A 56,892-nucleotide genomic window follows, 5' to 3' on the forward strand; every position below is an offset into this window, starting at 1 on the left:
CCCAGCGCACGGCCGGCCTGAACGGGGTCGAAGCCCTGGGGCAGCCAGCGGGCGAGGTCGAGGCGATCCAGCGTCAGCCCGATGCCCAGCGCCGGCCGCGCCCCGTGCCGCAGCACGCCGGCGCCGGACAGGCGGAGGTCGCCGATCGTCGCGGAAAGCTCCGGGATCGCCGCCTGCGCATCCTCCAGCACCAGGCGGAAGCGGCCCTCCCCCCGCCGCAGCAGGGAGGGGTCGAGCTCCTCCACCGGCAGGCCGATGGCGCCGAGGCTGGTGCGCATGTCGGGCCCGGCGAAACGCGCGCGTATCTCAAGCCGCCCGCCCGCGGTGGCGCCGGCGAATTCCAGCTCCGCCTCCCCCGGCAGCAGGACGGAGACGTCGCTGAGCGTGAGGCGTCCATCCTCCAGGAAGGCGGCGCCGCGGATGCGCCGCAGCGCCACGCCCTGGAAGGTGCCGGCCTCGGCGGACAGGTCAAGCGCAAGGGGCACCGGCCGCGCCGCGCCCTGCCGGAGGGCCGTGACCCAGCCATCCAGGTCCAGCCGGCTGGCCACCAGCGCCACGTCCAGCCGCGGCGCCGGCAGCAGCCGCAGCGCGATGGATCCCCGCGCGGGCACGCCGCCGACATCCATCACCAGCTGGTCGGCCGCGACCAGTTCCGCCGAGGCATTGAGCCGCCCCGCGAGGCGGAACGGCACGGCCGGCCCGGCCATCAGCGCGGCCAGGTCCGGGCCGCGCGCTTCCACGGTGCCTTCGAACCCCGCGCCCGGCACCAGCACCCCGCGCGCCGCCCCGCTGGCTTCCGGCAGGGTCAGGGAAAGTTCGAGCGTCGCGACGCCGTCCCAGCCCGGCCGGCCCAGCGTGCCGGAAAACCGCGCCGCGCGGCCCGCCCAGGTGAAGCTGCCCGAGGATTCGATGGCCTGCGCCAGGCCGGCGGAGGTCAGGCGCGCATTCACACCCTCCAGCACCGCATCGCCGATGCGCACGCGGCTGTTCTCCACCCGCGCATCCAGTTCCGTGATCCAGGCCGGGGGCCGCAGCGCCAGCAGCGCGCCGGGCGGCCAGGGCAGCGTGAGGTCGGCGCCGACCAGCGCGATCTCCCGAGGTGCCAGCCGCCCCGCGATCAGCGCGGGCAGGTCGAGGCGGACGCGCAGGAGCTGCGCGGTGACGCTGAACTCCTCCCCGGCATCGCCGATGGAAACGCCGCCGGCGCGCACCATGGGCTGGGGCAGCAGCAGCAATTCGACGGGGCCGTTCAGCGTGACGGCGCGGCCCAGCCGGTCGCTCGCCAATTCGGCCAGGCGGCCGCGCCAGGGCTCCCAATCCACCAGGCGCGGGCCGAGCCAGAGGCCCAGCACGGCCAGCAGCAGAAGGGACGTCAGCGCGACCGCGAGACGCTTCATCCGCCCGCCGGCGTGCCCCAGCCGCCACCGCCCGGCGTCTCAAGCGCCAGCACGTCACCGGGCTGCAATGCAGCACGGTCGCAGCCCTGCATGGGGTGGATGGACCCGTCCACGCGTTCCACCCATTGCCGTCCCGCCGCGCCAGGGCTGCCGCCCTGGAGCCCATGCGGGGCGACGCGGCGGCGCGATGCGACGATCACCGCCTCCATCGGGCGCAGGAAGCGGATGCGACGACGGCTGCCATCGCCACCCGCGAAGGCGCCGGCCCCGCCGGAGCCCCGCCGGATGGAGAATTCCTCGAGCCGCACGGGATAGCGGAGTTCCAGCACCTCGGGGTCCGTCATGCGCGTGTTGGTCATATGCGTCTGCACGGCAGCGGTGCCTGGGAAACCGGGCCCGGCGCCGGTGCCGCCGCAGACGGTCTCGTAATATTGGTAAACCGCGTCGCCGAACAGCAGGTTGTTCATCGTCGCCTGGGCGGAGGCACAGGCGCCGAGTGCCGCCAGCAGGGCGTTGCAGGTCATCTGGCTGACCTCCGTGTTCCCGGCGACGACGGCGGCGCCCCCGCCAGGTCCATCGGGCCGGGGCGAGAGGAACGTCCCTTCCGGCACCACGATCTCCAGCGGCACCAGGCAGCCATCGTTGAGCGGGATCTCCTCCCCAACCAGGCAGCGGAAGCAGTAGAGGACGACGGCGCGGCAGACCGCCGCGGGGGCGTTGAAATTGTCGGGGCGCTGCGGGCCGGTGCCGTTGAAGTCGATGGTAGCGCGGCGGTTGGCGCGGTCCACGCGGACGGCGACCTTCAGCGGCGTGCCATCGTCGATCGTCGTCTCGAAGCTGCCATCCTGGAGACGGTCGAGCACGCCGCGGACCGCTTCCTCCGCATTGTCCATCACATGCTTCATGTAGGCGCGGACGGTGTCGAGGCCGAAGTCCCGCACGGCGCGCTGCAATTCCTGCACGCCCTTCTCATTCGCCGCGACCTGCGCGGTGATGTCGGCGACATTCACGTCCGGGCTGCGGGCGGGATAGCGGGCGGAGGCCAGCAGCGCGCGGAACTCGGCTTCACGGAGGCGGCCCTGCGAGACCAGCAGGAAGTCGTCGATGACGACGCCCTCCTCCTCCAGCGTCGCCGAACCGGGCGGCGTGGAGCCGGGGGTGAGGCCGCCGATATCCGCGTGGTGGCCGCGGCTGCCGACGAAGAACAGGATTTTCGTGCCCGCCTCATCGAAGACGGGGGTGATGACGGTCACGTCGGGCAGGTGCGTGCCGCCATTGTAGGGGTTGTTCAGCGCGACGACGTCGCCCGGCCGCAGCGTTGCGGCGCGGGACCGGATGACGGTCCGCACGCTTTCGCCCATGGCGCCGAGATGCACGGGCACATGCGGCGCATTGGCCACCAGGCGCCCCGTCTCATCGAAGATGGCGCAGGAGAAGTCGAGTCGTTCCTTGATATTGACGCTGAGCGAGGTGTTCTGGAGCACGGCGCCGGTCTGCTCGGCGATCGACATGAAGAGGTTGTTGAACAGCTCCAGCATCACCGGGTCGACGCGCGTCGCGTCCGCCACGCGCGCGGCCTCCCGCTGCTCCGTCCGGCGCAGCACGAGGTGGTTCCTCGGCGTGACCTCCGCCGTCCAGCCAGGCTCGATCACCGTGGTGGCGATGGCCTCCCGGATCAGCGCGGGGCCGGGGATGCGGTCCCCGGCGCGCAGTGCATCGCGGTCCAGCACCGGCGCCTGCCGAAGCGCGCCGCCGGTGAAGACGCTGGCGGTGGCGAGGCGCGGCAGGTCCTGGCCGGCATCGCGCGGCGGCAGCGGGGCTTCCTTCACTGCCTCCCCGGGCGAGGTCACCTCCACCACGCAGGCCTCGACGACGACCTGGCGTTCCGGCGTGGCGAAGCCGAAGCGGCGGCGATGGGCCTCGGTGAAGGCCTCCAGCACCGCCGCGTGGTTGCCGAAGGGCACGGGCAGGAAGCTGTCCGTGCCGGCGTAGCGTAGATGCAGGCGGCGCGCGGCGCGCAGGGCGGCGGCATCGGCGCCCTGGCGGACGAGTTCAGCGCGGCCAGCTTCCTCCAGCGCATCGAGCCGCGCGGCGAGATCATCCATCGTGCCGTCGGCCAGCGGCGCCTCCACCGCGGCCTCCCGGATCGCGCTCTGGTCCGCGAGGCCCATGCCATAGGCGGAAAGCACGCCGGCGAAGGGGTGGATGAACACCGTCTCCATGCCGAGTTCATCCGCCACCAGGCAGGCATGCTGCCCGCCCGCGCCGCCGAAGCATTGCAGGGCGTAGCGGGTGACGTCGTGGCCCTTCTGGATGGAGACCTGCTTGATGGCATTCGCCATGTTGGCGACAGCGACGCGGAGAAAGCCCTCCGCCACCGCGTGCGGGTCCTGGGGCTGGCCGGTCGCGGCCTCGATCTCCGCGGCGAGGGCCGCGAATTTCTCGCGCACCACGCCGGCATCCAGGGGCTCGTTGCCCGCGGGGCCGAAGATGGCGGGGAACTGGGCGGGCTGGATCTTGCCGACCATGACGTTGGCGTCCGTCACGGTCAGCGGGCCGCCGCGGCGGTAGCAGGCCGGGCCCGGCACGGCGCCCGCGCTTTCCGGGCCGACGCGGAAGCGCGCGCCATCGAACTTCAGGATCGACCCGCCGCCGGCGGCGACGGTGTTGATGGCCATCATCGGCGCGCGCATCCGCACGCCGGCCACCTGCGTCTCGAACGCCCGCTCGAACTCCCCTGCATAGAGCGCGACATCGGTGGAGGTGCCGCCCATGTCGAAGCCGATGATCTTCTCCAGCCCCGCCATGGCGGCGGTGCGCGCCGCACCCACGATGCCGCCCGCGGGGCCGGAGAGGATGGCATCCTTGCCCTGGAAGGACCGTGCCTCCGCCAGGCCGCCGGAGGATTGCATGAAGTAGAGCTTCACGCCGGGCAGTTCGCCTGCCACCTGCTCGACGTATCGACGCAGGATCGGGGAGAGGTAGGCATCCACCACCGTCGTATCGGCACGCGGCACGATGCGCGGCAGGGGGGAGGCTTCGTGGGAGAGGCTCACCTGGGTGAAGCCGGCGTCGCGCGCCAACTCGCCGACGAAGCGTTCATGCTCGGGATGCGCCCAGGCATGCATGAAGGCGATGGCGACGGCACGGATGCCATCGGCATGGGCGGCCGCCAGCGCATCGCGCGCCGCAGCCTCGTCGAGCGGCTCGATCTCCGTCCCATCGACGGCCATGCGGCCACCGACTTCCGCCACCCGTTCCTGCAACAGGTCGGGCAGGCGCACCTGGAGGTCGAACAGCCGGGGGCGCGCCTGGTTGCCGATGCGCGTCATGTCCGCGAAGCCGCGGTTGACCAGGAGCAGGACGCGTTCGCCCTTGCGTTCCAGCAGCGCGTTGGTGGCCACCGTGGTGCCCATCTTCACGGCATCCACGACACCGGGCGGAATGGCCGCGCCATCGGGCAGGCCGAGGCAGGCGCGGATGCCGGCGACGGCAGCGTCGCGGTAGCGGCCGGGATTCTCCGACAGCAGCTTGCGGGTGGTCAGCGCGCCGGCGGGATCACGCGCCACGATATCCGTGAAGGTGCCGCCGCGATCGATCCAGAACTGCCAGCCACCCATCACGCATCCCCCTCGGCCAAACGGTGATCACACCCCGGCAGCGGCCGCGCAAGGCCGCCGGGGCGTGCTGCGTTTCATTGACAATTCATCGATAAATCGTCAACGTTTTTCCGGGACGCAGGAGGGCCACCGCCATGCCGACATCGAGACGCGGGGACGCACCCCCGGTGGTGTCCTCCGCCCATCTCGCGGCCGGTGCCTCCCCTGCCCTGTCGGAGGTGGAGTTCGGCCTGATCCTGGCCGGGCACGGCTTCAATCGCTGGATGGTCCGCTGCATGGCGGCGGCGGGACGGCCGGGGATGTCGCCGACCGAGATCCTGATCCTGCACACTGTCCGCCACCGCGACCGGCCGAAGCGCCTGGCGGATATCCTTCTGGTGCTGGACATCGAGGATACGCATGTCGCGACCTATGCCATCCGCAAGCTGGAGGAAGCGGGGCTGGTGGCGACGGGTCGCGCGGGCAAGGAGAAGGTGGTGAGCGCGACCGAGGCCGGAAGCGCGCTCTGCGGTGCCTATGCCGAGGTCCGGGAAAGGCTGCTGGCGGAGGCGCTGCGCGCATCCGGCCCCTCCGAGGAGCAGCTTTCGGCAGTGGCGCAATTGCTGCGCACCCTGTCCGGCTTCTACGACCAGGCGGCACGGGCGGCTGCCACCCTCTGACAGACCCCGCGCGGAGCCCCTGTGGCAGGGCCGGCAAGCGTGCTAGGACCCGGACCGCATCATCGAGGCCGGCTTGAGCATCTGGGGCAAACTCATCGGCGGCGTGGCCGGCTTCGTCACCGGCGGGCCGCTTGGCGCCGTGGTCGGCGCGGCGCTTGGCCACGCGGCGGATAATGGCGTCATGCCGGGGCGGCAGATCGGCCCCGGGGCGGCGGACCTCGCGGCGTTTCTCGGCAACAAGGAAACGCTCTTCGCCATCTCCGTCATCGTGCTCTCGGCCAAGCTCGCCAAGGCGGATGGGCCGGTGAAGCGGGAGGAGATCGACGCCTTCAAGGCGATGTTCCGCATCCCGCCGGAAAACCTGCGCGAGGTCGCGCAGATGTTCGACGAGGCCCGCAAGGATTCCGATGGCTGGGAGCCCTTCGCGGAGCGGATGGGGGAGGCCTTCGCCGACAACCGCGCGCTGCTGGAGGATGTGCTGACGGCGCTGTTCTACATCGCCCGTGCGGATGGGCCGGTGACGAAGGGCGAATTGCCGGTCCTCCAAGGCGTCCACCTGCGCTTCGGCCTGGATTCCGGCGCCTGGGAACGCGCCAAGGGCGGGGGATCGCCCGGCGGCGCGGCGCAGCGCGCGACGGAGGACAAGGACGCCTACGCCGTGCTCGGCCTGCCATCGACCGCGACGGATGAGGAAGTGCGCCTGGCCTGGCGGAAGCTGATGCGGGAGAACCACCCGGACGGCCTGGCCGCCCGCGGCGTGCCGCCGGAATTCGTGGACCGCGCGACGCGCAAGGTGGCGGAGATCAACGCCGCCTGGGACAAGATCAAGCGCCAGCGCGGGTTGTGAGCCATGCGCATCCGCGACCTGCCGAGCCCCAACCAGGATGACCGCCCGGCAGGTCAGGCGATCGACATGCTGGTCCTGCACTATACCGGGATGGAAAGCGGCCAGGCCGCGATCGACCGGCTGCGCGATCCCCTCGCCGCCGTCTCCTCCCATTATGTGGTGGAGGAGGATGGCAGCGTTTTCCGCCTGGTGGAGGAGGAACGCCGCGCCTGGCATGCCGGAATCTCCCACTGGCGGGGGGCCAGCGGGCTGAACGGCCGCAGCATCGGGATCGAGATCGTCAATCCCGGCCATGAATTCGGCTACCGCCCCTTCCCCGCCCTGCAGATGGCCGCGGTCTGCGACCTCTGCCTGGATATCCTGTCGCGGCACCCGATCGCGCCGCGGGACGTGGTGGCGCATTCGGATGTGGCGCCGGACCGCAAGGAGGATCCGGGGGAGTTGTTCGACTGGCAGGGCTTGGCGGCCAATGGTGTCGGGCTGTGGCCGGCCAACGCCGCGCCGAAGATGAACGGCGAACCGCTGGAACTGCTGGGCACGATCGGATACCGCACGGACCTGCCGTTGCCCGTGCTGCTGCGCGCCTTCCAGCGGCACTGGCATCCCGCCCGCGTCGATGGGCTGCTGGATGCAGGCACGCTGCGGCGCCTGCGCGCGGTGGCTGCCGCGGTGGCATGAGCGCGGCGCGCGTCGCCGCGATCCTCGGCGCCAGCGCGCCGCACCGGGATGCGCTGCAGGCCCTCGCCCTGGCCGGCCCGCGCGGCGCCTGGATCGGCGCCGGCTTCGTCCGCAACGCGGTGTGGGATGCGCTGAGCGGGCGTGCGCCGGATACCGCGGCGCTTGCCGATATCGATGTCGTGCACTGGGACGATGCCGCACCTGATACCGTGTTCGAGGCCGCGCTCCGCGCCGTCCGGCCGGGGCTGCCCTGGTCCGTGACGCATCAGGGCGGCATGGCGGGGGCGAATGGCCATGCGCCCTATCGCGACATCGCCGACGCGCTGGTGCATTGGCCGGAAACCGCCACCGCCGTCGCGGCGCGGCTGGTGGCAGGGCGGGTGGAGGTGCTGGCGCCGCTCGGCCTGGATGACCTGATGGCGCTGGTGGTGCGACCCGGGCCTGCCCACGCGGCGCAACCTTCGGTGGCGCGGGACCGGTTGCAAAGGAAGGCGTGGCAGCGGCGCTGGCCTGCATTGCGCGTATTCGGCCTGGCGGGCGATTGACCGCGGCCTCCAGGGGCGCGATGTGGGGGGCGGTGCCGGTTGGCTGGGCGACCGCTGGCGTTGGATGCCCCCCGGGGTGGTCCGGCGCTGGAGGAAAGTCCGGGCTCCACGGGAATACGGTGCCGGTCAACGACCGGCGGGGGTCAAACCCCAGGGAAAGTGCCACAGAAAGCAAACCGCCACGGCGTGGAAACACCCCGCGGCAAGGGTGAAAGGGTGGGGTAAGAGCCCACCGCATCCACGGCAACGTGGGTGGCATGGTAAACCCCACCGGGAGCAAGGCCGAATAGGGGTGGCCGGCAGTGCGGCATGGGGTTCGCGCCCCAGGTCGCGGATGCAGGGGCGTTCCCGCCCCGCCGCCCGGGTTGGCCGCGAGAAGCCTGTGGCGACACAGGCTCCAGAGGAATGGTCGTCCACTGCCTTCGGGCAGGGACAGAACCCGGCTTACAGGCCATCCGGCACCACTTTTCCCCGTTTTCCACAGGCTGAGGCCGGTCGCTCAAGGAACAAATTGCGAATCAGTATGACGTATACTGAATTGCATTTTTCTTCTCTCGCGCTGCCGGAGAACTGGTGTCTATAGTGCTGTAAATGCTAACTTTTCACTCCGCTGTTTAGAGTTTGCTAACGGTAATTCCTCTTGTCGTCCCAGGAAAACCCGTGCTATCCCAAGCCATCCCGTGAGGGACCCGGCTCGGGGGGGCATTGTGGGTCTCAAGGGGGATGGTCGGGCGAGCCGGCGGGGTCGGGGGGCCTCGCCGGCCGCTGAGCGGGGGACGGCGGCCGGCAGGCTGCCGATGGGGGCAGCAGCATAGCGCGATGACCCAGTTCGTGGGCACGCATTTCGGAAAGCGGGACTCCAAAGGCCGCATTTCCGTGCCCGCGCCCTTCCGCGCCGAGCTGGAGGCTGCCGCCACCAACCAGCTCGTCTTTCGCGTCTCCCATCAACATCCCTGCATCGAGGCCCGAAGCCGCGCCGTGTTCCAGCAAATGCTCGACAGCATCCTGCGCCTCGACCACTTCTCGGAGGAGCGCGAGGCCCTGGAAGCCGGCATCGTCGCCGACAGCATGATGCTGCGCATCGATGGCGAAGGCCGCCTGGTGCTGCCCGAGGACATGGTCGAGGAGGTCGGGCTGAAGGGCGAGATCGCCTTCCTCGGCAAGGGCGATCGCTTCGAGGTCTGGGACGCCGAAGCGGCGCGGGCGCATGTCGCCGCGGCGAAGGCGCTGGTGCGCGAACGTCGCCTCACGATTGCTGCGACACCCCTCAACACGAATCCGAAGGCCGTGCCATGACGGGCCACATTCCTGTCATGCTGGAGGAAGTGCTGGCGACCTTGGCGCCCCGCGCTGGTGCGAACTACCTCGACGCCACCTTTGGTGGCGGCGGCTATGCGCGTGCGATTCTTGCCGCTGCAAACTGCACTTTGTGGGCGCTGGACCGCGATCCCGATGCCATCGCGCGCGGCGCCGCGCTGGCGGCATCCCATCCCGGCCGGCTGCATCTGGTGCATGCGCGCTTCGGGGACATGCTGGACGCGATGGCGGCGCGCGGCGTCGAGACATTGGACGGCGTCGTGATGGATCTCGGCGTGTCGTCCTTCCAGATCGACCAGGCGGAGCGCGGCTTCTCCTTCCGCGCGGACGGGCCGCTCGACATGCGGATGGATCGCAGCGGCCCCTCGGCCGCCGATCTGGTCAACACGCTGGATGAGGGCGCGCTGGCCACGATCATCAAGGAATTCGGCGAGGAGCGGCATGCGCGCCGCGTCGCCCGCGCCATCCTGCGCGAACGCGCGGTGGAGCCCATCACCACGACCGCACGACTGGCGGAGATCGTCCGCTCCGCCGTGCCGCGCGACCCATCCGGAATCGATGGAGCGACGCGGTCCTTCCAGGCGCTGCGCATCGCGGTGAATGACGAGCTTGGCGAGATCGAGCGCGGGCTGGCGCAGGCGATGGGCATGCTGGCGCCGGGCGGTCGGCTGGTGGTCGTCGCCTTCCACTCGCTGGAGGACCGGCTGGTCAAGCGCGCCATGGTCGCGGCGGCGGGCCGCGGCGGCCACGCGTCGCGCCACGATCCGGCCTCGCTCCTGCCCCGCGGGGAGGCGGACTTCACCCTGCTGACGCAGCGCGCCCTGCGGCCGGGTGATGCCGAGACTGCCAGCAACAGCCGGGCGCGTTCCGCGCGCCTGCGTGCCATCGAACGTCGCGTCGCGTCGCAGGGAATGCCGTCATGATCCGGCCCTTCACCTTTGTCTGCTTCGTGGCCTTCGCGGGTGCCGGTGCCTGGCTGTATCAGGTGAAGCATCACGTCGCGACCTATGACCGCGAATTGCGGGACATCCGGCGGCAGACGGAACAGGCGCGCGACCGCATCTCCATCCTGCGCGCCGAATGGGCGCTGCTGAACGAACCCGACCGGCTTCGCCAGGTCGCAACGCGCCACCTGCCGCTGGAGCCGATGCAGCCGACGCAATTCGCCCGGCTGGCGGAGATGGAGCGCCGGCTGCCGCAGGCCGTGGCCTTTGCCGGACCGCCCAACCTGTTCGCGCCGCCCGAAGGCCCGCGCCACGCGGGCAACGTGATGGTCGCGGCAGCCCAGGTGCCGGCGCCCGCCACCCGGCCGCAGCCCGCCGCCGCGCCGGCCCGCACCGCGCCTGCGCAGGATCCGCGCGCGCCGGAAGCCCCCGCCTTGCAGGCGCTGGCGGCCACCGTCGCCGCGCAGCGCGCCACCCAGACCGCCGTCCCGCCGCCCGTGCCGCCCCGCCCCGCCCCCCTGCGGGACGTGGCGCCCCGTGCGCCGTCCCCCACCCTTGCGCAGCTGTCGCCTGGTGTGATCCGCCCGGCCGCCGCCGCACCGGCGCCCGTCACCCCCGCCGCCACGCCGGTTGCCCAGCCGCGCCCGCCCTCCCCCGCCCCGGCCGAGCCGGTGCGCGTGGCGCGCGCCGCGCCGGCGCCGGCCCCCGCGCCGGCGCCGGCCACCTTCGTCTCCGCCCTGGGCGGCGGCTCCAGCCTCGGCCGCCCGGCGCTGGCGCCGCCCGTGCCCTTCGGCTCGGCTTCCGCCGCCACGCTGGGCGGCCTCGCGCCCCCGCAGCCGCGCTGACCGGCTGATGAACCCCCTTCCCCCGGCCCCGGACGCCGCGCCCATCGGCCGCACCATTGGGCGTGAAGGATCGACGCGCACGGATCTGGTGCGCGTCCCGCGCCCCGAACTGGCCCGGCGCGCGGTGCTGGAGCGCAGCCGCAAGCGGCTGGTCGTTGCGGCCGGCGGTTTCGGCCTGCTCTTCGCCGTGGTCGGCTTCCGGCTGGCGGATGCGACGCTGCTGTCCCCGGCGGAGCCCCGCCGCCTTGCCGCCATGGCGCGGCTCGATACCGCGCCGGTCGAGCACCTGCCCGGCCGCGGCACCATCGCCGACCGCAACGGAGAGATCCTCGCGGTGTCGCTGCCCGTCACCGCGCTCTACGCCAATCCGCAGCAGATCGAGAACCCGGCCGAGGCCGCGCGCCGGCTGGTGCGCGTGCTGCCGCAGCTGGATGTGGAACGGGTGACGGCGCGCCTGTCGGGCGAACGGCAATTCGCCTACATCGCGCGCGCGCTGACGCCGCGTGAACAGCAGGCGGTGAACTCGCTCGGCATTCCCGGGCTCTACTTCCAGCAGGCGGAGCGGCGGGTCTATCCGCAGGGACGCTCGGCGGCCCATATCCTGGGCGGCGTGGACGTCGACGGGAACGGCACCGCGGGTGTCGAGAAGTATTTCGACGAACGCCTGCGCCTGCGCCGCGGCGATCAGCTTCGCCTCGCGGTGGATGTTCGGGTGCAGCTGGCGCTGCGCGATTCCGTGCAGCGCGCGATCACCGAGTTCAACGGCATCGGCGGCACCGGCATCCTGATGGATGTGCAGACCGGCGAGGTGCTGGGCATGGTGTCACTGCCCGACTTCGACCTCGCCGAGCCCGCCCGCATCGACAACACGCCGCAATCGCGGGAGGAGCAGGCCCAGAACCCGCGCTTCAACCGTGCGACCGTCGGGGTCTATGAGCCTGGCTCCACCTTCAAGTTGCTGACCGCGGCCATGGCGCTGGAACTGGGGACGGTGAATGTGTGGGGGGGCTACGATGCCTCCCGCCCCATCCGCTACGGGCGCTTCACGATCAACGACTTCCGCGGCAAGAACCGCTGGCTCGCCCTGCCGGAGATCCTGGCCTACTCTTCCAACCTGGCGTCCGCCCATATGGCGGCGGCGGTCGGCCCGCCCCGGCACCGGGACTTCATGGTCCGCATGGGCATGGGCAGCCGCCTGCCGATCGAACTGCCGGAAACGGCGGTTCCGCTGATCCCGACGCCGAATGGCTGGCGGGAGATCAACACCATGACGATCGGCTTCGGCCACGGCATCTCCGTGACGCCGCTGCATGTCGTGACCGGCGTGGCGGCCATCGCCAATGGCGGCATCCTCCGGGCGCCGACGCTGATGGTGCGCGAACCCGGCGTGCCGGTCGAAGGGACGCGCGTGTTGAGCGAGCGGACGTCGGACACGATGCGCCGGCTGATGCGGCTGGTCGTGACCGAGGGATCGGGCAAGAGCGCCGACGTGCCGGGCTATTTCGTCGGCGGCAAGACCGGGACGGCGCAGAAGACCGGTCCGCGCGGCGGCTACCTGGAGAACAAGCGCATCGCCGCCTTCGTCGGCGCCTTCCCGATGAATGCGCCGCGCTACGCCCTGTATGTGATGGTGGACGAACCGAAGCCGAATGCGCGCAGCCAGGGCTACGCCACGGCGGGCTGGGTGGCGGCACCGGCCGCGGGCATGGTGGTCCGCCAGGTGGCCCCGATCCTCGGCATGGCGCCGGAGACGGACCGCGCCGCGGAGATCCAGGCCTCGCTCGCCATGCCGATGCAGCCAGGCCGTCCGCCGGCGGCGGCCCGCCCGGCTGGCGCCCCGCCCGCCGGGGCGGCTCCCGCCCGCCCGGCGCCCGCGACGCAGCCGGCCTCCTCCCCCACCCCGCAGCCGCCGCCGCCGCGGGCAGCGCCCACCGCGCCGACGGCCGCCGCCCCGGCCCGCGCCGCCGAGGCGACCCGGCCCGGCGGCGAGGCGAACCGGCCCGCCGCCGCGCCCCCCGCTGGGCTGCGGGAGGCGAGCCTTGCGCCCCGATGACGGTGCGACCTTGCGCCCGCTCTCCGATCTTCTGCGCGGCTTGGGCGGGATCGAGCCGCCGGCGGGCACGCTGCCCGCAATCGTGGGGCTGACGGCGGACAGCCGCGAGGTTCGTCCCGGCTTCCTGTTTGCCGCCCTGCCGGGCAGCCAGGCCGATGGCCGCCGCTTCATCCCGGCCGCGGTCGGGGCTGGCGCCGCGGCGGTGCTCGCGCCCCGGGACAGCGTTTGGCCCGAAGGCACGCCCGCGCGGCCGATGATCCGGGCCACGGATCCTCGCCGCGCGCTGGCGCAACTGGCCGCGGCCTTCCACGCACCGCAGCCTGCCACGCTGGTCGCGGTGACCGGCACCAACGGCAAGACCAGCACCGTCGATTTCCTCCGCCAGCTCTGGACGCTCGATGGCGGCGTCGCGGGCTCGATGGGCACGCTCGGGCTGGTGTCGCCGGGTTTTCCGCCCGGGCCGTCCCTGACCACGCCGGACCCGGTGGCGCTGCACGGGACGCTCGGTGCCCTGGCACGCGGCGGCGTCACGGCCGTGGCGATGGAGGCGTCCTCCCACGGGATCGAGCAGCGCCGGCTGGATGGCGTGGTCCTGGCGGCGGCCGGCTTCAGCAACCTGACGCGGGACCATCTGGACTACCACGGCAGCATGGGGGCCTACCGCGCCGCCAAGCTGCGCCTGTTCGACACGCTGCTGCCCGAAGGCGCGACGGCGGTGGCGAATGCGGAGATGGAGGGCGAAACCCTGGCCGCGCTGCGCGCCATCGCCGCCCGGCGGCGCCTGCGCCTGCTGACGGTGGGTGAGGGCGGGGAGGCGCTCCGCCTTGCTGCCCACGCGCCGCTGCCCGAAGGCCAGCGCATCCGGGTGTTGGGCATGGGTGAAGACCGGGAAGTCACGCTGCCCCTGCCCGGCCGCTTCCAGGCCGACAATGCGCTGATGGCGGCCGGGCTGGCGATCGCCACCGGCATGGCGGCCGGGCGAGCGCTGGACCTGCTGGCGGGGCTGCGTGGCGTGCGCGGGCGGATGGAACTGGCGGCACGCCTGCCGAGCGGCGCGGCCGTCTATGTCGACTACGCCCATACGCCGGACGCGCTGGAACGGCTGCTGATGGCGCTCCGCCCCCATGTGGCAACCGGCGCGCGCCTGCATGTGCTGTTCGGCGCGGGCGGGGACCGGGACCCGGGCAAGCGGCCGCTGATGGGCGCGGCCTGCGCCAGGCTGGCCGACCGGTGCTGGGTCACGGATGACAACCCCCGCAGCGAGGATCCGGCCACGATCCGCGCCGCGGTGCTGGCGGGTTGCCCCGGCGGGATCGATGCCGGTGACCGCCATGCCGCGATCGCCCGGGCGCTGTCCGACCTCGGGCCGGGCGATGTCCTCGCGGTGGCGGGCAAGGGCCATGAAAGCGGGCAGACGATCGGCACCGTGACGCTGCCCTTCGATGACGTGCAGGTCGTGCGCGGCCTGGCCGGGGGTGTGGCGGCATGACCGTGTTGTGGGACAGCGCCGGGCTGCGGGATGCCACGGGCGGCGCGATGGTCGGCGATGTCCGGATCACCGGCGTCTCCATCGACAGCCGCTCCGTCGGGCCGGGTGACCTGTTCATCGCGCTGCGCGATGCGCGGGACGGGCATGATTTCGTGGCCGATGCGCTGGCCCGCGGCGCTGCCGCCGCCATGGTGGACCGGGACCCGCCCGGGGTGCCACCGGATGCACCCCTGCTGCGTGTGGCGGACACGCTGGCGGGGCTGACGGCGCTGGGCCAGGCGGGCCGCCAGCGCGCCGGCGGGCGCTTCGTCGGCGTCACGGGCAGCGTCGGCAAGACGACGACGAAGGAAATGCTGCGGGCGGCGCTTTCCGCGCAAGGCCCGACCCATGCCGCGGTTGCCAGCTACAACAACCACTGGGGCGTGCCGCTGACGCTGGCCCGGATGCCCGCCGGCAGCGCCTTCGGCGTCATCGAGATCGGCATGAACCACCCCGGGGAGATCGCGCCGCTGGCCCGCCTCGCCCGGCCCCATGTCACCGCGATCACGGCCATCGAGGCCGCGCATATCGGCCATATGGGCAGCCTGGAGGCGATCGCGCGGGAGAAGGGCTCCATCATGGAAGGGCTGGCGCCCGGCGGCGTCGCGGTGCTGCCGGCGGAAAGCCCCTTCCTGCCCCTGCTGCGCGACCTCGCGGGCAAGGCCAGCATCATGACCTTCGGGGCCCATGGCGATGCCCGCGCGACGGCGATGGAGCCGGATGCCGAGGGCACCACCATCACCGCCGATATCGCCGGGCAGACCGTGCGCTTCCGGCTCGGCACACCCGGGCTGCACATGGCGCGCAACGCGATCGCCGCGCTGGCCGTCGTGCGCGCGCTCGGCGCCGATGTGGCCGTGGCGGCGCAGAGCCTTGCGGGGTTCCGCGCCTTGGCGGGCCGGGGCGACCGGCAGCGCATCGCAACCCCCGATGGCGGCAGCGCGACCCTGCTGGACGAGGCCTATAACGGCCAGCCGCCCTCCATGCGCGCCGCGCTGGCCCTGCTGAAGTTGCTGCCGGCCCGCCGGCGGATCGCGGTGCTCGGCCAGATGGGGGAACTCGGCGACTTCGCGGAGGCGGAGCACGCCGCGCTCGCGCCGCACATCGCGGAATCCGCGGATCTGGTCTTCGCCTGCGGGCCATTGATGCGCCACGCCCTGGCTGCCATTCCCGCGGCCCTGCATGGGGGCTGGGTCCCGACCTCCCGGGAACTCGTCCCCCTCGTCCTAGGCGCGCTGCGCGATGGCGATGCGATCCTCGTCAAGGGCAGCCTGGCCACGGGCATGAAGACCGTGGTGCAGGCGCTGACCGAAAGTGCTTCCCGATGATCTTCAACCTGCTCTCGCCGCTGGCCGACGAGTTCATCCTGTTCAACCTGATCCGCTACACGACGTTCCGGGCCGGCGCCGCCTGCATGACGGCGCTGTTCGTCGCCCTCGCCTTCGGCCCCATGGTCATCCGCTTCCTGCGCGCGCACCAGAATGGCGGCCAGCCGATCCGGGAGGATGGGCCGCAGAGCCACCTGCTGACGAAGAAGGGCACGCCCACCATGGGCGGCGTGCTGATCCTGCTGTCGCTCGGCGTTTCCACCCTGCTGTGGGCCGATCTGCGGAACGGCTTCGTCTGGGTCGTGCTGATGGTGACGCTGGGCTACGGCGCGCTGGGCTTCGCGGATGACTGGCTGAAGGTCACGAAGCGGAACACCAAGGGCGTTTCCGGCCGGCAGAAGCTGATCACCCAGGCGCTGATCGGCCTGGCGGCCGCGCTGTGGATGGCCTGGCTGATGCCGGCGCATCTGTCCGACAAGCTCGCCCTGCCTTTCTTCAAGGAACTGCTGATCCCCTTCGGCTTCGTCTTCCCCCTGCTGGCCATGCTGGTGATGATGGGGTCTTCCAACGCCGTGAACCTGACCGATGGGCTGGACGGCCTGGCCATCGTGCCGGTGATGATCGCGGCCGGCGTCTTCGCCCTGATCGCCTATCTCGTTGGCAACCGCATCTTCGCGGACTACCTGCAGTTGCACGCCGTGCCAGGATCGGGGGAGTTGGCGGTGTTCTGCTCCGCGCTGATCGGGGCGAGCCTCGGCTTCCTCTGGTTCAATGCGCCGCCCGCGGCGGTCTTCATGGGCGATACCGGGTCGCTGGCACTCGGCGGCGCGCTGGGCGCGGTGGCGGTGGCGACGAAGCATGAAGTCGTGCTGGCCATCGTCGGCGGGCTGTTCGTGGTGGAGACGGTGTCCGTCATCATCCAGGTCTTCTGGTACAAGCGCACCGGCAGGCGCGTCTTCCTGATGGCGCCGCTGCACCACCATTTCGAGAAGAAGGGCTGGGCGGAGCCCACCATCGTCATCCGCTTCTGGATCATCGCCATGGTGCTGGCGCTGATCGGCCTGAGCACCCTGAAGATCCGATGAGCGATTTCCGCCCCTTCGCCGGCGAACGGATCGCGGTGCTCGGCCTGGGCAAGGCCGGGCTGCCCGCGGCCGCGCGCCTGGCGGCATGGGGGGCGGAGGTGACCTGCTGGGATGACCGGCCGGAAGGCCGCGCCGCGGCGGAGGCCGCCGGCTTCACGCTGCGGGACCCGGCTGCGGGCCCCTTCGCGCAGGATGCGCTGCTGCTGTCGCCGGGCATCCCGCACATCCTGCCCAGGCCCCACCCGGCCGCGATCCGGGCGCGGGAGGCGGGGCGGCCGATCCTCTGCGACGTGGAATACCTGTTCCGGGCCGTGCGCGCGGCGGGCAGCGCGGCGCGCTTCGTCGGCATCACGGGCACCAATGGGAAGTCCACCACCACCGCGCTGCTGCACCATCTGCTGGTGGGGGCGGGCCGCGTTTCCGCGGTGGGGGGGAACCTGGGGCCGGCCGCGTTGGGCCTCAACATGTTGGGGTCGGAGGGGGTCTATACCCTCGAAATGTCGTCGTACAGCTTGGAGCGAATCGCAACGGTCGGGTTCAACGTGGGGGTTATGCTGAACCTCAGCCCCGACCATCTCGACCGCCATGGAAGCATGGCAGGCTATGCCGCTGCGAAGGCCAACGTCTTCGCGCGCCAGGGCCGGGACGACGTCGCCGTGCTGGGACAGGATGACGCGTTTTCCACGGCCATGTCCGCTTCGGTCACGGCGCGGCTGGTGCCGGTGTCGGGCCTGCGCGCGGTGCCCGGGGGTGTCTGGGCCGCCGGGCCGATGCTGCGGGACGAGGCGGGGGAAATCGCCGACCTGCGCGAGGCCCCTGCCCTTCCGGGCACCCATAATGCGCAGAATGCGGCAGCCGCGACGGCGGCGGCCCTTGCCCTGGGGCTCGACCGGGATGGAATCGCGGCGGGGCTGGCCGGCTTTCCTGGCCTGCCGCACCGCCAGGAACGCGTCGGCGTCCTGCGGGGCGTGACCTTCGTGAATGACAGCAAGGCCACAAACGCCGACAGTGCGGCGCGCGCCCTGGCATCCTATGACAGGGTCGTGTGGATCGCGGGCGGGATCGCCAAGGATGGCGGGATCGACAGCTTGGCGCCCTACTTCGCCCGTATCGCGCGGGCGATCCTGATCGGGCGCGATGGGCCTGCCTTCGCGGCCACGCTGGCCGCCCATGGCGTGGCGCATGAGGTGGCGGAGACGCTGGATACGGCCCTGCCCGCCGCCGCCGCCGCCGCCTTCGCGGGCGCGGCGCCGGTCGTGCTGCTGTCGCCGGCCTGCGCGTCCTTCGACCAATTCAGCGGCTTCGACGCGCGCGGCGATCGTTTCCGCGCGCTGGTCCAGGCCATGGGCACCACGGATTTCGGGAGGGCGGCATGATCCAGGTTTCTCGCGCCGATACCTCGACCCTCGGTCGGTGGTGGTGGACGGTCGATCGCTGGACCCTGGCGGCGCTGCTGGCGCTGATCGGCTTCGGCTACGTGATGATGCTGGCTGCCAGCCCCGCGGTGGCGGAGCGCATCGGCGCTTCATCCCGCAACATGTTCTTCCTCCGCCAGATCCTCTACCTCGCCATGGCGGCTTCCGTGCTGGTCGCGGTCTCCATGCTGTCGGTCAAGCAGGTCCGGCTGCTGGCCTGGGCGGGGCTCATCGGCTCCGTCGCCATGGTCGCGGCCACGCTGGTGCTGGGCGTGGAGATCAAGGGGGCCCGGCGATGGATCTCGCTGCCGGGCCTCGGGTCCCTGCAGCCGTCGGAATTCCTGAAGCCGTGCTTCGCGGTGGTCGCGGCCTGGCTGATCGCGGAGGGCAAACTCAACGGTCGCTGGGGCGCGACGCTGCTCGTGCTTGGCATCTTCATTGTCATCGCGGGTCTGCTGAAGGGGCAGCCTGACATCGGCATGCTGCTGGTCGTCACCGCCGTGTTCTTCGCGCAGTTCTTCGTGGCGGGGCTGAACCTCTTCATCGTGGGCTTCCTCGGCGCGGCCGGCGCGGCGCTGGCCGGCGTCGCCTACATGATCTTCCCGCATGTGCAGTCGCGCGTGCACCGCTTCCTCGACCCCGCCGCGGGCGACAACTACCAGGTCACGGTGGCGCTGGAGGCGTTCGGCCATGGCGGGCTGCTGGGCCGCGGCCCCGGCGAGGGACGCGTGAAGAACCTGCTGCCGGACGCGCATGCCGACTTCGTCTTCGCCGTGGCGGGGGAGGAGTTCGGCTTGGTGGTCTGCCTGCTCATCCTCGGGCTGTTCGCCTTCGTCGTCGTGCGCGGGTTGATCCGCCTGCTGGGGGAGATGGACCTCTTCGTCGTGCTTGCCTCCGCGGGGCTGCTGACCCAGTTCGGGCTGCAGGCCTTCGTCAACATGGCCTCCTCGCTGCACCTGATCCCGACCAAGGGGATGACGCTGCCCTTCGTCAGCTATGGCGGGTCTTCCGTCCTGGCCATCGCGCTCGGCATGGGCATGCTGCTGGCGCTGACGCGCAAGCGCCTTTCCCGCGCCGAGGAAGATCGATGAGAGGCCCCGCAGTGCGCCCCATCGTCATCGCCGCCGGCGGCACCGGTGGCCATCTGTTCCCCGCCGAGGCCCTGGCGGCCGAGTTGCTGGCGCGCGGGGAGCGCATTGCGCTGATGACCGATGCGCGCAGCGCAGCCTTCGAAAGTCCGGCCTTCAGCAACGCCGAACGCTTCGTGCTGCGCGGGTCGGGCATCGCGGGCCGCGGCGTGAAGGGCGCGGCGCAGGGTGCCCTGGCGCTGGCGGCCGGGACGCTGGAAGCGCGGCGCATCCTGCTCCGGCTCGATGCCGCGGCGGTGGTGGGTTTCGGCGGCTATCCCTCCGTGCCGCCGCTGATCGCGGCGCGCACCCTGCCGCGCGCGACGCGGCCGGTGACGGCGCTGCACGAACAGAATGCGGTGCTCGGCCGGGCGAACCGGCTGCTGGCGCCGGGCGCCGACCTGCTGGCGCTGTCGGTGGCGGATACCGCGAAGGTCCCGTCCTCGGCCCATGCGGAGGTGGTCGGCAACCCCGTGCGCCCCGCACTCGCCGCCCTGGCGGAGGAAGGCTACACGGCGCCGAGCGACGAGGGGGCCATCCGCCTCCTGGTGCTGGGCGGCAGCCTCGGCGCCCGCATCTTCGCCGATGTGGTGCCGGCCGCCGTGGCGCTGCTGCCGGAGGCGCTGCGTCAGCGCCTGGTGGTGACGCAGCAGACGCGGGCCGAGGATCTTCCGCGCGTCGAGACGGCCTATCGCGAAGCAGGGGTGCCGGCGGATCTCTCGCCCTTCTTCGGCAACATCGCGACACGGCTGGCAATGGCGCATCTGGTCATCGCGCGGGCCGGTGCTTCTACCGTCGCGGAACTTGCCTGCGCGGGGCGGCCTTCCGTGCTGGTGCCGCTGCCGCATGCGATCGATGACCATCAGACCGCCAACGGACGGTCGCTGGACAGCGCGGGCGCCGCGTGGCTCATGCGCCAGCCGGATTTCACGCCGGATGCGCTGGCCCGGCATCTGGCTGCCATGTTCTCCAACCCGCCCGTGCTCGCGCGCGCGGCGGCCGCTGCTTCACGCTTGGCGCGACCCGATGCGGCGCGACGACTGGCCGACCTTCTGCTGAACCTGACCAACCGCGCCGAGGCGCCAGAATTGACGCGCCTCCCCGCGCGCCCGGAGTCCCGCTAGATGCGCGCCCTTCCCCTCTCGATCGGCCCCATCCATTTCGTCGGCATCGGCGGCATCGGCATGTCCGGCATCGCCCAGGTGCTGCACAACCTCGGCTACACGGTCCAGGGCAGCGACATCGCGGAGGGCTACAACGTCACCCGCCTGCGCGAAGCCGGCATTCCCGTGATGGTGGGGCATGAAGCCGCCAATCTGGGCGCCGCGCAGGTCGTCGTCGTCTCCACCGCCGTCAAGCGCGACAACCCGGAAGTGCAGGCGGCGCGCGCGCGGCTGATCCCGGTGGTGCGGCGCGCGGAAATGCTGGCGGAGTTGATGCGGCTGAAATGGGCGGTCGCGATCGGCGGCACCCATGGCAAGACCACGACGACCAGCCTGGTGGCCGCGGTGCTGGAAGCCGCGAAGCTCGACCCCACCGTCATCAATGGCGGTATCATCAATGCCTATGGCACCAATACGCGCCTCGGTTCCGGCGACTGGATGGTGGTGGAGGCGGATGAAAGCGACGGCTCCTTCCTGAAGCTGCCCGCCGTCTGCGCCGTTGTCACCAACATGGACCCGGAGCACCTGGACCATTGGGGGACCGAGGAGGCGATGAAGGAGGGCTACGCTCAGTTCGTCGGCAACATCCCCTTCTACGGCTTCGCTGTGCTTTGCGCGGACCACCCGGAAGTGCAGGCGATGATCCCCCGCCTGTCCGATCGCCGCATCATCACCTACGGCTTCTCCCCCCAGGCGGATGTGCGGGCGGAGAAGCTGATCACGGACCGCATGGGCGCGACCTTCGAGGTCGCGGTGCGGGACCGCGCCACGGGCCGCAGCCGGACGCTGAAGCCGATGCGCCTGCCGATGCTGGGCAGCCACAACGTCCAGAACGCGCTGGCCGCCGTGGCCATCGGCATGGAGATGGACATCGACGAGGGCACGATCCGCACCGCGCTGATGGGCTTCAAGGGCGTGAAGCGCCGCTTCACCCGCACGGGGGAGGCCGGCGGCATCACCGTGATCGACGATTACGGCCATCACCCCGTGGAAATTGCGGCGGTGCTGAAGGCCGCGCGGCAGGCCGGCGCGCGCGATGTCGTCGCCATCGTGCAGCCGCACCGCTATTCGCGCCTGGCCTCGCTGTTCGAGGATTTCTGCGCCTGCATGAATGACGCCGGCACGGTGATCGTCGCCGATGTCTATGCGGCCGGCGAACAGCCGATCCCCGGTGTCGATCGCGACGCGCTGGTGGAAGGGCTGCGCGCGCGCGGGCATCGCTCCGTGGTGCCGCTGCCGGGGCCGGACAGCCTGGCGGAGATGGTGAACGCCATCGCGCGCCCGGGCGACTACGTCGTCTGCCTCGGCGCCGGCAACATCACGACCTGGGCGCACGCCCTGCCGGATGAGCTGACCGCCCTGCAATCCCGCACCAGGCCGCGCCTGGTGGGCAGCAGCAAGTGACGGCCATGGCGGACCCGCGCGGACTGGCCACGCTGCCGCCGATCCGCGGCCGCGTGCAGCAGGCGGCGCCGCTGGCGCCCTTCACCTGGTTCCGCGTCGGTGGCCCGGCCGAATGGCTGGTGCGCCCGGCCGACATGGACGATTTGCTGCTGCTGCTGCGCGATCTGCCGGACCAGGTGCCGCTGGCGGTGATCGGCGCGGCCTCCAACCTCATCATCCGCGACGGGGGCGTGCGCGGCGTCGTGCTGCGGCTGGCGGGCAAGGGGTTCGGCGACATCGTGCTGGAGGATGACGGCATCATCGCCGGCGCCGCCGCGCTGGATGCGGTGGTGGCGGAACATGCGGCGGCGGCGGGCCTCGCGGGGCTGGAGTTCCTCTCCGGCATCCCGGGTGCCGTCGGCGGGGCCGTGGCGATGAATGCCGGCGCCTACGGCGCCGAGGTGAAGGATGTGCTGGACTGGGCGGAGGTCGCGACTCCTCGCGGCCTGCTGCGCCTGACGGCCGCCGAATTCGGCTTTGCCTACCGCAAGGCCGTCCTGCCCACGCGCGGCGTGGTGGCCCGTGCGCGGTTCCGCGCGCGCCCGGGCCAACCCGCGGCGATCGCCGTCCGCATGGCGGAGATCCGGGCAGCGCGGGAAGCGACCCAGCCCGTGCGGGCACGCACCGGCGGCTCCACCTTCAAGAATCCGCCGGGCGAAAAGGCCTGGGCGCTGGTCGATGTAGCGGGCTGCCGCGGCCTGGTGCGTGGTGGCGCGCAGGTCAGCGAGAAGCACACGAATTTCCTGCTGAACCTCGGCAGCGCGACGGCCGCGGATATCGAGGGGCTGGGCGAGGAAGTGCGCGCGCGGGTCCTCGCTTCCAGCGGCATCACGCTGGAATGGGAAATCCAGCGGATCGGCGAGGTGATGCCATGACGATGCATGTCGCCGTCTTGCATGGCGGTGTGTCCGCCGAGCGCGAGGTGAGCCTGGCGACGGGCGCGCAGGTGGTCGGTGCCCTGAGGGCGGCCGGCTTCACCGTGACCCCCATCGAGGTCGGCCCGGACCTGGGCGCGGTGATCGCCGCGTTGCAGGCGGCGAAGCCCGATGTGGTGTTCAATGCCCTGCATGGCCGGTTCGGCGAGGACGGCTGCATCCAGGGCGTGCTGGATTGGATGGGGCTGCCCTACACGCATTCCGGCGTGCGTGCGTCGTCCCTGGCCATGGACAAGGCGGCGTCGAAGGCGGCCTTCGCCGCGGCGGGCCTGCCGGTGCCGCCCGGCCGGATCGTGACGCCGGAGGAGTTGGAGGCCGAAGACCCCCTGCCCCGCCCCTATGTCGTCAAGCCGGTCAATGAGGGTTCCTCGGTCGGCGTCGAGATCCTGCGGGAGGGCGACAACCGCCGCGCCGACATCGCGCGGCGCTGGAAGTTCGACCGCCGCATCATGGTGGAAGCCTTCATTCCCGGCCGGGAGTTGACCGTGGCGGTGATGGGTGACCGGACGCTGGAGGTGACGGAAATCGCCACCGGCCATGTGTTCTACGACTATGAAGCGAAGTATGCGGATGGCGGCAGCCATCACACCCTGCCTGCCCCCGTGCATCCGGCGACGCGCGCCAAGGCGATGGATATCGCCTTGCGGGCCCATCAGGCGCTGGGTTGCCGCGGCGTATCCCGCGCCGATCTCCGCTACGACGATACGGCCGGGGAGCCGGGGCAGTTGTACCTGCTGGAAGTGAACACCCAGCCGGGAATGACGCGGACCAGCCTGGTGCCGGAGCAGGCGGCCCATGTCGGCATCCCCTTCCCGGACCTCTGCGCGTGGATGGTGAGGGAGGCGCGCCATGGCCCGTAACGCTCCGGTCTCCGCCCGCCGGTCTCGGCGCGATCCCGACCGGCCCAGCCGGCTCCGCCTGTGGGTCAAGCGCCGCCGTGGCCTCATGCGGCCCGCAGCGCTCGGCCTGATGGCCACGGCACTCGTGCTCGGCGTCGGCTATGCCGTCTATGCGAGCGACCCGGCCGGCCGCATGCGCGCCATCGTGGAGAATGTCGGGGAGATCGGGCTTTCCGCGGGGCTCGAGGTGGCGGAAGTCGTGGTGCAGGGCCGGCGCAACACGCCGCAGGACCTGATCAGCGCGGCGATCGGCGCGCAGCGCGGCGACCCGATGCTCGCCTTCTCGCCGGAGGAGGCCAAGGCGCGGCTGGAGACGATCGCCTGGGTGGAGGCCGCGCATGTGGAGCGCCGCCTGCCCGGCACGATCCTGGTGCGGCTGACGGAACGCACACCCTTCGCGATCTGGCAGCACAACAGCCGCTTCGCGGTGATCGACCGCGAGGGCCGCGTGGTGGCGACGGAGACCCTGGACGCCTTCGGGCCGCTGCCGCTGGTGGTGGGTGCGGGTGCGGACAAGCACGCCGCTGCACTCTACGATCTGCTGCTGGCGCATCGGAACATCCTGGAACGCACCCAGGCGCTGGTGCGCGTTGGTGAGCGGCGCTGGAACCTTCGCCTCCATAACGGTACCGACGTGCTCCTGCCGGAAGGCCAGGAAGCGCCGGCGCTCAACCGCCTGTCGGAACTGCAGACGCGGAACGCGCTGCTGGATCGCCCGCTGGCCGCCGTCGACATGCGACTGCCGGACCGCTTGGTGCTGCGGCAGCAGCCAGCGCCCGAACAACCCGCGCAACCACAACGGCGCAACACGGCGAGTACCCGCGGATGAACGCGCTGTCCCGCCTGCCCGCCGGTGTCGACCCGCCACCCGAAAAGCGCCGCCGCGGCGCCCGCACCGGCCCCTTCGGCGTGCTGGATATCGGCACGACCAAGGTGGTGTGCCTGATCGCGCGCATCGAGGGTGACGGCGAACCGCGCGTGCTCGGCTTCGGCTGGCAGCGCGGGCGGGGCGTGAAGGGCGGATCCATCATCGACCTGGAGGAAGCCGAGCGCGCGATTCGCGCCGCCGTCGGCCAGGCGGAGGAGATGTCGGACACGCAATTGTCCGGCGCGATCGTCAACCTGTCCTGCGGCCAGCCCGATTCGCGGCTGCTGCATGTGCAGTGGCCGATCGGCGGGCGCGCGGTGACGGATGCAGATCTTCGCGCGATCCTGCATGAGGGCCGCCGGCGCGGCACTGAGGATGGGCGGGAGACGGTGCACGGATCGCCCGTCTCCTTCACCGTCGACGCCACGCCGGGCGTCGAGGATCCACGCGGCATGGTGTGCGACACGCTCGGCGCCCGCGTGCACCTGGTGGATGCGTCCCAGGCGGCGCTGCGCAACCTCGGCGCGTGCCTGGCGCGCTGCGACCTGGAGGTGGAGGAACTCGTCTCCGCGCCGCTCGCCGCCGGATTGGCGACGCTGGTGGAGGATGAGAAGCGAATCGGCGCGACCGTCATCGATATGGGCGGCGGCACCACCTCCATCGCCGTGTTCAGCGAAGGCCAGTTGATTCACACGGCGCAGATTCCCGTGGGCGGGTGGCAGGTGACGAACGACCTGGCGCGCGTCCTCTCCACGCCGATCAGCCACGCGGAACGGCTGAAGACGCTGCATGGCGGCGCGCTAGCCGCGGCGGATGATGAGCGCGAGATGCTGCCCGTGCCGCTGGTCGGCGAGGACGAGGACCACATCGCGCGGGTGCCGCGGACGATGATCGTCAACATCATCCGCCCGCGGCTCGAGGAGACCTTCGAATTCGTGCGCGAAAGGCTGGAACAGGCCGGAGTCGCGAAGGAAGCGGGCACGCGCGTGGTGCTGACAGGCGGCGCGAGCCAGATGATCGGCGCGCGCGAACTGGCGGCGCGGGTGCTGGACCGGCAGGTGCGAATCGGCCGGCCACGCAGCGTGCGCGGGCTGCCGGATACGGCCGGCGGACCGCCCTTCGCGGCCGCGATCGGCCTTCTGGCATGGGGTGCCGGCGAAGGCCGCCCCGTTGTTGACATCGCGCCTGGAGTCGATCGGCCGCAGAGCTCGATTCGACGCCTCTATGGTTGGCTGCGGGACCGCTTGTGATGCGTCCGCGCTGCATTACCCCCATCCCAATCCCCCGGCCGGTGCGCTAGGCTGAGTCCCAGGAGAGGCCCCCACACATGACCCTGAACCTGACCATTCCGATCCACCAGCACACCGACTTCAGCCCGCGGATCACCGTCGTCGGCGTCGGCGGCGGCGGCACCAATGCCGTCAACAACATGGTCGCCATGGGTCTGGAGGGCGTGGAATTCCTCGTCGCCAATACCGATGCGCAGTCGCTGGTGCACAGCAAGGCCGACCGACGCGTGCAGCTTGGCCCGCATCTGACGCAGGGACTCGGCGCGGGCGCAAAGCCGGAGATCGGGCGAGCCGCTGCGGAGGAAGCGACCGAGGAACTGGCCCGCCACCTCGATGGCTGCCACATGGTCTTCGTGACGGCCGGCATGGGGGGCGGCACGGGCACCGGTGCGGCGCCGGTGATCGCACGCATGGCGCGCGAGCGCGGCATCCTGACCGTCGGCGTGGTGACGAAGCCCTTCGATTTCGAAGGGCCGAAGCGGAAGAAGTCCGCCGATGCAGGAATCGAGGAGCTGCAGCAGTTCGTCGATACGCTGATCGTCATCCCGAACCAGAATCTGTTCAGGCTGGCGAATGAGCGGACGACCTTCGCCGAGGCCTTCAAGATGGCCGACAACGTCCTCTACATGGGCGTGCGCGGCGTGACCGACCTGATGGTGAACCCGGGCCTCGTGAATCTCGACTTCGCCGACATCCGCACCGTGATGGCGGAGATGGGCAAGGCGATGATGGGCACGGGTGAGGCCGAGGGCGAGGATCGCGCGATCAAGGCCAGCGAGGCCGCGATCAGCAACCCGCTGCTGGAGGATACCTCCATGCGCGGAGCGCGCGGCGTGCTGATCAACATCACCGGCGGCTACGACATGACGCTGTTCGAGGTCGATGAGGCCGCGAACCGCATCCGCAAGGAAGTGGACGAGGACGCGAACATCATCTTCGGCTCCTCGGTCGATGAGACGATGAACGGGCGCCTTCGCGTGTCCGTCGTTGCGACCGGCATCGATGCGCGCGAATCGCGGGATGCCGAGCGGCCGAAGCTGGTAGCCATGGGTGGCGGCGCGCCGGTTCAGGCGGTGGCGACGGCCAACGTCGCGCCGGCCCCGGCCATGCGGTCGCCCGGCGGCTTCACGCCGCGGGTTGCCGCAGCGCCTCCGCCCGCCGCGATGCGCCCTGCGCAGTCCTATGTCGCGCCGGTCGTGGCGCAGCCTGCCGCACCTGTACCCGCCCCGGCCGCGCCGGAACCGCCGCCCGTGGCGGAGGCTCCGATCATCATGGCGCAGCAGGCCGATGTCGGTCTCCGCGCGCCGGCCACGACACGGGCTCCGGTCGTGCCGCCGCCCGCGCCGACCGGGGGGCTCAACAACCTGTTCCGGCGCGCGACCGGCCTGATGCGGCGCGATGTGCCGGACGTGCAGGCCCCGGCGCCCACGGCCACGCGCATCGAACCGCCGGCGGCGCCCCGCCCGGTGGCGCGTGCACCGCAGCAGGATGAGATGGGGCTCGACATCCCCACCTTCTTGCGCCGGCAAAGCAATTAAGGCCGAAATGGGGCATTGCTGCATCACAGCAATGCCCATTTTTCAACGACTTGCGACGTAATACCGCGAAACAAGGCTTGAATGGCATTCTCAGGGTGAGACTGCCATTTTAGCTTTGGTGGTCCAGCCTGGGCCCCTGCGCTGGTGCAACCGCAAAAAGCGGACCGGCGTCGTTGGAACGGGGGATGCGCTGCTGAAGGGGTCTGCAACACGCGGATCCGGTCATGCGGCGCAGACAGAGGCGCAAGCACATGGACGGTTTCCTTCCGATCGACAGGGCCCGGCGCAAGACGCTGAAGACTGCGATCGGCTGCGTCGGTGTCGGGCTTCATAGCGGCCGCCGCGTCTCCCTCACCCTGCGTCCCGCCGCAGCCGGCACCGGCATCATCTTCCGCCGCACCGACCTCGGTATCGATGTCCCCGCCCGCTTCGACCGCGTGGCCGATACCCGCCTGTGCACGGCCATCGTCGCCGCGGATGCGCCGCAGGCGCGCATCGGGACGGTCGAGCACGTGATGGCCGCCCTCGCCGGCACGGGCGTGACGGATGCGATCCTGGAGATCGACGGCGCCGAGGTTCCGATCCTCGACGGCTCCGCCGCCCCCTTCGTCTTCCTGATCGACTGCGCCGGCACCATCAGCCTGAACCTGCCTGCCCCGGTGATCGAGGTGCTGCGCCGCGTCCGGGTCGAGGAGAAGGGCGCCTTCGTGGAACTGCTGCCCTCCGCCACGGCGGGGTTCGAGGCGGAGTTGTCGATCGATTTCCCGTCCACCGCCATCGGCAGCCAGAGCGTGGGCATGCGCGTCACCCCCGCGGCCTTCCGGGCCGGGCTGGCGGATGCGCGGACCTTCACCCTGGCGGAGGAGGTCGCCCAGCTGCGCGCCGCCGGGCTGGCGCAGGGCGGCAGCCTGGCCAATGCGATCGTGGTCGATGGCCCGATGGTGCTGAACCCGGGCGGCCTGCGCCGGCCGGATGAATTCGTGCGCCACAAGCTTCTGGACGTGGTGGGCGACCTCGCGCTGGCCGGGGCGCAACTATCCGGCCGCTTCGTCGGGCATCGGTCTGGCCATGCGCTCAACAACAAGCTGTTGCGGGCGATGTTTGCCGACCGCAGTGCCTGGCGTCTGGTCGAGGGCGAGGTGCCGGTCGATGGCGCAACCACCCGTATGCCGGCGGCCGCCGCGCCGGCCATGGCCTGATCTGCCAGGTTCGCGGTTGCCAGCCGGCCGCGCCTGCCGCATCACCCCATCTTGATGGGGTGAGCGACCGCTTCTCACGAAGCGCGCTCCCCGCCTTGCCCCTGGTGGGCCGCGGCGTGGTATAGGGGGGTTCTCATGCGTGACCGGTCCATAATGCTCCGACGGATGCTTCCCCTCGTCCTCATCCTGCCCATCGCGGCGTGTTCCGGGCCTACCGCCTGGGACGGGCGCGGATCCTCCCTGGGCGCGCAGCGGCCAGGCGCCACCGGACAGGATACCTCCCCGGAAGCCCTCTACGCCGCGGGGATGGAGGAGCTGAACGCCGAACGCTTCCAGCGCGCGGTGCAGCTGTTCGACACGGTGGAGCGGGAGCATCCCTATTCCGCCTTCGCCACGAACGCGAAGCTCATGTCCGCCTATGGCGAGTACATGCGGAACCGCTACACGGAAGCCCTGGGTGCGCTGGACCGGTTCATCCAGCTGCACCCGGCGCATCGCGACATCGCCTACGCCTACTACCTCCGCGCGCTCTGCTACTATGAGCAGATCAACGACACGGAACGCGACCAGCGGACGACCGAGCAGGCGATGGCCGCGCTGCAGGATGTCGCCAACCGCTTCCCCAATACGCCCTATGCCCGCGATGCGCGGCTGAAGATGGACCTGGCGCGGGACCATCTGGCGGGGCGGGAGATGGTGGTCGGGCGCTTCTACCAGAACCGGCGCCTCTACACGGCCGCCATCGGCCGTTTCCGCCGCGTGGTCGATGAATTCCAGACCACCAACCATGTGCCGGAAGCCCTGCACCGGCTGACGGAAATCTACCTGGCGCTCGGCCTGACGGATGAGGCGCGGCGCACCGCTTCGGTGCTGGGCCACAACTACCCCGGCAGCGAATGGTACCAGGACAGCTACGCGCTGCTGGTGGACGGGGCGTCGCCGGCCTATCAGGACCGGCCCGGCTTCTTCCGTCGCGCCGTGGGCTGGATCTTCTGAGCCGCGGGGCGCAGCGCCTGCCGTGCTGACCGCCCTCGCCATCCGGGATGTGGTGCTGATCGAGCGGCTGGACCTGGTGTTCGGACCGGGCCTGACCGTGCTGACCGGCGAGACCGGCGCGGGAAAATCCATCCTGCTGGACAGCCTCGGCCTGGCCCTCGGCGCACGGTCCACCGGCGGCGGGCTGGTGCGTGCCGGACAGGCCCAGGCCAGCGTGGCGGCGGCCTTCGCCCCCGGCGACCAGCATCCCGCCCGCGCCCTCCTCACCGAGCAGGGGATCGAGTCGGAGGAGGAGATCGTCCTCCGCCGCATCATCACGGCCGATGGCCGCAGCCGGGCCTTCGTGAACGACCAACCCGTCGGCCTCGCAATGCTGCGGCGCCTCGGCTCGCTGCTGGTCGAGGTGCAGGGCCAGCACGACCAGGTCGGCCTTGCCGATCCGACCCATCACGCCGGGCTGCTGGATGCCTCGGGGGCGCTGGATGGGCTGCGCGGCACGGTGGCTGACGCCCATCGTGCCTGGCGGGAGGCTGAGCGCGCCCTGGCCACGGCGAGGGAGGAGATCGCCGCTGCCCAGCGGGACGAGGAATTCCTGCGCCACGCCGTCGGCGAGTTGGAGGACCTCACCCCGGTCGAAGGCGAGGAAGACCAGTTGGCGGCGGAACGCCAGCACCTGCAGCAGGGAGAGCGCCGGGGCGAGGCCATCGCGGAGGCGCTGGCCGCGCTGCAGCCGCGCGACCGGCGCAGCGCCAATCCGGGCGCCGCGCTGCGAAGCGCTTCCCGGGCGCTGGAACGCCTGCCGGCGCCGAATACGGACGCCGAGCCGGCACTCGAAGCCATCGGCCGGGCCCTGGATGCGCTGTCGGAGGCGGAGACGGCGCTGGAGCGGCTGTCGCATGAGGCCGCGGCCGATCCGCGCCGGCTGGAACAGGTGGAGGAGCGGTTGTTCGCGCTTCGCGCCTCGGCCCGGAAACATCTGGTGCCCGTGGTGGAACTGCCGGCGCTGCTCGTCTCCCTGAAGGCCCGGCTGGCGGCGCTCGATGCCGGGACCGGCCAGGTGGCGGCAGCGGAGCGCCGGGCGAGGGAGACCCGCGACGCCTATGTCACCGCCGCGGCGCGGCTGACGGCGGCGCGCCGTGATGCGGCGCAGAAGCTGGAGAAATCGATCGCCCGCGAATTGCCGCCGCTGAAGCTGGACCGCGCCCGGCTGGTGGTGGAGGTGGCGGAGAAGCCGGAAGCGGCCTGGGGGCCGGATGGCATGGATCGCGTGACCTTCCTGGTCTCCACCAACCCCGGCCAGCCGCCGGGGGCGCTGGACAAGGTCGCCTCGGGTGGTGAACTGTCGCGCCTGATGCTGGCCTTCAAGGTGGTGCTGGCGCGCGGATCGCCGGTGCCGACGCTGGTATTCGACGAGGTCGACAGCGGTGTCGGCGGCGCCACCGCGGCCGCGGTGGGCGAACGCCTGGCCCGGGTGGCGGAGCGGTTGCAGGTGCTGGTGGTGACGCACTCGCCCCAGGTCGCGGCGCGTGGCGGGCGGCATTTCTCCGTCGCCAAGCAGGTCAAGGCCGGGCGGGCGGAGACGCGCGTGCTGCCGCTGGACGTGCCTGCGCGTCGGGAGGAGATCGCCCGCATGCTGGCCGGGGAGAAGGTGACGGAGGCCGCGCGCATGGCCGCCGACAGCCTGCTGGCGGGCAGCCTGTTGTGATCCGCCCTGGCCTCCGCGGCGATGCCGAGGCCGTTGCCGCCCTGATCAACGCCATCAACAGCCTGCACGGCACGCCGCCTGCGATGCCGATGACCGCGGCCGTGGTGGAGCGTGACCTCATCGGCCCGCAGTCACGGGCCATCCTGCGGTTGGCGGAGCGGGACGGCGTGGTGGTCGGCTTCGCAACGGCCGGCTTTATCTATGATGCGGAGCGGCAGGCGGATGCGCTGATGCTGCTCGACCTCTATGTGATGCCGGAGGCGCGCCGCCGCGGCGTGGCGCGGGCACTGATGGCGCGCCTGGCGGCGGAAGCGCTAGAACGCGGCGCGGGATGCCTCTGGTGGGGCGTCGACGAGGGTGATGAGGAAGCGGCCGCCTTCTACCGTGCCATCGGTGCGGACAGCGAAGGCCGCTTCAGCGGTGAGATCCTGGAAGGGCAGGCGCTGCGGCGCCTGGCGGCGGAGCATGAGTGACCAGGCCAGCGATCCGGGGCTGCGCGCGCGCCAGGTGGACGCGCTGACGGATGAGGAAGCGCAGGCGGAGCTCGCCGCGCTGGCCGCCGAGATCGCCCATCACGACGAACGCTACCACCGGCTGGACGCGCCCGAGATCAGCGACGCCGACTATGATTCGCTGGTGCGCCGCAACCGCGCCATCGAGGCCCGCTTTCCCGAACTGGTTCGCGACGACAGCCCGAGCCGACGCGTGGGCGCCGAGACGGCGGAAGGCTTTTCCAAGCTGCGTCACGGCGTGCCGATGCTCTCGCTCGACAACGCCTTCGCTGATGCGGATTTTCTCGAATTCTGCGCCTCGATCCGACGGTTTCTCCGGCTGGAGGCGACCGAGACGCTCGCCTTCATGGGGGAGCCCAAGATCGATGGCCTGTCGATCAACCTGACCTATGAGGACGGCATCTTCGTCCGCGGGGCGACCCGCGGCGACGGGACGGAAGGCGAGGATGTCACCCGCAACCTGCTGACGCTGGCCGACCTGCCGCGGCAGCTCACCGCCCCCTTCCCCGCCCGGATCGAGATCCGCGGGGAGGTCTTCATGGACAAGGCCGACTTCCTCCAGTTCCGCGCCCAGCAGGAGCGGGCGGCAGAGGAGCGTGATGAGCGGCGCGCGCGTGGCGAGAAGGTGGGGCCGGCCGTCACGATTCCCGCCAATCCGCGCAACGCCGCGGCGGGATCGCTGCGGCAGCTTGATCCTGCCATCACGGCGCAGCGGCCGCTGAAGCTCTTCGCCTATGCGATGGGTGACGCCAGCGAACAGCCTGCGGAGACGCATGAAGGCTGGCTGCAGCGCCTGCGCGACTGGGGCTTCACGGTGAACCCCGTCTCCGAATTGCTGGCGGATGAGGAAGCGGCGCTCGGCTTCCAGAAGCGGATGGCGGAGCAGCGCGCGGGCCTCAGCTATGACATCGACGGCGTCGTCTACAAGCTGAACCGGCTGGACTGGCAGCGGCGCCTGGGCTTCGTCGGCCGGGCGCCACGCTGGGCCATTGCCTGGAAGTTCCCGGCGGAGCAGGCGACGACGGTGCTGCTGGGCATCGATATCCAGGTGGGGCGTACCGGTGCGCTGACCCCGCGCGCGGTGATGCAGCCCGTCAGCGTCGGCGGCGTGATGGTCAGCCATGCCAGCCTGCACAATGAGGATGAGATCGCGCGCAAGGATGTGCGGATCGGCGATACCGTCATCCTCCAGCGCGCCGGCGACGTGATCCCCCAGATCCTCGGCGTGGTCACGGAAAAGCGGCCGGAGGACGCGCAGCCCTTCGCCTTCCCCGATCGCTGCCCCGCCTGCGGCAGCCACGCCGTGCGGCCGCCCGGTGAGGTGGTGAAGCGCTGCACCGGCGGCCTGGTCTGCCCGGCCCAGACGGTGGAGCGCCTGATCCACTTCGCCCGCCGCAACGCCATGGATATCGAGGGCCTGGGCGCGGAGAACGTGCAGAAGCTGTTCGATGAGGGGCTGGTGAAGAGCCCCGCCGACATCTTCCGCCTCGCCCGGCACGCCGACACGATGCGGTCCTGGGAAGGCTGGGGCGCGCGATCGAAGAAGGATGCGAAGAAGGTCGCCAACCTGCTGGCCGCCATCGAGGCGCGGCGCAGCGTGCCGTTCGAGCGCTTCATCTTCGCCCTCGGCATCCGCCGGATCGGCGAGGCGAATGCAAAGCTGCTGGCCCGCCACTACCACAGCTTCCCGGCGTGGCGCGCGAAGATGCTCGCCGCCACCACCATCGGGTCGGAGGCGCGGGAGGAGCTGGGCTCCATCCAGGGCATCGGCCCCGCCATCGCGACCGAACTCGCCGAGTTCTTCGTGGAGCCGCGCAACCTGGCCGCGCTCGATGACCTGGCGGGCGAGGTGACGCCGCAGGAGACGGTGGTGGTCGCGGCAGAGGGCAATCCCTTCGCCGGAAAGACCGTGGTCTTCACCGGGTCGCTCCAGACCATGTCGCGGGATGAGGCCGAGGCCCAGGCGGAACGGCTGGGCGCCAAGGTGACGAAGAGCGTGTCGAAGAAGACGGATTTCGTCATCGTCGGCGCCGACGCCGGCAGCAAGGCGACCAAGGCGGCCGAGCTTGGCCTCCGCGTGCTGACGGAAGCCGAGTGGCGCGGGATGGCCGGGCTCGGCTGACGCTTGCGTCGGCGGGCAAGCCGGTCCTATCTGCCGGCATGTCGGCCTTCTTCCTCTCAGCCCTGCTGCTGTCCGTCTCCGCGTATATCCATACGCTGTCGGAGAACCCGGCCATGCGCCCGGCCAACCCGATCGCGGACCAGTTCTGGCGGGGCTTGTCCTATCTCTGCGTGGCCGGCTGGGTGCTGATGATCCTGCGCGGATTCTACGACCGGCATTGGGCGGATGGGCTGGCGGCGCTGCTCGGTTCCTTCGCCGTCAACTGGTGGTTCGGCCATCGCGGGCCGAAGCGAACCTGGCCCGGCATTTCCATGCTGTTCGGCGTCGTGGGCTTGGCGCTCGCGACCTATTCCTTCCTCTACGAGTAGGGCGGCAGGTCGAGGCGCGTCGCCTCCGGGTTGCCCGGCTCCGCCGGGAAGCGGATGCGCACCAGCGGGTCGTGGCCCGGGATCACCAGGCTTTCGTCGCCCCCGGCCAGCGCCCTCGCGCGTCGCCAGCCCTGCACCATGGCGCCGAGGTCGAAGACGATCGGGAACGGGTTCTCCCGCGCCATGTTGGCGTAGTAGTGGCTGGCGTCGCCGGCGATGACGAGCGGCCCGCGCGCGGTCGCGATCCGCACCATCTGCAATCCGCCGGAATGGCCGCCGACGCCGTGCAGCGTGACGCCCGGCGCGACCTCCCCTTCCCCGTCATGGAACACCACGCGGTCCGCATAGACGGCACGGATCAGGCGGACGACGTCCTGCACCTCGAAGGGATGGCGCAGGCAGTGGCTGCACATGTGGCGGCCGGTGGCGAAGGAGACCTCGTTGTCCTGGATGTGGAAGCGGGCGTTAGGGAACAGATCGAGGTTGCCGGCGTGGTCGTAGTGCAGATGGGTGACGACCACGTCCTGGATCGCGGCGGGATCGACGCCGATGGCGCGCAGGCAATCGCCGACGGGACGCAGGATGGTGCGGCCGCGCTTCGCCGCCGTCTCCTCGCTGAAGCCGGTATCGACCAGCACCAGGCGCCCTTCCGGCCCGCGCAGCAGCCAGACGAAATAGTCCATCGGCATGGCGTCATGCGGATCCGGCACCGGCATCATGAAGTTGGACTGCGCGGTGCGGTCATGCCGCGCGTAGCGCAGCGCCAGGACTTCCCACATGGCGCTACGCCTTCTTCGTAATCTGCGGCGATTCGAGTTCGGAGGCGGCCAGCGCCTCGCTGAACCGGGCCGCCGCCGTGTGATCCTGGCCGGGGCCGAGAAGCGATGCCGCGGCCGCCCACAATTCGCGGGTCTGCGCGGCCAGCGGCGTGGGGGTTGCCGTCTCTCGCCCCACCTGCAGGGCGATGGACAGGTCCTTCACCATCAGGTCCAGCCCGAAGCCGGAATTGAATTTCCGCGACAGCACGAACTGGTTCAGCTTGCGCTGGGTGCTGTTGTTCATGCCGGTGGAGTTGTTCAGCACCTCCACCATGACAGCGGGATCGAGCCCGAAGCGGCTGCCGATCAACAGCGCTTCCACGCTGACCAGGAAGCCCGCCGCGCTGACGAGGTTGTTGAGCGCCTTCATCGCCTGCCCCGCGCCGACATCGCCGCAGCGCGTGATGCTGCCGCCCATGGCACGGAGAAGCCGGTCCACGCGGTCCAGCGGCACGATGTCGCCGCCGGTCATGATGGCCAGCGTGCCCGTCTCCGCCCGGGCGACGCCGCCGGAGACAGGGGCGTCCACCATGGCGATCCCGTGTTCGGCCAGATCCTTCGCCAGGGCCCGGGTGGCCGAGGGCTCGCCGGACGACATCTCGACGACGATGGCGCCGGGGGAAAGTTCCGGGCGGATGGCGGCCACTACCTCCGCCACTTCGCGACTCGTGGGCAGCATGGTGATCACGGCGCCCGCACCCTGCGCGGCCGCTGCGGCCGTGGCTGCCGCGATACCGCCATGCTTCGCGGCGAATTCCGCGGCGCGGCCGGGCACGGCGTCATGCACCGCGACGATGAAGCCGGCCTCCCGCAGCCTGATTGCCATGGGCCAGCCCATGCGGCCGATGCCGATGAAGGCCACCCGGCTGATCTCGCTTTCCATCCCGTTTCTCCCGCGTTGTCCGTGCAAGGCTGGCCGCAGCCGTGGTGGGGGTCAACGCCCCATGCCATCGTCACGGCCTGGCCATGACGGACGGGGGCAGCGCCGGTGTTCGAGGGTTTCATCGAGGAAACGAGGCAGGTGGATGGCCAGGCGCTGCGCCTGCGCCGCGGCGGCAAGGGCCCTCCCCTGCTGCTGCTGCACGGCAACCCGCAGACCCATGCCATGTGGCACAAGGTGGCACCGGTGCTGGCACGTGACTTCACCGTGGTCTGCCCCGACCTGCGGGGCTACGGGCTTTCCGGCAAGCCACCCGTCTCCGCCGACCACGCCGCCTATGCGAAGCGCGCCATGGCGGCGGATATGGTGAGGCTGATGCGTGGCCTCGGCTTCGACCGCTTCCAGGTCGTGGCGCATGACCGCGGCGCGCGGGTGGCGCATCGGATGGCGCTGGATGCGCCCGACGCCGTGGAACGCCTCTGCACCATGGATATCGTGCCGACGCTGCACCATTTCGAACACACCGACATGGCCTTTGCGCTGGGCTACTATCACTGGTTCTGGCTGGCCCAGCCGCATCCGAAGCCGGAACGGCTGATCCTTCGCGATGTCGAGGACTGGTTCGACATGCACACATCCCGCGAGCCGAAGGACAAGGGCTTCTTCCATCCCGGGGCCCGTGCCGACTACCTGACGGCGCTGCGCACGCCCGGGACCGTCGAGGCGATCTGCGAAGACTATCGCGCGGCGACCACCATCGACCTGGACCATGACCGCGCCAGCCGGGACGCCGGGCAGACGGTGCAGTGCCCGCTGCTGGCGCTCTGGGGCGCCAAGGGCAAGGTCGGGGTCTGGTACCAGCCGCTGGAGGTCTGGCGCCGCTACGCCAGCGGGCCGGTCAGCGGTGGCCCTGTCAATTCAGGGCATTACCTCGCGGAGGAAGCGCCGGAGGAGGTGCTGGCGGCCCTGGATGGGTTCCTCAGTCGAAGGGAAGGATGAAGGGGATATCCGTATCCCCCGTCTTCTCGCCGAAGGCGGTGATGAGGGCATGCGCCTGGCCGCGGTGATGGGTCTGATGGTTGAAGAAATGCGTCACAAGCACCCAGGTCGGCCGCGTCACGTCCCGCTGCATCGCGGCGCTGTACCAGGACAGCGTGCCGGACAGCCAGGCAAGCTCGACCGTCGCCGCCCAGGCCTCGATCCGTGCATCCGTCTCCGCACGGACGGCCTTCAGCGCGTCCCAGTCATCATGCAGCGACACGCTGGCGGGGATCCCGACCTTCGGCGCATCCCAGCCGGCGAAGCGCCCCATCCACACCGAATCGCCCCAGACCAGATGGTTCAGCGTGGCGTGGATGGACCCGAAGAAGGCGCCCCGGTTCTCCCGCCGCTGGTCGTCGCGCAGGCGATCGGCCGCGGCGTAGAGGCGGCGGTTCATCTCCGCATTATAGGCGGCCATCAGGCGGACATGGTCGGTCGAGATCACGGCACGGCCTTCCAGAAATAGAGGATGTCCCGGGGCTGCATCGCCGCGTCCAACTCGCCGCCGGGGATGCAGCCGCCCTCGGTCCAGCCGGCCACACGATACAGCGCCTCCGCCGCCGTGCCACGGCGCGTATCCAGCACCAGCAGGCGACGGCCGATGCCACGCGCGGTCTGGTCCACGCGCCGCATGAGGGCCTGGCCGACGCCGCGACGGCGATGGGCGGGATCGACCATCAGCTTCTCGACATCGACGCGATGGGGCTGGTTCGGCTCCGTCGCCAGGGAGAGTTGCGCCGTGCCGACCAGCACGCCGTCCAGCCAGGCCACCAGCAGGATCCGCCGGCCGAGCGCGATGTCAGAGGATACCCGCTTCCAGGCATCCCGCGCCGCGGCGGGCGACAGCGGCGGCAGGTAGGACAGGCTCGCCCCCTCTGCTACGCAATCCACCAGCAGGCGGGCGAGCGCCCGCTCCGCACTCGCCGCCGCGGCCGCATCCAGCGCCTCCACCACCAGGCCGCGGATGGGCTTGGTGTAGCGGAACTCCAGGCTGTGGGAGATGTCGTCCAGGATGCGGATGGAGCCCTGCCGGACGAAGCCGCGCTTCTCGTAGAAGCGATGCGCAGCCTCGAACCGCGTATCGGTCCAGAGCACAAGTCGATGCGCGCCGGCCTCCAGCGCGTGGCGCTCCGCCCTTTCCAGCAACTGGTGCGCAAGGCCCGTGCCGCGGGCCTCGGCCGCCACATAGACCTTGCAGATCTCCCAGGCCTGGTCCTGGTTCAGGGGTCGCGTGGCCGCCATGCCGATGACGCGGCCATCGCGTTCCGCCACCCAGAGCGCGCCGCCGGCTTCCGCGAAATAGGTGGCCAGCGCCCGAAGCTCCGGCACCTCCGCATCCACATCCAGGATGCAGTTCGGATATTCGGACCAGCAGGCGTCGATCAGCGCGATGAAGCCCGCTTCGTCCTCATCCCGCCCGGGGCGCAGCAGCGCGGTCACGACAGGCCTTTGCAGAACTCCTGGATGCGCGTGCAGGCCTCTCGCAGGCTGTCCGTATCCGTGGCGTAGGAGATGCGGATATAGGGGCTCATGCCATAGGCGCTGCCATGGACGGTCGCGACATGCGCCTCCTCCAGCACCGCCAGGGCGAAGTCGAGGTCGGTCTCGATCCTGCGGCCACCCTTGCTGGTCTTGCCGAGGCAGCCCGCCACATTCGGGAAGACGTAGAAGGCGCCTTCCGGCCGGTGGCACTGGATGCCGGGGGCCTCGTTCAGCATGTCCACCACCATGTTGCGGCGCTGGCGGTAGATCTCCGCGCGTTCCTTGACGCCGTCCTGCGGCCCGTCCAGCGCGGCGATGGCGGCGGCCTGGCCGACGCTGCTGGTGCCGGCGCTGATCTGGCTCTGCATGTTCACCATCGCGGCGATCAGATTCCTCGGACCGCCGCAGAAGCCGATGCGCCAGCCCGTCATCGCATAGGTCTTGGACACGCCGTTGACCGTCAGCACGCGGTCCTTCAGCCGTGGTTCCACATCCGCGATCGTGCAGAACTCGAACCCGTCATAGACGAGGTGCTCGTACATATCGTCGGTCAGCACCCAGACATGCGGGTGCTTCAGCAGCACCTCCGCCAGCGCCTTCATCTCCGCCCGCGAACAGGCGGCACCCGTCGGGTTGTTCGGGAAGTTGAGGAACAGCCACTTGGTCTTCGGCGTGATGGCAGCGTCCAGATCCTCCGGCCGCAGCTTGAAGCCGTTGTTCTGCGGGCAGGCGATAGTCACCGGCGTGGCCGTCGCGAGCTTCGCCATCTCGGCGTAGCTGGTCCAGTACGGGGCGGGGATCAGCACCTCGTCACCCGGATCGCAGGTGCCGAACAGGGCGTTCATGATCACCTGCTTGCCGCCGTTGGAGATCATGATCTCGTTCAGCGCGTAGTCGAGGTTGTTGTCGCGCTTGAACTTGCGCTGCACGGCTTCCTTCAGCGCGCGGGTGCCGTCCTGGGGCGGGTACTTCGTCTCACCGCGCAGCGCCGCCTGGTAGCCGGCCTCGATCGCGTGGCGGGGGCTGTCGAAATTGGGCTCCCCGATCGCCAGGCTGATGACCTTCTGGCCGGAGGCCGCGATCTCCCGCGCGCGGTTCGTCATCACCGCCGTGGCGGCGAGCTTGATGTCGTTCAACCTGGTGGCGAGAGCGGGCATGGTGACCGGTTTCCAGTACGAATGCCCGACATTTAGCCAAGCCGGGGCGGCCGCTCAATCCGCCGGGCGGTGCAGGACCCAATCGAAGGGCTGTTCGCCGGTCACGACGAAGCCGAGCCGTTCCCAGAAGCGCCGCGCGGGGCTTTCCTTCAGGACCTCGATCGCGAAGGCGCGGCCGGGATGCGTGGCCTGGATGGCACGGAACACCGCCACGCCCAGGCCCCTTCCCTGTGCCTCGGGTGCCAGGAACAGGCTGTGGATCTCGATGGCGTCGCCGCCCTGCTCGATGCCGACGCAGCCAAGCATGGCGCCGTCGGCCTCGATGACGTTCAGGATGCCGGCGTCGAACTGCTTCCGCATCCGGGCGCGGCGGCGGTCAGGGTCGTAGCGGCCGATCCGTTCCAGATGCGGGCGCATCACGCGGATCGACAGCGCCAGCATCGGTTCGAAATCCGCCTCCGCCGCGGGGCGGAGGCGGAACGCTTGGCTGGCCATGCGATTCAGACCTTCAGGCCTGCGGCCTTCCGGTCATCGCATGGCGTCACTTCAGGCCGGCGCAGAAGGCCTGGATGCGGGTGCAGGCATCGGTCAGGGACGCGTCATCGGTTGCGTAGCTGATGCGGAAATGGCCAGGGAACATGAAGGCCGCGCCGTGCACCGTCGCGACGCCCTGTTCCTCCAGCAGCCCGATGCAGAAATCCTCGCAGGTCTCGATCTTCTTGCCCGATGCGCTGGTCTTGCCGAGGCAGCCGCGGATATCCGGGAAGACGTAGAAGGCGCCTTCCGGCGTCGGGCAACGGACGCCCTTCGCCTGGTTCAGCATGCCGACGACCAGGTCGCGACGGCGCTGATAGACGACGCGCATCTCCTCCACGCTGTCCTGCTGGCCGGTCAGCGCCTCGATCGCCGCGGCCTGGCTGATGGAGGAGGTGTTGGAGGTGGACTGGCTCTGCAGCTTGTCCATGGCCTTGATGAGCTGGACGGGCGCGCCGGCGAAGCCGATGCGCCAGCCGGTCATGGCATAGGCCTTGGAGCAGCCATTCATCGTGACCGTGCGGTCCTTGAGGCGGGGCTCCACCTCGACCAGGGTCGCGAACTTGATGCCGTAGGTCAGCTTTTCATAGATGTCGTCGGAGAAGATCCAGACATCTGGGTGGCGCAGCAGCACCTCCGCCAGGCCCTTCAGCTCCTCCGCCGAATAGCCGGCGCCGGTGGGGTTGCTGGGGTTGTTGAGGATCAGCCACTTGGTCTTCGGCGTGATCGCCGCTTCCAGCTGCTCCGGCGTCATCTTGAAGCCCTGGTTCGGGCCGCAGGGGACAATCACGGGCGTGCCTTCGGCCAGCGCCACGATGTCCGGGTAGCTCACCCAGCACGGGGCGGGGATGATCGCCTCGTCACCCGGGTTGATGGTGGCGACCAGCGCGTCGAAGATCACCTGCTTGCCGCCGGTGGCGACCAGGATTTCCTCCGGCTTGTACTCGATGTTGTTGTCGCGCTTGAACTTCTCGCAGACTGCCTTGCGCAGCGCCATGGTGCCGGCAACGTCGGTATACTTCGTCTCGCCGCGCTCGATGGCCGCGATGGCCGCGTCCTTCACGTTGCGGGGCGTGTCGAAATCGGGCTCCCCGGCAGCGAGGGAGATCACATCCTTCCCCGCGGCCTTCAGCGCGCGCGCCTTCGCCGTCATGGCGATGGTCAGCGAGGGCGAGATGCGGTCGAGGCGATCGGCGATGAGGTTCATGGCTTGTCCGGCGTCCCTGCCCAGCCCATGCCGGGCGGCGGGTGGTTTCCTAGACCCGACTGCACGGATCGTCCACCGTCCTGCCTCTATTCCAGGCGAAGTGGCCGGTAGCCCTGGAAGGTGAAGCCGCGTTCCGCCATGCAGCTTCGCCGCCAGCCTTCCCGGGGACCGTTGTTGATATCGACCTGGGAATACTGGGCGGCGCGGTAGCGTTCCGTCACGCGGCAGCGTTCCTGGCCACGGTCCCGCCAGCAATCGCGGTCCCGCTCGATGCGCGCGGGCGACGTCATCTGCCAGACAAACTTGGGCGGGACGGCCATCGCGGCCTCGTTCCGGCAGGCTTCGACCATCGCATCGGCCTCGGCCTCGCTGGTGCCAGGGCGTGCCCAGCGCTCGGCGCAGGCGGAAAGAAGCAGGAGACAGGCGGCAAGGGTCAGCCCGGCGGTGCGCATGCGTCTATTCTGGATGAGCCTTGTGGATAAAGCATGGCAGCGGCGCCGCTCAGCCGGGGCGCCGGGGGAAGGCCACCCAGGCGGCAATGCCGATGCCGATCGCCACCACGGCCACCAGCAGCGTCGCGAGCGCGTAGAGGTCGGGCGTCAGCCCCAGCCGGACGGCGGAGAAGATGACCATCGGCAGGGTCGATGCGCCCGGGCCCGAGACGAAGCTCGCAATCACGAGGTCATCGAGCGAGAGGGTGAAGGCCAGCAGCCAGCCGGCGGCGATGGCCGGGGCGATCAGCGGCAGGGTGATCAGGAAGAACACCTTCCAGGGCCTGGCGCCCAGGTCCATGGCCGCTTCCTCCAGGCTGGTGTCGAAATCCGCCAGGCGGGCCTGCACCACCACCGCCACATAGGCGGCCCCGAAGGTGGCATGGGCGATCGCCACCGTGTCCGCCCCGCGGCCGGCCGGGAAGCCGAAGGCCTGTTCCATCGCCACGAACATCAGCAGCAGGGACAGGCCGGTGATGACTTCCGGCATCACCAGCGGTGCCGCCATGGCGCCGGCAAAGGCCGCGCGGCCGCGGAAGCGGCCCATCCGCGCCAGGGCAAAACCCGCGACCACGCCCAGCAGGGTCGCCATGGTGGCCGAGACAGCCGCGATGCGAAGCGACAGGACCGCCGCCCCCATCAGCGCCTCGTTCTCCCACAGCGCGAAGTACCAACGCGTGGAGAAACCGGTGAAACTCGTCACCAGGCGGCTGTCGTTGAAAGAGAACAGCACCATCAACAGGATCGGGAGGTAGAGGAAGGCGAAACCAAGCCCGAGCGGGACGGCCAGCCTCGACGCGCGGCGCATGGCTACCTCCCCTCCCGCGCCGCGCGGGCCTGGAACAGGGCGATGGGCGCGACCAGGATCATCAGCAGGACGACGGCCAGGGCGGAGGCCAAGGGCCAGTCCCGGTTCTGGAAGAACTCCGTCCACAGCACGCGGCCGATCAACTGCGCCCCCGGCCCGCCGAGCAATTCCGGGATCACGAACTCACCCACCACGGGGATGAAGACCAGCAGGAAGCCGGCCACGACGCCCGGCATGGACAGGGGCAGCGTCACCTGCAGGAAGGCGCGCCAGGGCCGCGCGCCCAGATCCTCCGCCGCTTCCAGCAAGGCGGGGTCCAGCTTGGACAGGGTGGCGTAGAGCGGCAGCACCATGAAGGGCAGGTAGCAATAGGTGATGCCGATATAGAGGGCGAAGTCGGTGTAGAGCAGGCGGAGCGGCTCCCTGATGACGCCCAGCGCCATCAAGGCGCTGTTCAGCCAGCCCTGGTCCTGGAGGATGCCGATCCAGGCGGTGATCCGCAGCAGGAAGGACGTCCAGAACGGCAGGATCACGAGCATCAGCAGCGTGGCGCGCCAGCGTTCCGGCGCGCGTGCGATGGCGAGCGCCATCGGGTAGCCGATGAGCAGGCACAGCGTGGCGGAGATCGCGGCGACGCGGAGGCTCCGGAGGCCCGCTTCAAGGTAGAAGGGGTCCTCCAGGAACAGGCGGAAATTCGCCAGGTTCAGCTGGATGACCGGCCCGCCTTCCTCGCTCCATCGCAGCAGGGGGGTATAGGGCGGCAGGCCTTCGCTCGGCTCCGCGAAGGCGATGGTCAGCACGATCAGGAAGGGTACGACGAAGAAAAGCGCCATCCAGCTCCAGGGAAGGGCCAGGACGATGGCGCGGCCAAGCCGCCCCTTCATTCAGGCAGCACCATGCTCGCTTCAGCGTCCCAGGTGACGGCGACACGGTCATCCCAGTCGACTGGCCGCGCCGTCATGCGCCGCAGGTTCGGCTGGCTCACCCGGATCTCCTTCCCGGAGTCGAGGACCACGTAGTACATGAAGAAGTCCCCGAAATAGGCGATGTCCCGGACCCGCCCGACCAGACGGTTGTCGGCAAGCGGCGTGGCGGGGTCCGTGCGCTCGATCCGCATGCGCTCGGGCCGGATGGCGACATAGGCGCGGCTGCCGATGGGCTTGAGGGCCCCAGCCTCCGCCAGGATGTCGAAATCCAGTTCCGAACTGCCGATTCGTGTCACCTGGTCATCCGCCGCCTCGATGACGCCTTCCAGGATATTGGCGGTGCCTAGGAATTCGGCGGTGAAGCGACTGTTCGGGAATTCATAGACCTCCCCGGGCGTGCCCACCTGCGCCAGCGTGCCGCGATCCATCACCGCGAGGCGCGTCGCCATGGTCATCGCCTCCTCCTGGTCATGTGTGACGATGACGAAGGTGGTGCCGGTGCGTTCCTGGATGTTGACCAGTTCGAACTGGGTCGCCTCACGCAGGTTCTTGTCCAGCGCGGAAAGCGGTTCGTCCAGCAGCAGCAGCTTGGGGCGCTTGGCGAGCGCCCGGGCCAGCGCCACGCGCGCCTTCTGGCCGCCGGACAGGGCGGCGGGCTTGCGATTGCCGAAGCCCTCCATCTGCACCAGGGCCAGCATCTCCGCCACCCGGTCGGCGATCAGCGCCTTGGGCGCGCCTTCCTGGCGCAGGCCGAAGCCGATGTTCTGCGCCACCGTCATGTGCGGGAACAGGGCATAGGACTGGAACATCATGTTGATGGGCCGCTCATAGGGCGGCACGCCTGCCAGGTCCTGGCCATCCAGCACGATGCGGCCTGCATCCGGTTCGATGAAGCCGGCCAGGCAGCGCAGCAGGGTGGATTTGCCCGAGCCTGAGGCGCCGAGCAGGGCGAACAACTCACCGCGGTAGATCGGCAGCGTCACGGCATCCAGGGCGACGAAGCCGTCGAAGCGCTTCGTCACCCCCTCGATCCGCAGGAACGGATCCGCCGCCGGGTCGCGCCAGGGCTCGGCCGTACCGGGCCGTGCCGCGACCGCACTACTCATCGGCCAGCCTTGAAACGCGCCCAGACGCGGTTGCGGGCGCGTTCCGCGGCCTGGGGCACGGCACCGATGGTGAAGAAGCGCGCGCGCATCTCCTCCGTCGGGAAGACGGAGGGATCATTGGCCACCTCCGGCGCCACCAGCGGCCGGCTGGCCGGCACCCCGTTGGGGTAGCGGACATGGTTCGTGATGTTGGCCATCACGTCGGGCTGGAGGAGGAAGTTGATGAAGGCATGCGCCGCCGCCGGGTTCGGCGCGTCCGCTGGAATCGCCAGCAGGTCGAACCAGAGCTGCGCGCCTTCCCTCGGCGCGATGTACTGGATGTTGACGCCGCGATTCGCTTCCTCCGCGCGCGCCGCCGCCTGGATGACGTCGCCGGAATAGGCGAAGGCCATGCAGAACTGCCCACCGGCCAGCGCCTCGATCACCCCGCCGGAGGAGAAGGCCCGGATGAAGGGGCGGATCGTCATCAGCGTGCGCTCGACGTCGCGCAGGTCTTCGGGACTCGTGCTGTTCGGGTCCTTGCCGAGATAGCGCAACACCATCGGAATGACGTCGGAAGCACTGTCCATCATGACGATGCCGCAGCGCTGGAGCCTCCGCGCATTCGCGGGGTCGAGCATCAGGCGAAGGCTGTCCATGGGCGCGTCAGGCGCCAGGGCGCGCACGCGGTCCACATTGATGCCGAGCCCGATGGTTCCGTAGAGGTACAGCGCGCCGAAGCGGTTCTCGGGATCGGAACTCGCCACCTGCTGCTGCAGCGCCGGGTCGATGTTGGCGAGGTTGGGGATCAGGCTGCGATCGAGCGGCCGGAACGCCCCGGCACGGGCGAGTCGGGAGAAGGTCGGCTCACTGGTCGGGACGACGATGTCGTAGCCGGTGCGGCCGGCGGACATGCGGCCCTCCAGCGTCTCCAGGCTGTCATAGATGTCGTATCGGACCCGGATACCTGTCTCCCGCACGAAGCGCTGGACCATGTAGGGGTCGATATAGTCGTTCCAGTTGAAGACGTTGACGACCTGTTGTGGCTGCTGCGCCTGCGCCACCGGCGCCAGGCAGGCCGATACCAGCACGGCCGCCATCACGGCCAAACGACGGATCATACGAGGCACTCCCGCGGTTCCATGGCAGGTTGAACCTAACACGGCATCGCGATCGCGCATCGGGCTAGAAGCCGAAACAAGACTAGGTCTTTTTTCCTTGACCTGTGATGTGCCGCGCTGTACAGATGGCGCGCCACGGGGCGAATTGCGCCCCGCTCCCTGCCCCGGATTTGCGCGCACGTCGCGATATCAATGGGAACCAGGCGAAGGGCACCCGTCCTTGCACCTCTCAACCCAGTCCTGACCTCAACGGGCAATGCCCGTCGACAGGATGATAATCCCCACCCCACCCCCGGATCACCGGGGCGCGCAGCCCTGCGCGCCCCGGGCCGCCGGCTGTCCGAACGGAGACGACGATGCCCTTCGACAACACCTCCCTGATCCCCCTGCTGACCGGGAGTGGGTTCACGCTCTGGCTCTACCGGACGAGCGATACGCGGGCCACGGCGCTGGGCGCCAACTACTTCTCCCCGGCCGCCAGTCGCATCACCACCGGTGACCTGATCCTGCTCCAGTCGTCCGATTCGGTCGGCTTGCTGCCGGTCCGCTCCAGCAGCGTGGTCGCGGCTGGCGTGGTGCTGGATACCGCGGCAGCGCCCTTCCGGGTGAACAGGACGGCGGCGCAGCGCTTCTCCGTCCGGCAGGCCGCCACGGCCGTGGCGATGACCGCCGTGCTGGCACCGCTGGCAGCTGGCATCGTGTCCAACGGCACCATCGATGCGCAGGCGGCGATCGTGGGGCCGGTGCCCGAAGTCGCCTTCAGCATCAGTGACGCATCGGGTGCCACAGTGCGCGGTCCCCAGACCGCGACCGTGTCCGCCGGCACCGCCACGGCCACCTTGCCGGCACCGCCGGCTGGCTCAGGCTACCGCATGCGGGTCCAGGCGACGATCGACCCCGCCGTTGCCGACAGTTCGGCACCCTTCGCCGTGACCGCGCCCTACGGGCTTCTGCTGCAAAGCGGCGTGTCGCTGCTGCTGGAGGATGGCGGACGGGTCCTGATCTGACCGCCGCACGAACCCCTCCCCCGCCCCAGACCAGGACAGGAACCCCCGATGGCTGACGCCAGGATTTCAGAATTGCCGGTCGCTTCCGCGCTGGCCGCTGCTGACATCGCGCCTTTCGTGCAGGGCAGCGGCACTGCGGCCCAGACGCGGCGCGCGACCTTCGCGCAGATCACCGCCGGCGTGCACGCCGAACGCATGTTCCACGTGCGGGACTACGGCGCCGTCGGCAATGGCACCACCGACGATGCCGCCGCCATCCAGGCGGCCATCAACGCGGCCTCCGCCGCCGGGGGCGGCACGGTCCGGCTTGGCCCAAGGCGCTATCGCGTCGTCGCATCCGACATCACGGTGCTGGAGAATGTCTGCCTGGAAGGCCCCACGACCTTCCCCGGTGGCCAGCGCGCCGCGGCCGACTACCGGGGCATTCCCGGCACGCTGGTGATCGATCCAGCGCGGACCGTGCGCGTGATGCGGGCCGCCACGCTGCGGGCGATGACGCTGTCCCGCGATGGGCTCGGCGCGCCCCCTACCAACCTGCGTGCGGGCGTGACGCTTCGCGCGGCGATGGCAGGCACGGCCGTCACGATCGGCGATGGCTCCGGCAGCCAGCACGACGTGCTGGTGGAGGACCTGTTGATCCTGGGCTTCAACCTGGCGATCCGATCGGACAACAGCCAGCGCCTCAGTGTGCGTCGCGTCCGCGGCGACAACCAGAACGGCATCTACCTGACGCGGACCTACGACGTCACGCGAATCCACGAGGTGCATTTCTGGCCGTTCCTGACGGGCAACATCTCGAACGTCTCCCTGGCGCAGGCGGGCGTGGCCGGTGTGGCCAACAACGGGTCCGGCCTTGTGCGGATCACCTGCACGGGCGCGCATGGGCTCGTCACGGGCGACCTGGTGAACACCTATGGCATCAGTGGCGTACCGGCCAACGGCCTCTACATCGCCACCGTGGTGGATGCCACGCGCGTCGACCTCCAGGGCAGCACCTTCTCCGGGACCTGGACCGGCGGCGGCAACGTCGCCATCTGGAACAACCGCCGGACAGGCACGGCCTTCCGCGTGGAGGACAGCGACGTCGCCGAATTCGTCAGCTGCTTCGCCTATGGCTATCGAACCGGCTTCGACCTCGGCAACGGGGCGCAATCCATCCAGCTCAGCAATTGCAGCGTCGATGACCTGCTGTCGCTGAAGGATCCGACCACGGTCGGCGCCCTGATCCAGGGGACGGCCTTCCGCACCAAATGGGTCGGCGGCTTCATCAGCAGCATGTCCACGGCGATTCGGGTGAACTCATCCGCGCCGAACCAGGGCGACAACCAGTTCGTCGGCGTCATGGTCGGCGGCGATGGCGCCGGCAGGGCGGTCGAGGTCCTCGATGGCGGCCTCACGCTCGTGGCCTGCGATCTTCCTGCCGCACGCGTGTTCCTGGCCTCGACCGGCGACAGTCTTTCCGTCGTGGCCTCCGACACGCGTTCCGCCACCTTCCAGGGCCAGACGAACGCGGACCTGGCGCGCATCGTGCTCGTCGGCAACCGGCTGCAGGCGCTGGGCTCCTCCCCCGACCAGGAGCGCGCGCTGCTGCGCCGGCGATCAGCGACGCTGGGTGGCGACCTGGATATCGAGAACCAGGACGGTAACGTCACCTATTCGCTCAGCATCGGCGCCGGTGCGCTTGCGCCTCTCGAGATCGCAGGGGACAGCACGAACAATCCGAATGGCGGCGTGGTGTTCGGCCCCGATGCGGGCATGACGGCGCCGATGACCGTGACGCTCCGGCGGCGTTCCACGGCGCCGGCGGCGAATGATGCGATCGGCCGCCTGGCCTTCAATGGCAACAACACGACGGGCACGGAGACATCCTTCGCCCGTGCGGGTGGCGTGAGCGAAGCGGTGATGGCGGGCGCAGAGGCGGGCGCCTTCGTCGTGGAGACGCGCAACGGCGCCACGCTGGCGGAGCGCTTTCGCATCGGACCGACCGGTACCGTGACGCTGACCGGCCCCCTGGTGCTGCCGGCCGACCCGACGACGTCAAGCCAGGCGGCCAGCAAGGGCTATGTGGACGCCCAGTTCACCAGCCGGCGGCTGCCGGTCGTTGGCACCTCGGCCGCGACGCCACTGACTCTGGCGGCCCACCACGCGCGGGTCGTCTCCGCCAATGCGGGCACGACCCTTTCCATCGACTGGACGGCGACCGGCGACGGCTTCACCTGCCTGGTCGTCAATCGCACGGGCGCAGACCTCGCGGTGACGATGACGGGCTTCACGGGCACCACGCCCACCAACCCCGATGGCCTGACCCGGATCAGGCCGGACGGGCTGGCAACGCTGCTGGCCTTCAGCCCGGACGGCGGCACCACCCGGCTGCTCCTGCTGTCCGGCGCCGCCGCGCCATGAGGCTGCCCCGCATCACCCAGCACAGAGCAAGGAGCACCCGATGAACGAGTGGACCATGACATACTGGCAGGGTCCGCCTGAGGCCGCCGCCGACGGCCTGCGTCTGTTCGGCTGGACGGGTCCGGGCGAAAGCCCGACCGACGCGCTGGACCCGCGCGTCGGTGGCTTCATCCCGCCGAGCGGCGAACCCATCGTAACCGTGGACGGCGTCGCCTTCGTAGCCCTTGTCACGATGGGGCCGATCGAACCCCCGCCCGGCCTGACGGCCACGGACCCGGAACTGTCCCGCAGCATCATCGGCAGTTTCTGACACCGCACCCCATCACGAGGAGATCGGCATGACCGACCTTACCGACCACGCGAAGAACCTGCTCGCCCGCGCCCTCTGCGGCCGCCTGCCCACGCTGCCAACCGCGGCCTGGGCCGCCATCGGCACCGGTGGTTCGGATCCCGCCGGCATCACCGGCGAACCCGCCGGCACCGGCTATGCCCGCCAGCGGGTGACCTTCACCGGCACCGGGCAGCAGCGGAACGTGGAGGCGATCCGCTTCACCTTCACCGCCGCGGCCGGGACGATGAGCCATATCGGCCTGTTCGACGCCGCGACCGGCGGCAATCCGCTCACCTGGTCGGCGCTCGCATCCCCGGTCACCGTGGCCGGCCCCGGCACGGTGACGATCGCCGTCGACGCCCTGACCGTGACACCGGAGTAAGCCCAGCCTGACAGGCGAGAGTGTCCAGCCCCCTTGAAGCCGACTCAGACGGTCGGATAACCTCGTTACGGGAGAAACAGGGGAGGCAAGGCGTGAACCCGCTCGACGCGACCAGGCGCCTGGTGCGTGACGCCTTGGGCGAGGGCGAGATTTGCGGAAACTGCGGCTCTCGCGTCGCCGGCCTGTGCAGGCCACTTGATGCCGCAACCCTGGACGATGTGCCCGCGGAAGCGGAGCATGTCGTCTTCGGGGCACGCGACTACCTGTTCCAGGAAGGCGACCGGGCCGGGCACGTCTTCACGCTCGTGCATGGCACGGCGAAACTGGTGCGCCTGCTGCCCGATGGGCGGGAACAGGTGCTGGGGTTCCGGTTCACCGGCGATGTGCTGGGCTACACCACGTCCGGCACCTACCCCTTCGCCGCGCAATTGCTGACGGGGGCGACTGTCTGTCGCCTCGACCGCCCCCGCCTGGATGCGTTGATGCGGCGCTACCCGGCGCTCGACCGGCGATTCCTGGATCTCTGCATCCAGTAACTCGCTTCAACGCGGGACCAGCTTGTCTCGGTCGGTCGGCGCACGGCGGAAGCCCGGCTGGCGGCCTTCCTGCTCTCCCTGGCCGAAACCGGGCAGCGGCGGCACGTTGCGGGCCCCGTGCTGGACGTGCCGATGACCCGCGCGGACATCGCCGACTTCCTGGGCCGGACGCTGGAGACGGTCAGCCGTGGGTTCACCGCGTTCCGCCGCCGCGGCTGGATCCGCGAACCCGCCCATCGACGGGTGGAACTGCTGCGCCGGCCGGCACTGCTGGACCTTGTGGAGGGTGAGGCGGCAGGCCCGTAGCGAGGGCGGCCAGACCTGATGGCGCGGGACCTGACGGCGATGGTGCTGCTGGAGAGGATTGAACTCTCGACCTCTCCCTTACCAAGGGAGTGCTCTACCACTGAGCTACAGCAGCGTGCCACCGTCGAAGTGGACGGCTAACTAGCGGTTCGATGGGGGGCGCGCAACCCCCGGGGCTGGTGGGCGATATCCGCGGCCGGACCGTGGCTTCAGGCCAGCAGCGATCCGTTCTCTGCCAGCCATTGCCGTTCCTCGGGCCGGAGGGCGGGCACCTTGTACCGCCGACGCAGTTCGGCGACGGGCTGGTCCACCGCGGACCAGAGGTCCCATTCGGCCAGGATATCGACCTCGGTCGCCGCACCCCGCGCCACCGCGCGGAAGAAGGCATCGGGCCGGAGTTCATCCTGGAGAACCGGCCCGGGCATGACCTGGAACCCGGCCTGGAATTGGAGCAGGGAGAGCAGCAGCAGGTCCATGCACAGGACCTCGGTATTGCCGCCGCTGAAGGCGGCGTTGAGCATCTCGCCCTGCAGCGACGTCTCATATTCGCTGATGATGTGGTAGACCTCGTGCTTGGACCAGCCCTCCGGGAAGCTCTTGGGCTCGCCCGGCATCGGAAAGCCGCGGTCGCGATAGAAGCGGAACAGCCCATGGCCCAGGGTGCCTTCGGGCCGGTGTTCCAGGCCGCGATACCGCTCCAGCAGGCCTCGATCGACGAGCATGGCGTAGACGCCCGGGATGGCCGGCATGGCGATCCGGATCATGTCGAGCCAATCCCGCAAGCGGGCGCGGCCGGTCGGCGACCAGTAATGGGCGACCGACCGCATCATCAGCCGGAAGGCCAGCTTGCGGAACTTCCGCTCCTGCGCCAGGCGCAGAAGGCCAACGCCATATTCATCCACGCCCAGTTGCGCCGCCACGGCTTCCACAAGCCGGACCTTCGCATCCAGCACCTGCTTATCGAGCACCGGCACCATGGCCAGGATGCGCACGGTTTCGCGCCGCATCAGGGGTGAGTCGATCGTCGCGGCGAGGTCGGCCGGAACGGAGAGCGCCGGCGGTTCAAGCGGCTCATCCAGATGCAGCAGATGCCGCTGGATGGCCAGGATGCTGTCGTGCTCGACAGGCAGCAAGGGCAGCGCGCCTTCCGCGGTGGCGACCGCATGCATGGTCTGCACGATGGACAGCGCCTGCTTCGTGGTTGGCGTAATCACCTGCATGATGGGTCTCCGAACCGCTCCTCGCTCTCCGCCCCGGCCTCGTCGCTGATCGTCAGGCCGGCAGAAGGGCCTTGTGGGGCGCCAACTCTTCCCGTTCCGCTGCGGTCAGCGCCGGTATGCCGTAGCGGCGCCGCACATCCTCGAGCGGCAGGTCGGCGACATCCCACAGCCGCCATCCCGCCAGAAGATCCACCTGCATCGCGGCACCACGCGCCATGGCACGGAAGAAGGGGTCAGGCTGCAGCTTCCCCTTGGACACGGGTCCTGGCACGAATTTCAGGCCGACATGAAGCTGGATCAGCGCCGGCAGGACGATGTCCAGGCAAAGCTCCTCCGTGTTGCCGGCAATGAAGCCGGCCAGCAGCAATTCGCCCTGCAGGTTCGTCGCATAGCCGCTGAGCACGTGGTAGATTTCATGGCGCGCCCACCCCTCCGGCAGGCTCTTCGGCTCGCCGGGCATGGGAAAACCGTGATGCGTGTAGTACCCATGCACCATGCGTCCGAAGCTCCCCGTCGGGAGGGCGCCGAGCGCCTGGTAGCGCCTCAGCAACTCATCGCGGCCGAGGTAGCGGCCGAGGCCCGGCAGCCATGGCGCGGCCGTCCAGACCATGCCGAGCCAGTCACGCAGCGTGGCGCGGCCGTCGAAAGACCAGTAATGCGCCACGATGCGGCGCATGAAGCCGAAGACGTGGCCGCGCCCCTTCCGCTCCGCGAGTTGCAACAGCACCGTCAATCCGAATTCGGCAACGCCGAGACGGCGTGCAGCCTCCGCCACCACCGCGACCTTCTCCTGCCGCAGCGTGCCATCGACCAGTGACAGGATCGCCAACTGGCGAACCAGCTGCCGCCGGGAGGCGGGATCGGCGATGACGCTGCCCAATGCCGGCGGCAGAGAACCCGGCACGCCCCGCATGGGCGTCTCCTGCCCCAGCATGTGCCGCTGGAAGGCATCGATGGCCTCGACCTCGATCGCTTCCGGGACAAGGGCTCCATCGGCCGAGGCCACCGCATAGGCCGCGGCCACGATGCAGGCCAGTTCCTCGGGACCCGGCACGACCGGCTTCATGCCACGGCATCCTCGGCCTCGACGCGGCCTTGCGCCGCAAGCCCGCGCAGCGCGCCTGCGGCATCCAGCAGCACGCGGCGACCCAGGGACGGATCATCCACGGCACGCGTGAGGATCATCCCGTAGGCGGCCTGCTGCGCACAGGGCGACCGCGGCGATGGAATGAAGAAGTAGGCGTAGCCTCCGCCCTGTTCCAGCACCACCTGGATCAATGACGGGTCGTCCACGTCTCCAGGCGCACCCTTGCTGCCGACCACGCGGACTGTCGCGCCCGCAGGGATGTCGATACCGATATCGGGCAACGCCCTGCCCGGTGCCTCGACAAGCCGCTTGCGAAAAGCTGCATCGGTCCAGATCCGGGCGATTGCCGCGGCCGAGGCTTCATCCATCATGGCTGGCGTCTCCACCGCAATCGCCCTCGCGCGCTCTCCGCATCATCGACGTCAGGCCATGGCTGCCGCGGGACGGCCCTGGCCGATGCCGGGCCAATCCGCCGGTGTCGAATGTCCAGGCCCGGTCAGCAGGCCGTTATAGCCGCCGACCAGGGCGCGCTCCTGCTCCGCCAGCGGCGGAATGCCGTACTGGGCGCGAAGCTGCTCCAGGTCGGTCTCCGCCACCGCCCAGAGATCCCAGCCCCGCACGACGCTGACCGTCATCGCGGCGCCGCGTGCCATCGCCGCGAAATAGCTCTCCGGGTCCAGCAAGCCCTCCGCCACCACGCCACCGATCAGCGGGCTGCCGGTCTGGTAGGACAGCAGGCCAAACAGGATCTGGTCCATGCAGTTCTCGCCGAGCGACCCGCCCACGAAGGCCGTCAGCAGCATCTCCGCCTCGAGCTTCACGCCGTATTCGCTCAGCACGTGATAGACCTCGTGCATCACCCAGGGGACGCTCTTGGGTTCGCCCGGCAGGCCGATGTCGTTGTCGGCGTAGAAGGCATGCAGCGCGCGGCCGAAGGTGCCTTCGGGCAGCTGGCCCAGGGCGGCGTAGCGGGCGGCCAGTTCGGCGTGCCGGCGCGCGGTCCCCTTGCCGTGCAACTGCGGCAGCATCCACCAGATGAAGCGCATCCAGTCACCGATGCCCGCCTTCCCCGATGGCGACCACCAATCGACGAAGCCCTTCATCAACGACATCGCGATGCGCTTGAACTGCCCCCGCGCAGCCCGCTGGAGCAGCGCCACGCCACGCTCCTCGATGCCGAGGCGACGCGCCGCTTCCACAACCACGGCGACCTTCTCGTCGCTGATCCGCCGGCCGACCAGGGACAGGATGACGAGAAGCTGGACCGTCAGGCGCCGCAGATCCGGATCGACAATGGTCGCAGCCAGGTCGTCCGGCAGCGGGCCTGCCTCGGCGCGGGTGGGCGCCGCCTGTCCCAGCAGATGGCGCTGGATCGCCTCGATGCTGGCCTGCTCCACCGGCAAGGGCGGAACCCGTCCCTCGGCTGAAACAACGGCCGACATGGCCTTGACCATCGTGGAAAGCTGCGCCGGCGTCGGATGGATCAGCTTCATGCCTCACCCTGGTTCAGTCGCGCCGTATGACGGCGTCACGTTCCGATTTGCGAACAGACTAGACGAAGGCCAGCACGCAGTGGAAGCGCAGACTGATGAGCCCCCATCCGATCACCCATGCGTCCCGCCGCCGACCGGCGGCGGGGTCACCAGCGGCTTCCGCACCTTACGCGACATCACGACATAGCAGGCCGGCACGACGAAGAGCGAAACCACCGTGCCGAACACCATGCCGCCCACGACGACGGCGCCGAGATCCTCCCGGGAGCGTGCCCCAGGCCCGACGGTGAGGAGAAGCGGCACCGCGCCCAGGATGGTGGCCACCGTCGTCATTAGGATGGGACGCAGCCGCGTCGCCGCGGCCTCAACGATCGCCTCGTGCAGGTCACGTCCCTCGTCGCGCAGCTGGTTCGCGAACTCCGTGATGAGGATGCCGCCCTTGGCGACAAGCCCTATCAGGGTGACCAATCCGATGAAGCTGTAGGCGTTGAGCGATCCGTTCACGGCCAGAAGGCCCAGCGCGGCACCGACCATGGCCAGCGGGACCACCGACAGCACGATGAACGGGTCGCGGAAGCTCTCGAACTGCGCCGCGAGGGTCAGGAAGATGAACCCGAGCGCCAGCAGGAACACGATACCCACACTGGCATCGGCCTGCTTCAAGGCGCGCGACGGGCCATCATAATCCACCTGGTAGCCGGGCGGCAGAATTCGGGCGGCCTCGCCTTCCAACGCCGCCAGCGCCTCCGACAGCGACCAGCCGGGCGCGAGGGTGGCGGTGATCCGGGCGGCCCGCAGCTGCTGGAAGCGCGGCAGCGTCGATGCCCCAACCGTCTCACGCTGCGACACGACATAGGAGAGCGGGACGACATCGCCGGCGGCGCTGCGAAGATAGATATTGTTGACGATGTCGGAGTCGCGGCGATCCTGCTCCTCGATCTGCAACAGAACCTTGTACTGCTGCCCTTCCCATCCGAAGTTGCCCGCCTGCTGGCCGCCCAGGAAGGTGTTGATCGTCTGCCCGATCCGCATGATGTCGATGCCGACGACAGCCGCGAGAGGCCGGTCGATGACCACGTCGATGCGGCGGGTGTTCAGGTCGAGGTCCAGCGCCGGCGATGAGAAGGCGGGGTGACGCCGGGCGAAGTCGTGCAGCCGCGTCATCACCTGCGACAGGTCCTCGTAGTTGCCGGTGGTGCGGACCACGAACTGCACCGGCGCGACGTTGCCGCCCGCGAGCGGGTTGGGATCGAGCAGGGTGAAGCGCGCACCCGCGATGCGGTTGAGGACGGGCATGATCCGCGCGCCGATTTCCACCGACGTCGCCTCGCGTTCCGACCAGGGCTTCAGCAGCAGCAGGCCGAGACCTGACGTCGGTGACGACATGCCATTCATGATCATGGTGCCGCGGCGCTCCGGCACCGTGGCGAAAGCCGCATCGACCCGCGCCGCCAGCTCGTCCATGTAGTAGGTGGTTGCGTCGGATGGCGCGGTGAACTCCACGATGACGTAGCCAGGGTCGTCGGCCGGCGCGAATTCACCGGGCAGGCGCATCATCAAGGTGATGCCGCCAGCGAAGACCGCGACGCTTCCCAGCAACACGAACCACCGGAACCGCAACGTGCCGCGCAGCAGATGGGCATACCCCCTCGACAGCCTTGCGAAGGCGTTGTCGATGCGGACCGCCACGCCCCCCGGGCGCTTGGCGCGCAGCATCCGTGAACACATGGCCGGCGACAGCGTCCGGGACACGAAGCCGGAGATCACGACACCCGCAGCGAGCGTGAAGGCGAATTCGGAGAACAGGCTTCCCAGCAAGCCGGGCATCAGGCCGATGGGCAGATAGACCGCCGCCAGGGTCAGCGTCGTCGCGACGATGGCAAAGCCGATCTCGCGGCTGCCGATGAAGGCCGCCGCCACGGGATCGGTGCCCATGTCGATATGGCGCTGGACGTTCTCGACATCGACGATGGCATCGTCCACCACCAGCCCGATCGCCAGAACCATGGCCAGCAGCGTGAAAGTATTGATGCTGTAGCCCACGGCATACATGAAGCCGAGCATCCCGAGCAGCGACAGCGGGATGGTGACAAGCGTGATGATCGAGGAGCGGAAGGACCCGAGGAACAGAAGGATGACGACCGTGACGAGG

The 56,892-nt window shown here is 70.1% G+C and carries 52 protein-coding genes, 1 tRNA gene and 1 other RNA gene (2 of these 54 only partly in view); 34 read left to right on the plus strand and 20 right to left on the minus strand.

Features of this window, described 5'->3' with window-relative positions; translation table 11 throughout:
* Positions 1–1,397: the 5' portion of an AsmA family protein gene (locus tag BM041_RS09210; protein ID WP_092958598.1), read on the minus strand. Its footprint begins 1,447 nt before the window's first position; the window shows 1,397 of its 2,844 coding nt (coding positions 1–1,397); it begins with the start codon at positions 1,395–1,397; its stop codon lies off the left edge, out of view.
* A complete protein-coding gene (locus tag BM041_RS09215) occupies positions 1,394–5,017 on the minus strand; it encodes a hydantoinase B/oxoprolinase family protein (RefSeq protein WP_092958600.1) in 3,624 nt (1,207 codons plus the stop codon). The genes BM041_RS09210 and BM041_RS09215 overlap by 4 nt, the downstream gene beginning before the upstream one ends.
* A 134-nt stretch (positions 5,018–5,151) precedes the next feature.
* Here BM041_RS09215 and BM041_RS09220 point away from each other — a divergent pair, with 134 nt between their 5' ends.
* The 27 genes from BM041_RS09220 (at position 5,152) to BM041_RS09350 (ending at position 34,425) form a co-directional block, all read left to right on the plus strand.
* Positions 5,152–5,676, plus strand: coding sequence for a winged helix DNA-binding protein (locus BM041_RS09220; RefSeq protein WP_092958602.1), 525 nt, complete (start codon positions 5,152–5,154; stop codon positions 5,674–5,676).
* 73 nt (positions 5,677–5,749) lie between these two features.
* Positions 5,750–6,523 (plus strand): TerB family tellurite resistance protein, encoded by a 774-nt coding sequence (locus BM041_RS09225; RefSeq protein WP_092958604.1) that lies wholly within the window; start codon positions 5,750–5,752, stop codon positions 6,521–6,523.
* Between the two features lie 3 nt (positions 6,524–6,526).
* The gene (locus BM041_RS09230; protein WP_175533832.1) at positions 6,527–7,201 is read left to right on the plus strand and encodes an N-acetylmuramoyl-L-alanine amidase; all 675 of its coding nucleotides are present in this window, start codon (positions 6,527–6,529) and stop codon (positions 7,199–7,201) included.
* Positions 7,198–7,746 carry a nucleotidyltransferase family protein gene (locus BM041_RS09235; RefSeq protein WP_092958606.1) on the plus strand — a complete coding sequence of 183 codons (549 nt, stop codon included), beginning with the start codon at positions 7,198–7,200 and terminating at the stop codon, positions 7,744–7,746. Before BM041_RS09230 ends, BM041_RS09235 begins: the two co-directional genes overlap by 4 nt.
* A gap of 35 nt (positions 7,747–7,781) precedes the next feature.
* An RNA gene (gene rnpB, locus BM041_RS09240) (RNase P RNA component class A) lies at positions 7,782–8,209 on the plus strand.
* Between the two features lie 356 nt (positions 8,210–8,565).
* Positions 8,566–9,042, plus strand: coding sequence for a division/cell wall cluster transcriptional repressor MraZ (locus BM041_RS09245; protein ID WP_175533833.1), 477 nt, complete (start codon positions 8,566–8,568; stop codon positions 9,040–9,042).
* Positions 9,039–9,986, plus strand: a complete 948-nt coding sequence (gene rsmH / locus BM041_RS09250; RefSeq protein WP_092958610.1) for a 16S rRNA (cytosine(1402)-N(4))-methyltransferase RsmH — start codon at positions 9,039–9,041, stop codon at positions 9,984–9,986. The genes BM041_RS09245 and rsmH overlap by 4 nt, the downstream gene beginning before the upstream one ends.
* Positions 9,983–10,852 (plus strand): cell division protein FtsL, encoded by an 870-nt coding sequence (ftsL, locus tag BM041_RS09255; RefSeq protein ID WP_092958612.1) that lies wholly within the window; start codon positions 9,983–9,985, stop codon positions 10,850–10,852. Before rsmH ends, ftsL begins: the two co-directional genes overlap by 4 nt.
* Before the next feature lie 7 nt (positions 10,853–10,859).
* A complete protein-coding gene (locus BM041_RS09260) occupies positions 10,860–12,905 on the plus strand; it encodes a peptidoglycan D,D-transpeptidase FtsI family protein (RefSeq protein ID WP_092958614.1) in 2,046 nt (681 codons plus the stop codon).
* 31 nt (positions 12,906–12,936) lie between these two features.
* Entirely contained in the window at positions 12,937–14,394 is a 1,458-nt protein-coding gene (locus BM041_RS09265; protein WP_092959027.1) for a UDP-N-acetylmuramoyl-L-alanyl-D-glutamate--2,6-diaminopimelate ligase, read from the plus strand.
* Positions 14,391–15,761 carry a UDP-N-acetylmuramoyl-tripeptide--D-alanyl-D-alanine ligase gene (locus tag BM041_RS09270; RefSeq protein ID WP_092958616.1) on the plus strand — a complete coding sequence of 457 codons (1,371 nt, stop codon included), beginning with the start codon at positions 14,391–14,393 and terminating at the stop codon, positions 15,759–15,761. Before BM041_RS09265 ends, BM041_RS09270 begins: the two co-directional genes overlap by 4 nt.
* Entirely contained in the window at positions 15,758–16,846 is a 1,089-nt protein-coding gene (mraY, locus tag BM041_RS09275) for a phospho-N-acetylmuramoyl-pentapeptide-transferase (RefSeq protein ID WP_092958618.1), read from the plus strand. The genes BM041_RS09270 and mraY overlap by 4 nt, the downstream gene beginning before the upstream one ends.
* Complete coding sequence (gene murD / locus BM041_RS09280) at positions 16,843–18,222, plus strand: UDP-N-acetylmuramoyl-L-alanine--D-glutamate ligase (RefSeq protein WP_092958620.1); 1,380 nt, start codon at positions 16,843–16,845, stop codon at positions 18,220–18,222. The genes mraY and murD overlap by 4 nt, the downstream gene beginning before the upstream one ends.
* Positions 18,219–19,352, plus strand: coding sequence for an FtsW/RodA/SpoVE family cell cycle protein (locus BM041_RS09285; protein ID WP_092958622.1), 1,134 nt, complete (start codon positions 18,219–18,221; stop codon positions 19,350–19,352). Before murD ends, BM041_RS09285 begins: the two co-directional genes overlap by 4 nt.
* On the plus strand, positions 19,349–20,512 hold the full coding sequence (gene murG / locus BM041_RS09290) for an undecaprenyldiphospho-muramoylpentapeptide beta-N-acetylglucosaminyltransferase (RefSeq protein ID WP_092958624.1): 1,164 nt from the start codon (positions 19,349–19,351) through the stop codon (positions 20,510–20,512). Before BM041_RS09285 ends, murG begins: the two co-directional genes overlap by 4 nt.
* Positions 20,513–21,955, plus strand: coding sequence for a UDP-N-acetylmuramate--L-alanine ligase (gene murC / locus BM041_RS09295; RefSeq protein WP_092958626.1), 1,443 nt, complete (start codon positions 20,513–20,515; stop codon positions 21,953–21,955). It begins immediately after the preceding gene.
* Between the two features lie 5 nt (positions 21,956–21,960).
* On the plus strand, positions 21,961–22,869 hold the full coding sequence (gene murB, locus BM041_RS09300; RefSeq protein WP_092958627.1) for a UDP-N-acetylmuramate dehydrogenase: 909 nt from the start codon (positions 21,961–21,963) through the stop codon (positions 22,867–22,869).
* Between the two features lie 2 nt (positions 22,870–22,871).
* The gene (locus BM041_RS09305) at positions 22,872–23,789 is read left to right on the plus strand and encodes a D-alanine--D-alanine ligase (RefSeq protein ID WP_408735399.1); all 918 of its coding nucleotides are present in this window, start codon (positions 22,872–22,874) and stop codon (positions 23,787–23,789) included.
* Positions 23,779–24,657, plus strand: a complete 879-nt coding sequence (locus BM041_RS09310) for a cell division protein FtsQ/DivIB (protein ID WP_245761993.1) — start codon at positions 23,779–23,781, stop codon at positions 24,655–24,657. Before BM041_RS09305 ends, BM041_RS09310 begins: the two co-directional genes overlap by 11 nt.
* Positions 24,654–25,946 (plus strand): cell division protein FtsA, encoded by a 1,293-nt coding sequence (gene ftsA, locus BM041_RS09315; RefSeq protein WP_092958631.1) that lies wholly within the window; start codon positions 24,654–24,656, stop codon positions 25,944–25,946. Before BM041_RS09310 ends, ftsA begins: the two co-directional genes overlap by 4 nt.
* Positions 25,947–26,023: 77 nt before the next feature.
* Complete coding sequence (gene ftsZ / locus BM041_RS09320; protein WP_092958633.1) at positions 26,024–27,523, plus strand: cell division protein FtsZ; 1,500 nt, start codon at positions 26,024–26,026, stop codon at positions 27,521–27,523.
* 251 nt (positions 27,524–27,774) lie between these two features.
* Positions 27,775–28,722 carry a UDP-3-O-acyl-N-acetylglucosamine deacetylase gene (gene lpxC, locus BM041_RS09325; protein ID WP_092958635.1) on the plus strand — a complete coding sequence of 316 codons (948 nt, stop codon included), beginning with the start codon at positions 27,775–27,777 and terminating at the stop codon, positions 28,720–28,722.
* 165 nt (positions 28,723–28,887) lie between these two features.
* Positions 28,888–29,718 (plus strand): outer membrane protein assembly factor BamD, encoded by an 831-nt coding sequence (locus BM041_RS09330; protein WP_245761994.1) that lies wholly within the window; start codon positions 28,888–28,890, stop codon positions 29,716–29,718.
* A 22-nt stretch (positions 29,719–29,740) separates the two neighbouring features.
* On the plus strand, positions 29,741–31,423 hold the full coding sequence (recN, locus tag BM041_RS09335) for a DNA repair protein RecN (RefSeq protein WP_092958639.1): 1,683 nt from the start codon (positions 29,741–29,743) through the stop codon (positions 31,421–31,423).
* Entirely contained in the window at positions 31,420–31,896 is a 477-nt protein-coding gene (locus BM041_RS09340) for a GNAT family N-acetyltransferase (protein WP_092958641.1), read from the plus strand. Before recN ends, BM041_RS09340 begins: the two co-directional genes overlap by 4 nt.
* Positions 31,889–34,057, plus strand: a complete 2,169-nt coding sequence (gene ligA / locus BM041_RS09345) for an NAD-dependent DNA ligase LigA (protein ID WP_092958643.1) — start codon at positions 31,889–31,891, stop codon at positions 34,055–34,057. Before BM041_RS09340 ends, ligA begins: the two co-directional genes overlap by 8 nt.
* Positions 34,058–34,095: 38 nt before the next feature.
* Positions 34,096–34,425, plus strand: coding sequence for a hypothetical protein (locus BM041_RS09350; RefSeq protein WP_139226008.1), 330 nt, complete (start codon positions 34,096–34,098; stop codon positions 34,423–34,425).
* On the opposite strand, the gene BM041_RS09355 is transcribed toward BM041_RS09350, so the two are convergent.
* Entirely contained in the window at positions 34,416–35,204 is a 789-nt protein-coding gene (locus BM041_RS09355) for an N-acyl homoserine lactonase family protein (RefSeq protein WP_092958647.1), read from the minus strand. The two genes, BM041_RS09350 and BM041_RS09355, sit on opposite strands and share 10 nt — an antisense overlap.
* A 4-nt stretch (positions 35,205–35,208) precedes the next feature.
* Positions 35,209–36,126 (minus strand): NAD(P)-dependent oxidoreductase, encoded by a 918-nt coding sequence (locus BM041_RS09360; protein WP_092958649.1) that lies wholly within the window; start codon positions 36,124–36,126, stop codon positions 35,209–35,211.
* A 105-nt stretch (positions 36,127–36,231) separates the two neighbouring features.
* Here BM041_RS09360 and BM041_RS09365 point away from each other — a divergent pair, with 105 nt between their 5' ends.
* Positions 36,232–37,122 (plus strand): alpha/beta fold hydrolase, encoded by an 891-nt coding sequence (locus BM041_RS09365; RefSeq protein WP_092958651.1) that lies wholly within the window; start codon positions 36,232–36,234, stop codon positions 37,120–37,122.
* Here BM041_RS09365 and BM041_RS09370 read toward each other — a convergent pair.
* From BM041_RS09370 to BM041_RS09415, 10 genes are all read right to left on the minus strand, one after another.
* Positions 37,103–37,609, minus strand: coding sequence for a DinB family protein (locus tag BM041_RS09370; RefSeq protein WP_245761995.1), 507 nt, complete (start codon positions 37,607–37,609; stop codon positions 37,103–37,105). The two genes, BM041_RS09365 and BM041_RS09370, sit on opposite strands and share 20 nt — an antisense overlap.
* Positions 37,606–38,604 (minus strand): GNAT family N-acetyltransferase, encoded by a 999-nt coding sequence (locus BM041_RS09375; RefSeq protein ID WP_092958653.1) that lies wholly within the window; start codon positions 38,602–38,604, stop codon positions 37,606–37,608. The genes BM041_RS09370 and BM041_RS09375 overlap by 4 nt, the downstream gene beginning before the upstream one ends.
* Positions 38,601–39,803, minus strand: a complete 1,203-nt coding sequence (locus BM041_RS09380; RefSeq protein WP_092958655.1) for a pyridoxal phosphate-dependent aminotransferase — start codon at positions 39,801–39,803, stop codon at positions 38,601–38,603. Before BM041_RS09380 ends, BM041_RS09375 begins: the two co-directional genes overlap by 4 nt.
* 54 nt (positions 39,804–39,857) lie before the next feature.
* Positions 39,858–40,298: a GNAT family N-acetyltransferase gene (locus BM041_RS09385; protein WP_092958657.1), complete on the minus strand. Its 441-nt coding sequence runs from the start codon at positions 40,296–40,298 to the stop codon at positions 39,858–39,860.
* 46 nt (positions 40,299–40,344) lie between these two features.
* Positions 40,345–41,544, minus strand: a complete 1,200-nt coding sequence (locus BM041_RS09390; RefSeq protein WP_092958659.1) for a pyridoxal phosphate-dependent aminotransferase — start codon at positions 41,542–41,544, stop codon at positions 40,345–40,347.
* A gap of 86 nt (positions 41,545–41,630) precedes the next feature.
* The gene (locus BM041_RS09395; RefSeq protein ID WP_092958661.1) at positions 41,631–41,996 is read right to left on the minus strand and encodes a hypothetical protein; all 366 of its coding nucleotides are present in this window, start codon (positions 41,994–41,996) and stop codon (positions 41,631–41,633) included.
* Positions 41,997–42,045: 49 nt separating this feature from the next.
* Positions 42,046–42,843, minus strand: coding sequence for an ABC transporter permease subunit (locus tag BM041_RS09400; protein WP_092958663.1), 798 nt, complete (start codon positions 42,841–42,843; stop codon positions 42,046–42,048).
* A 2-nt stretch (positions 42,844–42,845) separates the two neighbouring features.
* A complete protein-coding gene (locus tag BM041_RS09405) occupies positions 42,846–43,727 on the minus strand; it encodes an ABC transporter permease subunit (RefSeq protein ID WP_092958665.1) in 882 nt (293 codons plus the stop codon).
* Positions 43,724–44,875, minus strand: a complete 1,152-nt coding sequence (locus BM041_RS09410) for an ABC transporter ATP-binding protein (RefSeq protein ID WP_092958667.1) — start codon at positions 44,873–44,875, stop codon at positions 43,724–43,726. The genes BM041_RS09405 and BM041_RS09410 overlap by 4 nt, the downstream gene beginning before the upstream one ends.
* Positions 44,872–45,975 carry an extracellular solute-binding protein gene (locus BM041_RS09415; RefSeq protein WP_092958669.1) on the minus strand — a complete coding sequence of 368 codons (1,104 nt, stop codon included), beginning with the start codon at positions 45,973–45,975 and terminating at the stop codon, positions 44,872–44,874. The genes BM041_RS09410 and BM041_RS09415 overlap by 4 nt, the downstream gene beginning before the upstream one ends.
* 356 nt (positions 45,976–46,331) lie before the next feature.
* On the opposite strand from BM041_RS09415, the gene BM041_RS09420 reads away from it, so the two are divergent.
* From BM041_RS09420 to BM041_RS09445, 6 genes are all read left to right on the plus strand, one after another.
* The gene (locus BM041_RS09420) at positions 46,332–46,982 is read left to right on the plus strand and encodes a hypothetical protein (RefSeq protein ID WP_092958671.1); all 651 of its coding nucleotides are present in this window, start codon (positions 46,332–46,334) and stop codon (positions 46,980–46,982) included.
* 48 nt (positions 46,983–47,030) lie between these two features.
* Positions 47,031–49,385: a glycosyl hydrolase family 28-related protein gene (locus tag BM041_RS30925; RefSeq protein WP_217648666.1), complete on the plus strand. Its 2,355-nt coding sequence runs from the start codon at positions 47,031–47,033 to the stop codon at positions 49,383–49,385.
* 40 nt (positions 49,386–49,425) lie between these two features.
* Complete coding sequence (locus BM041_RS09430; RefSeq protein ID WP_092958673.1) at positions 49,426–49,695, plus strand: hypothetical protein; 270 nt, start codon at positions 49,426–49,428, stop codon at positions 49,693–49,695.
* A gap of 28 nt (positions 49,696–49,723) precedes the next feature.
* Positions 49,724–50,098, plus strand: a complete 375-nt coding sequence (locus BM041_RS09435) for a phage tail fiber protein (RefSeq protein WP_092958675.1) — start codon at positions 49,724–49,726, stop codon at positions 50,096–50,098.
* A 92-nt stretch (positions 50,099–50,190) separates the two neighbouring features.
* Entirely contained in the window at positions 50,191–50,634 is a 444-nt protein-coding gene (locus BM041_RS09440) for a Crp/Fnr family transcriptional regulator (protein WP_175533834.1), read from the plus strand.
* A gap of 57 nt (positions 50,635–50,691) precedes the next feature.
* Positions 50,692–50,940: a helix-turn-helix domain-containing protein gene (locus BM041_RS09445; RefSeq protein WP_092958679.1), complete on the plus strand. Its 249-nt coding sequence runs from the start codon at positions 50,692–50,694 to the stop codon at positions 50,938–50,940.
* A 40-nt stretch (positions 50,941–50,980) separates the two neighbouring features.
* Here the strand turns inward: BM041_RS09445 and BM041_RS09450 are convergent.
* The 6 genes from BM041_RS09450 to BM041_RS09475 form a co-directional block, all read right to left on the minus strand.
* A tRNA-Thr gene (locus BM041_RS09450) sits at positions 50,981–51,055 on the minus strand.
* Positions 51,056–51,149: 94 nt separating this feature from the next.
* A complete protein-coding gene (locus BM041_RS09455; RefSeq protein WP_092958681.1) occupies positions 51,150–52,160 on the minus strand; it encodes a hypothetical protein in 1,011 nt (336 codons plus the stop codon).
* 52 nt (positions 52,161–52,212) lie between these two features.
* The gene (locus tag BM041_RS09460; RefSeq protein ID WP_092958683.1) at positions 52,213–53,226 is read right to left on the minus strand and encodes a hypothetical protein; all 1,014 of its coding nucleotides are present in this window, start codon (positions 53,224–53,226) and stop codon (positions 52,213–52,215) included.
* Positions 53,223–53,618 carry a hypothetical protein gene (locus BM041_RS29920; RefSeq protein ID WP_139226009.1) on the minus strand — a complete coding sequence of 132 codons (396 nt, stop codon included), beginning with the start codon at positions 53,616–53,618 and terminating at the stop codon, positions 53,223–53,225. Before BM041_RS29920 ends, BM041_RS09460 begins: the two co-directional genes overlap by 4 nt.
* Before the next feature lie 51 nt (positions 53,619–53,669).
* Positions 53,670–54,740 carry a hypothetical protein gene (locus BM041_RS09470; RefSeq protein WP_092958687.1) on the minus strand — a complete coding sequence of 357 codons (1,071 nt, stop codon included), beginning with the start codon at positions 54,738–54,740 and terminating at the stop codon, positions 53,670–53,672.
* 111 nt (positions 54,741–54,851) lie between these two features.
* Positions 54,852–56,892, minus strand: the 3' portion of a protein-coding gene (locus BM041_RS09475) for an efflux RND transporter permease subunit (protein ID WP_092958689.1). Its footprint extends 1,031 nt past the window's final position; the window shows 2,041 of its 3,072 coding nt (coding positions 1,032–3,072); the start codon falls outside the window, past its right edge; the stop codon is at positions 54,852–54,854.

The sequence above is a fragment of the Falsiroseomonas stagni DSM 19981 genome (genome assembly GCF_900114315.1).
Taxonomy (GTDB): domain Bacteria; phylum Pseudomonadota; class Alphaproteobacteria; order Acetobacterales; family Acetobacteraceae; genus Falsiroseomonas; species Falsiroseomonas stagni.

Excerpts from the sequence above, each read along its gene's own strand:
- BM041_RS09215 (WP_092958600.1), bottom strand. The coding sequence starts at position 5,017 with ATGGGTGGCTGGCAGTTCTGGATCGATCGCGGCGGCACCTTCACGGAT.
- BM041_RS09220 (WP_092958602.1), top strand. The coding sequence starts at position 5,152 with ATGCCGACATCGAGACGCGGGGACGCACCCCCGGTGGTGTCCTCCGCC.
- BM041_RS09230 (WP_175533832.1), top strand. The coding sequence starts at position 6,527 with ATGCGCATCCGCGACCTGCCGAGCCCCAACCAGGATGACCGCCCGGCA.
- BM041_RS09235 (WP_092958606.1), top strand. The coding sequence starts at position 7,198 with ATGAGCGCGGCGCGCGTCGCCGCGATCCTCGGCGCCAGCGCGCCGCAC.
- BM041_RS09245 (WP_175533833.1), top strand. The coding sequence starts at position 8,566 with ATGACCCAGTTCGTGGGCACGCATTTCGGAAAGCGGGACTCCAAAGGC.
- rsmH (WP_092958610.1), top strand. The coding sequence starts at position 9,039 with ATGACGGGCCACATTCCTGTCATGCTGGAGGAAGTGCTGGCGACCTTG.
- ftsL (WP_092958612.1), top strand. The coding sequence starts at position 9,983 with ATGATCCGGCCCTTCACCTTTGTCTGCTTCGTGGCCTTCGCGGGTGCC.
- BM041_RS09260 (WP_092958614.1), top strand. The coding sequence starts at position 10,860 with ATGAACCCCCTTCCCCCGGCCCCGGACGCCGCGCCCATCGGCCGCACC.
- BM041_RS09270 (WP_092958616.1), top strand. The coding sequence starts at position 14,391 with ATGACCGTGTTGTGGGACAGCGCCGGGCTGCGGGATGCCACGGGCGGC.
- mraY (WP_092958618.1), top strand. The coding sequence starts at position 15,758 with ATGATCTTCAACCTGCTCTCGCCGCTGGCCGACGAGTTCATCCTGTTC.
- murD (WP_092958620.1), top strand. The coding sequence starts at position 16,843 with ATGAGCGATTTCCGCCCCTTCGCCGGCGAACGGATCGCGGTGCTCGGC.
- BM041_RS09285 (WP_092958622.1), top strand. The coding sequence starts at position 18,219 with ATGATCCAGGTTTCTCGCGCCGATACCTCGACCCTCGGTCGGTGGTGG.
- murG (WP_092958624.1), top strand. The coding sequence starts at position 19,349 with ATGAGAGGCCCCGCAGTGCGCCCCATCGTCATCGCCGCCGGCGGCACC.
- murC (WP_092958626.1), top strand. The coding sequence starts at position 20,513 with ATGCGCGCCCTTCCCCTCTCGATCGGCCCCATCCATTTCGTCGGCATC.
- murB (WP_092958627.1), top strand. The coding sequence starts at position 21,961 with ATGGCGGACCCGCGCGGACTGGCCACGCTGCCGCCGATCCGCGGCCGC.
- BM041_RS09305 (WP_408735399.1), top strand. The coding sequence starts at position 22,872 with ATGCATGTCGCCGTCTTGCATGGCGGTGTGTCCGCCGAGCGCGAGGTG.
- BM041_RS09310 (WP_245761993.1), top strand. The coding sequence starts at position 23,779 with ATGGCCCGTAACGCTCCGGTCTCCGCCCGCCGGTCTCGGCGCGATCCC.
- ftsA (WP_092958631.1), top strand. The coding sequence starts at position 24,654 with ATGAACGCGCTGTCCCGCCTGCCCGCCGGTGTCGACCCGCCACCCGAA.
- ftsZ (WP_092958633.1), top strand. The coding sequence starts at position 26,024 with ATGACCCTGAACCTGACCATTCCGATCCACCAGCACACCGACTTCAGC.
- lpxC (WP_092958635.1), top strand. The coding sequence starts at position 27,775 with ATGGACGGTTTCCTTCCGATCGACAGGGCCCGGCGCAAGACGCTGAAG.
- BM041_RS09330 (WP_245761994.1), top strand. The coding sequence starts at position 28,888 with ATGCTTCCCCTCGTCCTCATCCTGCCCATCGCGGCGTGTTCCGGGCCT.
- ligA (WP_092958643.1), top strand. The coding sequence starts at position 31,889 with ATGAGTGACCAGGCCAGCGATCCGGGGCTGCGCGCGCGCCAGGTGGAC.
- BM041_RS09350 (WP_139226008.1), top strand. The coding sequence starts at position 34,096 with ATGTCGGCCTTCTTCCTCTCAGCCCTGCTGCTGTCCGTCTCCGCGTAT.
- BM041_RS09355 (WP_092958647.1), bottom strand. The coding sequence starts at position 35,204 with ATGTGGGAAGTCCTGGCGCTGCGCTACGCGCGGCATGACCGCACCGCG.
- BM041_RS09360 (WP_092958649.1), bottom strand. The coding sequence starts at position 36,126 with ATGGAAAGCGAGATCAGCCGGGTGGCCTTCATCGGCATCGGCCGCATG.
- BM041_RS09380 (WP_092958655.1), bottom strand. The coding sequence starts at position 39,803 with ATGCCCGCTCTCGCCACCAGGTTGAACGACATCAAGCTCGCCGCCACG.
- BM041_RS09385 (WP_092958657.1), bottom strand. The coding sequence starts at position 40,298 with ATGGCCAGCCAAGCGTTCCGCCTCCGCCCCGCGGCGGAGGCGGATTTC.
- BM041_RS09390 (WP_092958659.1), bottom strand. The coding sequence starts at position 41,544 with ATGAACCTCATCGCCGATCGCCTCGACCGCATCTCGCCCTCGCTGACC.
- BM041_RS09395 (WP_092958661.1), bottom strand. The coding sequence starts at position 41,996 with ATGCGCACCGCCGGGCTGACCCTTGCCGCCTGTCTCCTGCTTCTTTCC.
- BM041_RS09400 (WP_092958663.1), bottom strand. The coding sequence starts at position 42,843 with ATGCGCCGCGCGTCGAGGCTGGCCGTCCCGCTCGGGCTTGGTTTCGCC.
- BM041_RS09405 (WP_092958665.1), bottom strand. The coding sequence starts at position 43,727 with ATGAAGGGGCGGCTTGGCCGCGCCATCGTCCTGGCCCTTCCCTGGAGC.
- BM041_RS09410 (WP_092958667.1), bottom strand. The coding sequence starts at position 44,875 with ATGAGTAGTGCGGTCGCGGCACGGCCCGGTACGGCCGAGCCCTGGCGC.
- BM041_RS09415 (WP_092958669.1), bottom strand. The coding sequence starts at position 45,975 with ATGATCCGTCGTTTGGCCGTGATGGCGGCCGTGCTGGTATCGGCCTGC.
- BM041_RS09420 (WP_092958671.1), top strand. The coding sequence starts at position 46,332 with ATGCCCTTCGACAACACCTCCCTGATCCCCCTGCTGACCGGGAGTGGG.
- BM041_RS30925 (WP_217648666.1), top strand. The coding sequence starts at position 47,031 with ATGGCTGACGCCAGGATTTCAGAATTGCCGGTCGCTTCCGCGCTGGCC.
- BM041_RS09430 (WP_092958673.1), top strand. The coding sequence starts at position 49,426 with ATGAACGAGTGGACCATGACATACTGGCAGGGTCCGCCTGAGGCCGCC.
- BM041_RS09435 (WP_092958675.1), top strand. The coding sequence starts at position 49,724 with ATGACCGACCTTACCGACCACGCGAAGAACCTGCTCGCCCGCGCCCTC.
- BM041_RS09455 (WP_092958681.1), bottom strand. The coding sequence starts at position 52,160 with ATGCAGGTGATTACGCCAACCACGAAGCAGGCGCTGTCCATCGTGCAG.
- BM041_RS09460 (WP_092958683.1), bottom strand. The coding sequence starts at position 53,226 with ATGAAGCCGGTCGTGCCGGGTCCCGAGGAACTGGCCTGCATCGTGGCC.
- BM041_RS29920 (WP_139226009.1), bottom strand. The coding sequence starts at position 53,618 with ATGATGGATGAAGCCTCGGCCGCGGCAATCGCCCGGATCTGGACCGAT.
- BM041_RS09470 (WP_092958687.1), bottom strand. The coding sequence starts at position 54,740 with ATGAAGCTGATCCATCCGACGCCGGCGCAGCTTTCCACGATGGTCAAG.